This window comes from Blautia sp. St.27G3 (assembly GCF_059728505.1).
In genome coordinates this window covers 115,344-173,014 of sequence record NZ_BAAGFO010000002.1, presented here as the reverse complement: position 1 = coordinate 173,014, position 57,671 = coordinate 115,344, and the positions used below count along the sequence as shown (strand labels likewise).

Annotated in this window: 57 protein-coding genes and 1 pseudogene (2 of these 58 cut by a window edge); 24 read left to right on the top strand and 34 right to left on the bottom strand. The window is 45.4% G+C overall.

All coding sequences use genetic code 11. From position 1 onward, the window contains the following. From AC6I2O_RS10380 to AC6I2O_RS10335, 10 genes are all read left to right on the top strand, one after another. Positions 1 to 632, top strand: partial view of an IS30 family transposase gene (locus AC6I2O_RS10380; RefSeq protein ID WP_497742593.1) — the 3' portion only. 403 nt of this gene lie to the left of the window's left edge; 632 of the gene's 1,035 nt are visible here — the last part of the coding sequence; the start codon falls outside the window, past its left edge; it ends in the stop codon at positions 630 to 632. Positions 633 to 808: 176 nt separating this feature from the next. Further along, positions 809 to 1,114 (top strand): 50S ribosomal protein L21, encoded by a 306-nt coding sequence (gene rplU / locus AC6I2O_RS10375; RefSeq protein WP_120392065.1) that lies wholly within the window; start codon positions 809 to 811, stop codon positions 1,112 to 1,114. 49 nt (positions 1,115 to 1,163) lie between these two features. Beyond that, entirely contained in the window at positions 1,164 to 1,493 is a 330-nt protein-coding gene (locus tag AC6I2O_RS10370) for a ribosomal-processing cysteine protease Prp (RefSeq protein ID WP_120392064.1), read from the top strand. Between the two features lie 2 nt (positions 1,494 to 1,495). Further along, positions 1,496 to 1,783 (top strand): 50S ribosomal protein L27, encoded by a 288-nt coding sequence (rpmA, locus tag AC6I2O_RS10365; protein ID WP_120392063.1) that lies wholly within the window; start codon positions 1,496 to 1,498, stop codon positions 1,781 to 1,783. Between the two features lie 100 nt (positions 1,784 to 1,883). Next, positions 1,884 to 3,176: a GTPase ObgE gene (obgE, locus tag AC6I2O_RS10360; RefSeq protein ID WP_497742592.1), complete on the top strand. Its 1,293-nt coding sequence runs from the start codon at positions 1,884 to 1,886 to the stop codon at positions 3,174 to 3,176. A gap of 20 nt (positions 3,177 to 3,196) precedes the next feature. Then, positions 3,197 to 3,502 (top strand): ribosome assembly RNA-binding protein YhbY, encoded by a 306-nt coding sequence (yhbY, locus tag AC6I2O_RS10355; RefSeq protein ID WP_120392061.1) that lies wholly within the window; start codon positions 3,197 to 3,199, stop codon positions 3,500 to 3,502. 54 nt (positions 3,503 to 3,556) lie between these two features. After that, complete coding sequence (gene nadD, locus AC6I2O_RS10350; RefSeq protein ID WP_120392060.1) at positions 3,557 to 4,186, top strand: nicotinate-nucleotide adenylyltransferase; 630 nt, start codon at positions 3,557 to 3,559, stop codon at positions 4,184 to 4,186. A gap of 35 nt (positions 4,187 to 4,221) precedes the next feature. Next, a complete protein-coding gene (gene yqeK / locus AC6I2O_RS10345) occupies positions 4,222 to 4,812 on the top strand; it encodes a bis(5'-nucleosyl)-tetraphosphatase (symmetrical) YqeK (protein WP_120392059.1) in 591 nt (196 codons plus the stop codon). A 1-nt stretch (position 4,813) separates the two neighbouring features. Continuing rightward, entirely contained in the window at positions 4,814 to 5,176 is a 363-nt protein-coding gene (rsfS, locus tag AC6I2O_RS10340; protein WP_120392058.1) for a ribosome silencing factor, read from the top strand. A gap of 13 nt (positions 5,177 to 5,189) precedes the next feature. Further along, positions 5,190 to 5,990 carry an SseB family protein gene (locus AC6I2O_RS10335; protein WP_120392057.1) on the top strand — a complete coding sequence of 267 codons (801 nt, stop codon included), beginning with the start codon at positions 5,190 to 5,192 and terminating at the stop codon, positions 5,988 to 5,990. A 61-nt stretch (positions 5,991 to 6,051) separates the two neighbouring features. Here the strand turns inward: AC6I2O_RS10335 and lexA are convergent, their stop codons facing one another. Further along, positions 6,052 to 6,669, bottom strand: a complete 618-nt coding sequence (gene lexA, locus AC6I2O_RS10330; RefSeq protein ID WP_120392056.1) for a transcriptional repressor LexA — start codon at positions 6,667 to 6,669, stop codon at positions 6,052 to 6,054. Between the two features lie 208 nt (positions 6,670 to 6,877). On the opposite strand from lexA, the gene AC6I2O_RS10325 reads away from it, so the two are divergent. The 12 genes from AC6I2O_RS10325 to AC6I2O_RS10270 all read left to right on the top strand — a co-directional run bounded on the left by AC6I2O_RS10325 (position 6,878) and on the right by AC6I2O_RS10270 (position 21,145). After that, the gene (locus AC6I2O_RS10325) at positions 6,878 to 8,902 is read left to right on the top strand and encodes a DUF1002 domain-containing protein (RefSeq protein WP_497742591.1); all 2,025 of its coding nucleotides are present in this window, start codon (positions 6,878 to 6,880) and stop codon (positions 8,900 to 8,902) included. A 121-nt stretch (positions 8,903 to 9,023) separates the two neighbouring features. Then, a complete protein-coding gene (locus AC6I2O_RS10320; protein ID WP_497742590.1) occupies positions 9,024 to 10,001 on the top strand; it encodes a GntR family transcriptional regulator in 978 nt (325 codons plus the stop codon). 159 nt (positions 10,002 to 10,160) lie between these two features. Then, positions 10,161 to 11,600, top strand: a complete 1,440-nt coding sequence (locus AC6I2O_RS10315; protein WP_120392053.1) for a hypothetical protein — start codon at positions 10,161 to 10,163, stop codon at positions 11,598 to 11,600. Positions 11,601 to 11,970: 370 nt separating this feature from the next. Continuing rightward, positions 11,971 to 12,228, top strand: coding sequence for a hypothetical protein (locus tag AC6I2O_RS10310; RefSeq protein WP_120392052.1), 258 nt, complete (start codon positions 11,971 to 11,973; stop codon positions 12,226 to 12,228). Positions 12,229 to 12,545: 317 nt separating this feature from the next. Beyond that, positions 12,546 to 12,980 carry a methylaspartate mutase subunit S gene (glmS, locus tag AC6I2O_RS10305; protein ID WP_120392051.1) on the top strand — a complete coding sequence of 145 codons (435 nt, stop codon included), beginning with the start codon at positions 12,546 to 12,548 and terminating at the stop codon, positions 12,978 to 12,980. 11 nt (positions 12,981 to 12,991) lie between these two features. Then, positions 12,992 to 14,374: a methylaspartate mutase accessory protein GlmL gene (glmL, locus tag AC6I2O_RS10300; RefSeq protein ID WP_120392050.1), complete on the top strand. Its 1,383-nt coding sequence runs from the start codon at positions 12,992 to 12,994 to the stop codon at positions 14,372 to 14,374. Between the two features lie 14 nt (positions 14,375 to 14,388). Beyond that, on the top strand, positions 14,389 to 15,840 hold the full coding sequence (locus AC6I2O_RS10295; protein ID WP_497742589.1) for a methylaspartate mutase subunit E: 1,452 nt from the start codon (positions 14,389 to 14,391) through the stop codon (positions 15,838 to 15,840). Positions 15,841 to 15,947: 107 nt separating this feature from the next. Further along, positions 15,948 to 17,201 (top strand): methylaspartate ammonia-lyase, encoded by a 1,254-nt coding sequence (locus AC6I2O_RS10290; RefSeq protein ID WP_497742588.1) that lies wholly within the window; start codon positions 15,948 to 15,950, stop codon positions 17,199 to 17,201. Between the two features lie 12 nt (positions 17,202 to 17,213). Continuing rightward, positions 17,214 to 18,572: an acyclic terpene utilization AtuA family protein gene (locus tag AC6I2O_RS10285; RefSeq protein WP_497742587.1), complete on the top strand. Its 1,359-nt coding sequence runs from the start codon at positions 17,214 to 17,216 to the stop codon at positions 18,570 to 18,572. Between the two features lie 22 nt (positions 18,573 to 18,594). Further along, complete coding sequence (locus tag AC6I2O_RS10280; protein WP_120392047.1) at positions 18,595 to 18,912, top strand: DUF4387 domain-containing protein; 318 nt, start codon at positions 18,595 to 18,597, stop codon at positions 18,910 to 18,912. Between the two features lie 149 nt (positions 18,913 to 19,061). Then, positions 19,062 to 19,919 (top strand): alanine-tRNA synthetase second additional domain-containing protein, encoded by an 858-nt coding sequence (locus AC6I2O_RS10275; protein WP_497742586.1) that lies wholly within the window; start codon positions 19,062 to 19,064, stop codon positions 19,917 to 19,919. 170 nt (positions 19,920 to 20,089) lie between these two features. Beyond that, a complete protein-coding gene (locus AC6I2O_RS10270; protein WP_120392045.1) occupies positions 20,090 to 21,145 on the top strand; it encodes a tyrosine-type recombinase/integrase in 1,056 nt (351 codons plus the stop codon). Between the two features lie 78 nt (positions 21,146 to 21,223). Here AC6I2O_RS10270 and AC6I2O_RS10265 read toward each other — a convergent pair whose 3' ends face one another. Next, positions 21,224 to 22,399, bottom strand: a complete 1,176-nt coding sequence (locus tag AC6I2O_RS10265) for an iron-containing alcohol dehydrogenase (protein WP_120392044.1) — start codon at positions 22,397 to 22,399, stop codon at positions 21,224 to 21,226. 59 nt (positions 22,400 to 22,458) lie between these two features. After that, on the bottom strand, positions 22,459 to 22,908 hold the full coding sequence (dtd, locus tag AC6I2O_RS10260; protein WP_497742585.1) for a D-aminoacyl-tRNA deacylase: 450 nt from the start codon (positions 22,906 to 22,908) through the stop codon (positions 22,459 to 22,461). A 180-nt stretch (positions 22,909 to 23,088) separates the two neighbouring features. Between dtd and AC6I2O_RS10255 the strand changes: the two genes are divergently transcribed. Further along, positions 23,089 to 23,859 (top strand): tRNA 2-thiocytidine biosynthesis TtcA family protein, encoded by a 771-nt coding sequence (locus tag AC6I2O_RS10255; RefSeq protein WP_497742584.1) that lies wholly within the window; start codon positions 23,089 to 23,091, stop codon positions 23,857 to 23,859. A gap of 23 nt (positions 23,860 to 23,882) precedes the next feature. On the opposite strand, the gene AC6I2O_RS10250 is transcribed toward AC6I2O_RS10255, so the two are convergent. The 7 genes from AC6I2O_RS10250 to AC6I2O_RS10220 form a co-directional block, all read right to left on the bottom strand. Continuing rightward, the gene (locus AC6I2O_RS10250; RefSeq protein ID WP_120392307.1) at positions 23,883 to 24,767 is read right to left on the bottom strand and encodes an RluA family pseudouridine synthase; all 885 of its coding nucleotides are present in this window, start codon (positions 24,765 to 24,767) and stop codon (positions 23,883 to 23,885) included. A gap of 155 nt (positions 24,768 to 24,922) precedes the next feature. Next, on the bottom strand, positions 24,923 to 25,477 hold the full coding sequence (gene lspA, locus AC6I2O_RS10245) for a signal peptidase II (RefSeq protein WP_497742583.1): 555 nt from the start codon (positions 25,475 to 25,477) through the stop codon (positions 24,923 to 24,925). A 49-nt stretch (positions 25,478 to 25,526) separates the two neighbouring features. Continuing rightward, the gene (aroB, locus tag AC6I2O_RS10240; RefSeq protein ID WP_120392041.1) at positions 25,527 to 26,636 is read right to left on the bottom strand and encodes a 3-dehydroquinate synthase; all 1,110 of its coding nucleotides are present in this window, start codon (positions 26,634 to 26,636) and stop codon (positions 25,527 to 25,529) included. 100 nt (positions 26,637 to 26,736) lie between these two features. Further along, the gene (locus AC6I2O_RS10235; protein ID WP_497742582.1) at positions 26,737 to 27,519 is read right to left on the bottom strand and encodes a YlmH family RNA-binding protein; all 783 of its coding nucleotides are present in this window, start codon (positions 27,517 to 27,519) and stop codon (positions 26,737 to 26,739) included. A gap of 67 nt (positions 27,520 to 27,586) precedes the next feature. Next, positions 27,587 to 28,159, bottom strand: coding sequence for a cell division protein SepF (locus AC6I2O_RS10230; protein ID WP_120392039.1), 573 nt, complete (start codon positions 28,157 to 28,159; stop codon positions 27,587 to 27,589). A 21-nt stretch (positions 28,160 to 28,180) separates the two neighbouring features. Then, a complete protein-coding gene (locus AC6I2O_RS10225) occupies positions 28,181 to 28,876 on the bottom strand; it encodes a YggS family pyridoxal phosphate-dependent enzyme (RefSeq protein WP_120392038.1) in 696 nt (231 codons plus the stop codon). Positions 28,877 to 28,951: 75 nt separating this feature from the next. Next, positions 28,952 to 30,316 carry a biotin/lipoyl attachment domain-containing protein gene (locus AC6I2O_RS10220; protein ID WP_120392037.1) on the bottom strand — a complete coding sequence of 455 codons (1,365 nt, stop codon included), beginning with the start codon at positions 30,314 to 30,316 and terminating at the stop codon, positions 28,952 to 28,954. Between the two features lie 142 nt (positions 30,317 to 30,458). Between AC6I2O_RS10220 and AC6I2O_RS10215 the strand changes: the two genes are divergently transcribed. Further along, entirely contained in the window at positions 30,459 to 30,668 is a 210-nt protein-coding gene (locus AC6I2O_RS10215) for a DUF378 domain-containing protein (RefSeq protein ID WP_120392036.1), read from the top strand. Between the two features lie 68 nt (positions 30,669 to 30,736). Here AC6I2O_RS10215 and AC6I2O_RS10210 read toward each other — a convergent pair whose 3' ends face one another. From AC6I2O_RS10210 to AC6I2O_RS10095, 24 genes and pseudogenes are all read right to left on the bottom strand, one after another. Further along, positions 30,737 to 31,156, bottom strand: coding sequence for a twitching motility protein PilT (locus AC6I2O_RS10210; protein WP_120392035.1), 420 nt, complete (start codon positions 31,154 to 31,156; stop codon positions 30,737 to 30,739). Positions 31,157 to 31,274: 118 nt separating this feature from the next. Then, positions 31,275 to 32,303, bottom strand: coding sequence for a D-alanyl-D-alanine carboxypeptidase family protein (locus AC6I2O_RS10205; protein ID WP_497742581.1), 1,029 nt, complete (start codon positions 32,301 to 32,303; stop codon positions 31,275 to 31,277). 37 nt (positions 32,304 to 32,340) lie between these two features. Continuing rightward, positions 32,341 to 32,736, bottom strand: a complete 396-nt coding sequence (locus AC6I2O_RS10200) for a methylglyoxal synthase (RefSeq protein ID WP_120392034.1) — start codon at positions 32,734 to 32,736, stop codon at positions 32,341 to 32,343. Positions 32,737 to 32,749: 13 nt separating this feature from the next. After that, entirely contained in the window at positions 32,750 to 33,850 is a 1,101-nt protein-coding gene (locus tag AC6I2O_RS10195; protein WP_120392033.1) for an FtsW/RodA/SpoVE family cell cycle protein, read from the bottom strand. After that, complete coding sequence (locus AC6I2O_RS10190; RefSeq protein WP_120392032.1) at positions 33,825 to 34,070, bottom strand: cell division topological specificity factor MinE; 246 nt, start codon at positions 34,068 to 34,070, stop codon at positions 33,825 to 33,827. Before AC6I2O_RS10190 ends, AC6I2O_RS10195 begins: the two co-directional genes overlap by 26 nt. A gap of 9 nt (positions 34,071 to 34,079) precedes the next feature. Then, positions 34,080 to 34,871, bottom strand: coding sequence for a septum site-determining protein MinD (gene minD / locus AC6I2O_RS10185; RefSeq protein WP_120392031.1), 792 nt, complete (start codon positions 34,869 to 34,871; stop codon positions 34,080 to 34,082). Positions 34,872 to 34,979: 108 nt separating this feature from the next. Further along, entirely contained in the window at positions 34,980 to 35,657 is a 678-nt protein-coding gene (locus AC6I2O_RS10180) for a septum site-determining protein MinC (protein ID WP_120392030.1), read from the bottom strand. A 35-nt stretch (positions 35,658 to 35,692) separates the two neighbouring features. Then, the gene (locus AC6I2O_RS10175) at positions 35,693 to 38,599 is read right to left on the bottom strand and encodes a penicillin-binding transpeptidase domain-containing protein (RefSeq protein ID WP_120392029.1); all 2,907 of its coding nucleotides are present in this window, start codon (positions 38,597 to 38,599) and stop codon (positions 35,693 to 35,695) included. Beyond that, positions 38,592 to 39,110, bottom strand: coding sequence for a rod shape-determining protein MreD (mreD, locus tag AC6I2O_RS10170; protein ID WP_120392028.1), 519 nt, complete (start codon positions 39,108 to 39,110; stop codon positions 38,592 to 38,594). Before mreD ends, AC6I2O_RS10175 begins: the two co-directional genes overlap by 8 nt. A gap of 64 nt (positions 39,111 to 39,174) precedes the next feature. Then, positions 39,175 to 40,146 carry a rod shape-determining protein MreC gene (mreC, locus tag AC6I2O_RS10165; RefSeq protein ID WP_120392027.1) on the bottom strand — a complete coding sequence of 324 codons (972 nt, stop codon included), beginning with the start codon at positions 40,144 to 40,146 and terminating at the stop codon, positions 39,175 to 39,177. Positions 40,147 to 40,159: 13 nt separating this feature from the next. Then, complete coding sequence (locus AC6I2O_RS10160) at positions 40,160 to 41,179, bottom strand: rod shape-determining protein (RefSeq protein WP_497742580.1); 1,020 nt, start codon at positions 41,177 to 41,179, stop codon at positions 40,160 to 40,162. 11 nt (positions 41,180 to 41,190) lie between these two features. Next, a complete protein-coding gene (gene radC / locus AC6I2O_RS10155) occupies positions 41,191 to 41,925 on the bottom strand; it encodes a RadC family protein (protein WP_120392025.1) in 735 nt (244 codons plus the stop codon). 107 nt (positions 41,926 to 42,032) lie between these two features. Beyond that, positions 42,033 to 43,643: an NAD(P)/FAD-dependent oxidoreductase gene (locus AC6I2O_RS10150; RefSeq protein WP_497742972.1), complete on the bottom strand. Its 1,611-nt coding sequence runs from the start codon at positions 43,641 to 43,643 to the stop codon at positions 42,033 to 42,035. Further along, complete coding sequence (locus AC6I2O_RS10145; RefSeq protein WP_497742579.1) at positions 43,643 to 44,926, bottom strand: BaiN/RdsA family NAD(P)/FAD-dependent oxidoreductase; 1,284 nt, start codon at positions 44,924 to 44,926, stop codon at positions 43,643 to 43,645. The genes AC6I2O_RS10150 and AC6I2O_RS10145 overlap by 1 nt, the downstream gene beginning before the upstream one ends. Next, positions 44,911 to 46,194 (bottom strand): methionine gamma-lyase family protein, encoded by a 1,284-nt coding sequence (locus tag AC6I2O_RS10140; RefSeq protein ID WP_497742578.1) that lies wholly within the window; start codon positions 46,192 to 46,194, stop codon positions 44,911 to 44,913. The genes AC6I2O_RS10145 and AC6I2O_RS10140 overlap by 16 nt, the downstream gene beginning before the upstream one ends. After that, positions 46,178 to 47,146: a tRNA (adenosine(37)-N6)-dimethylallyltransferase MiaA gene (miaA, locus tag AC6I2O_RS10135; protein WP_497742577.1), complete on the bottom strand. Its 969-nt coding sequence runs from the start codon at positions 47,144 to 47,146 to the stop codon at positions 46,178 to 46,180. Before miaA ends, AC6I2O_RS10140 begins: the two co-directional genes overlap by 17 nt. Before the next feature lie 102 nt (positions 47,147 to 47,248). Next, complete coding sequence (mutL, locus tag AC6I2O_RS10130) at positions 47,249 to 49,210, bottom strand: DNA mismatch repair endonuclease MutL (RefSeq protein WP_497742576.1); 1,962 nt, start codon at positions 49,208 to 49,210, stop codon at positions 47,249 to 47,251. 15 nt (positions 49,211 to 49,225) lie between these two features. Continuing rightward, on the bottom strand, positions 49,226 to 51,874 hold the full coding sequence (gene mutS, locus AC6I2O_RS10125; protein WP_497742575.1) for a DNA mismatch repair protein MutS: 2,649 nt from the start codon (positions 51,872 to 51,874) through the stop codon (positions 49,226 to 49,228). A gap of 70 nt (positions 51,875 to 51,944) precedes the next feature. After that, positions 51,945 to 53,396 (bottom strand): tRNA (N6-isopentenyl adenosine(37)-C2)-methylthiotransferase MiaB, encoded by a 1,452-nt coding sequence (gene miaB, locus AC6I2O_RS10120; RefSeq protein WP_120392019.1) that lies wholly within the window; start codon positions 53,394 to 53,396, stop codon positions 51,945 to 51,947. A 51-nt stretch (positions 53,397 to 53,447) separates the two neighbouring features. Beyond that, positions 53,448 to 54,683, bottom strand: a complete 1,236-nt coding sequence (locus AC6I2O_RS10115; protein WP_497742971.1) for a glutamate-5-semialdehyde dehydrogenase — start codon at positions 54,681 to 54,683, stop codon at positions 53,448 to 53,450. A 90-nt stretch (positions 54,684 to 54,773) separates the two neighbouring features. Continuing rightward, positions 54,774 to 55,244: pseudogene (locus AC6I2O_RS10110) on the bottom strand (5-formyltetrahydrofolate cyclo-ligase); the annotation flags it as partial. Further along, a complete protein-coding gene (locus tag AC6I2O_RS10105; protein WP_120392303.1) occupies positions 55,225 to 55,443 on the bottom strand; it encodes a DUF896 domain-containing protein in 219 nt (72 codons plus the stop codon). The gene AC6I2O_RS10105 and the pseudogene AC6I2O_RS10110, both read right to left, overlap by 20 nt. A gap of 29 nt (positions 55,444 to 55,472) precedes the next feature. After that, on the bottom strand, positions 55,473 to 56,279 hold the full coding sequence (proB, locus tag AC6I2O_RS10100) for a glutamate 5-kinase (RefSeq protein WP_120392017.1): 807 nt from the start codon (positions 56,277 to 56,279) through the stop codon (positions 55,473 to 55,475). Positions 56,280 to 56,300: 21 nt separating this feature from the next. Continuing rightward, a protein-coding gene (locus AC6I2O_RS10095) for a putative polysaccharide biosynthesis protein (protein ID WP_120392016.1) crosses the window boundary here: on the bottom strand, positions 56,301 to 57,671 show its 3' portion. Its footprint extends 288 nt past the window's final position; only the last 1,371 of its 1,659 coding nucleotides appear in the window; its start codon lies beyond the right edge, outside the window — the gene reads right to left on this strand; it ends in the stop codon at positions 56,301 to 56,303.

Below are 57,671 nucleotides of genomic sequence, written 5' to 3'. Positions count from 1 at the left end.
TTAAATTAACCAATAAGGACCTGCCGATAAAGGGGAAGAGGAAAAAGCATAATAAGAAAGTTAAGGTGCAGAAAAGGGCATCCGCCGGGGAGAGCATAGAGAACCGCCCGGAGGAAGTAAAGGACCGGGAAACCTTTGGACATTGGGAAATGGACACGGTAAAGGGCAAGCAGGGCATTACAAAGTCATGTATGCTTGTCTTAACAGAGCGAAAAACCAGGGATGAAATCATTATTAAGATGCCGGACCAAAAGGCAGCAAGCGTTGTGGAAGCTCTGGACCGGTTAGAAAGGAAATGGGGGGATATGTTCCCTAAAGTCTTTAGAAGCATAACCGTGGACAATGGGGTGGAGTTTGCAGACTATGAGGGGTTAGAACGGTCCGTATTGCGTGATGGGGAAAAGAGGACCTTTCTTTTCTATTGTCATCCATATAGCAGTTGGGAGAGGGGCACAAACGAGAATAGTAACCGCCTTATCCGCCGTCATATACCAAAAGGGGAGGACTTTGAGGAAAAGCAGGATAAGGACATAGAGTATATAGAAACCTGGATAAACAACTATCCCAGGGGGATTTTGGGGTTTAAGACTTCCGCCCAACTCTTTGAAGAGGAAATCAAGAAACTGGCCTAAATTTTTTCAAAAAGTTGTTGCATAACTATTGACAAAATGCAAATCCTGTTGTTTCTTTGAAAAAACATTGACTCTGCCTACAATATATGCTATTTTATTTAAGTATGCCGCACAAAGAGGTACAAGTGTCCTCGGACCACCGAATTTGGCGAGTAATGATAAACAGGAGGTGCCATATGTACGCAATTATTGCAACAGGTGGTAAACAGTACAAAGTAGCCGAAGGCGATATCGTTAACGTAGAAAAGCTGGGTGTTGAAGCTGGTGAAACTGTTACTTTTGACCAGGTACTTGCAGTAAAAGATGACGCACTGAAGGTTGGCGCAGATGTTGCAGCCGCAACCGTTACCGCAACCGTTGTCAAGAATGACAAAGCGAAGAAAGTCATCGTTTACAAGTATAAGAGAAAAACCGGTTACCACAAGAAAAACGGTCACAGACAGCAGTACACACAGGTTAAAATTGAAAAGATCAATGCTTAAAAAATTAATGCTTAAATGATTAATTTTTGATTGAAAAGAGCTAATTGACATGATTCAATTCACAGTGTGGAAATCCAGAGATCAGTACAGGGGTTTTGAGAGTGCCGGTCATGCCGGATATGCAGCGATGGATGAAGATGATATTATCTGTGCTGCGGTTTCTGCTCTTACCATTAATGCGGTAAATTCCATTTCGTGTTTTACCGAAGATGCGTACGAGCTGGAGCAGGCAGAGGACGGCGGCTTTCTCCGGATTTATTTTCCGGAAGAGCCGGGCGAAAAAGTATCCCTGCTGATGGACAGCCTTGTTCTTGGAATCAGGAACATTGAGGCTGATTACGGAAATGAATATATTACCTTAAGAGTTGAGGAGGTGTAACTATGTTAAAGATGAACCTTCAGTTCTTCGCTCATAAAAAGGGAGTTGGTTCTACTAAGAACGGCAGAGATTCCGAATCCAAGAGACTTGGAGCAAAGAGAGCAGACGGACAGTTCGTAAAAGCTGGAAATATTCTTTACAGACAGCGCGGAACAAAGATCCATCCGGGTCTGAATGTCGGACGTGGCGGTGATGATACTTTATTTGCTACAGTAGACGGCGTTGTTCGATTTGAAAGAAAAGGAAGAGACAGAAAACAGGTTTCTGTACATCCGGTAGCAGCAGAATAATTTTCGCAGGCTTCAAATCCGCATGTGGTTTGAAGCCTTCGCTTTATCAGAAAGTACTAAAAATAAAGGAGTAAATCTTTACCAGAAAGCAGGTGACACGATGTTTGCAGACAGAGCGCGCATTATCATACGTTCCGGAAAGGGCGGAGACGGGCATGTCAGCTTCCGCAGAGAGCTTTTCGTGCCGGATGGCGGCCCGGATGGCGGTGACGGAGGAAAAGGCGGAGACGTTATTTTTGAAGTGGATGATGGTTTGAATACACTCGTTGATTTCCGACACCGCAGAAAATTTTCGGCACAGGATGGCCAGGAGGGCGGCAAACGCAGATGCCACGGCAAAAATGGCTCAGATATCATTTTGAAAGTGCCGGAAGGTACGGTAATCAAAGAAGCGCAAAGCGGTCAGGTGATTGCCGACATGTCCGGAGAAAACAGACGCCAGATCATTTTGACAGGCGGCCGTGGTGGAAACGGAAACATGCATTACGCAACCTCCACCATGCAGGCACCCAAATATGCACAGCCGGGCCAGGAATCCAAAGAGCTGGAAGTTTTTCTTGAATTGAAAGTGATTGCAGATGTCGGCCTTGTCGGTTTTCCGAATGTTGGAAAATCCACACTTCTATCGAGAGTTACGAACGCAACTCCCAAGATTGCCAATTATCACTTTACGACACTTTCGCCGAACCTCGGTGTTGTCGATCTGGATGGCGGCGGTTTTGTGATTGCGGATATTCCGGGATTGATCGAAGGAGCTTCCGAAGGTGTCGGGCTTGGCCATGAATTTCTGAGGCATATTGAGCGGACGCGTGTCATGATTCATATGGTAGATGCAGCTTCCGTGGAAGGACGCGATCCGGTTGATGATATCTTAAAAATCAATTCAGAACTGGAAGCCTACAAAGAAGAGCTCGCCAAGCGGCCTCAGGTGATCGCCGCCAACAAAATTGACGCCATTTACAGCGAAGAGGAAGATCCGGTACAGCGGCTGCGGGAAGTGTTTGAACCGCAGGGAATTCCGGTATTCGCCATTTCGGCGGTCAGTGGCCAGGGCCTGAAAGAGCTGTTATACCATGTACAGCAAATGCTTCGTGAGCTTCCACAGGAGAGGATTGTATTTGAGCAGGAATACGATCCCGAAGTACAACTCGTCGGAGAAAATCTGCCGTTTACTGTACAAAAATCCGAGGAGGAAGCGCGTGTTTATATCGTGGAAGGGCCGCGGATTGAAAAGATGCTCGGATATACAAATCTTGAGTCAGAAAAGGGATTCCGGTTTTTCCAGAACTTCCTCAAAGACCTTGGAATTCTGGAACAGTTAGAAATGCTCGGCATCGAGGACGGAGATACTGTAAAAATGTATGGACTTCAATTTGATTATTATAAAGAGTAGAAAGCGCGAAGGAGGATATCATGACAAGCAAACAACGCGCATATTTAAAAAGTCTCGCTATGACAATGGACCCTATTTTTCAGATAGGAAAGTCCAGTCTTACGCCTGAAAATACAGCTGCTATACAGGAAGCACTGGATGCCAGGGAGTTGATTAAGGTCAGCGTACTTCAGAACTGTCTGGACGACCCGAACGAACTGGCCCAGACAGTGGCAGAACGGACTCATGCTCAGGTTGTTCAGGTTATAGGAAAGAAAATTGTTCTGTACAAAGAAGGCAAAGAGAATAAGAAAAAAATTGAGTTGCCAAAAGCGGGAAAAAAATAAAAGCTGCCAGCCTAAATTTACCGGTCGTACAGCAAATCTGTAAGAGGAAGTCACATGAATTCTGAAATAAGACACCGTATCGGTATTATGGGAGGAACCTTTGATCCAATTCATATCGGACATCTGATTCTGGCGGAATGCGCGTATGAGCAGTTTCAGCTTGAGTCAGTGCTTTTTCTTCCTTCCGGCAATCCTCCTCACAAAAAACATCGACACGATGGCGCCTCTGACCAGGAACGTCTGGATATGACGGCGCTTGCAATTCGCGATAACCCACATTTCACCTTGGACTGTGAGGAAATGCTCAGAAATGGTTTTACCTACACCTGCGAAACGCTGCGCCTTATGAAAGAAAAGCACCCGGATACAGATTACTATTTTATTATGGGTGCTGATTCCCTGATGTCATTTGACAGCTGGAAACATCCGGAACTCATCAGTGCCAGCTGTATTCTTTTAGTTGCAGTCCGTGATCAGCTTGAAACAGAAAAAATGCAGGAAAAAATGAAAGAGCTTCATGCAAAGTTTGGTTCCAGAATCTTTCTACTTGGCACACCAAATCTTGATATATCCTCCACGAAGCTTCGAGAGTGCCTGCGTCAGAAACGGTCTGTCAGATATTTTGTGCCAGATCCGGTATTAGACTATATAAAAATAAAACAGATCTATCAGGATACTGAATAATTTCAACAATTATTATGCGCAAAGGATGAGGTATCATGTCCAATTATAATCTCGTGAAAATGCAGAAAAAATTGAAAAAATATATTGATGAAATGCGTTTTCATCATACGCTCGGAGTGATGTACACGGCCGCCTCACTCGCAATGTGCCATGGGGAGGATATCGAGCGCACTCAGGTGGCTGGCCTTCTCCACGACTGCGCAAAATGTATTCCAAACACAAAAAAACTAAAGCTGTGTGCGCAGAAAAACATTCCGGTCTCTGAAATCGAGCAGAAATCCCCCTATCTTTTACATGCACGTATCGGTGCATACATTGCAAGAGAAAAATATCATGTAGAAGATCCGGAGATCCTCAGCGCGATTGAATTCCACACAACCGGAAAAGCAGAAATGACACTACTGGAAAAGATTATTTTTATTGCAGATTATATAGAGCCAATGCGGAACAAAGCCGCCAATCTTCCTGAAATCCGTTCTCTGGCATTTCGGGATATTGATCGCGCTGTATATCTGACTATGCGCGATACCATTATGTATCTCGAAAAAGAAAAAAGCTGTCTTGATAATCAGACCATTGTAGCATATAATTATTATAAAGAGCTTGTCGAAAAAAAGGAGGCATAACATGACAGATTCGAAAGCCAAAAAAATGGCGCGTATTGCATACCACGCGCTTGAGGATAAAAAAGCAGTCGATATTAAAATTATCAATATCGAGGAAGTTTCTGTTCTGGCGGATTATTTTATTATTGCTTCCGGAACAAACCGTAATCAGGTACAAGCACTTGCAGACAATGTAGATGAGGCGCTCCACAAAGCTGGTTATCCGGCAAAACAGACGGAAGGGTACCGCACGGCAAACTGGATTTTACAGGATTTCGGCGATATTATCGTGCATGTTTTTGATTCGGAAAACAGGTTGTTTTATGATTTGGAACGCATCTGGTGCGACGGCAAACAAACCACCATTGATGAATTAAACGAATGACAGGAGAAAAGAAATGGCTATGGATAAAACATTTTTAATTAAAAGCATCCAGAAAAAAGAGAGCATGATTGTCGCATACTGTGCTTACACAAATATGCCCCTCGTAGTATGTGATCCGGAGACCTTCAATGACCAGGTATGGATTTTTGACGATGAAGCACAGCTTCAGGAATTTGCGAAGCCATACACGGAAAAAAAGGTTCTGTTAAAAGGAATGAAATACCTAAACCCAAGTTTCCTTGGATTCTTTTCCATGCTCTATACAATTGGCGTAAACGAGCTTGTACTTGTAGGAGAGGGCGGTAAAGAAACATTGGAGCTTTCTGAGCTTATCCGCAAACCGGATTTTTCCAAGCTTCCAAAAGAACAGCAGCCGCTTCAGAATGAACAGCTTCAGCTTACCGGTCTGTATTTTATGCAGGAAGCAGCACGGCCGGTTCCGAACGAAGAAAAAGAAAATCTGAAAGAGCTGGAAGAAGAATTTGCCGCCAATCTGGTAAAGAGTCGCTATATCGTACCGATCGAGCTGCTTGAAGGACCCGAGAGTGATACGGAGAAGCTACAGAATCGAAAGTACAAGCTGCCGATTCTCAAGAATCAAAAAGAAGAGATTATGCAGCCGATTTTTACGGACGCCACAGAACTTGCCAAGTTCAACAAGGACAATCGTTTTAAGGCTCTGTCTGTGCCATTCGCAGAGCTTTCCAAGCTTTTAATTAAAGATTCCAACGGATATATGCTGAATCCGGCAGGATTCCATATCGCAATGCCAAAGGCATTGCTGGAAGGATTATTGAAGAGATTCCAGGCATAAATAACCAAAAATGGAACTGTCACATCGTAACATCAGATTGTGGCAGTTCCGTTTTTTTGCTTTAATTAAAAAATCGAAAGACTCCGAATACCTTTCCAAGAATCTGACAATCCTCTACGATAATAGGCTCCATCGTGTCATTTTCCGGCTGAAGACGGTAATATCCGTCCTCTTTATAAAAGGTTTTGACCGTCGCAGAATCTTCTACGAGAGCTACGACCATCTCACCATTGCGTGCGGTCGACTGCCGCTGCACAATGACGCTGTCTCCGTTGAGAATGCCTGCGTTTATCATGCTCTCGCCTTTTACTTTTAAAATAAAGCTCTGCGCGTTCGGCATGAGTTCAGATGGTACAGGGAAATAGCCCTCAATATTCTGCTCAGCCAGAATTGGCTGGCCGGCAGCAACGGTACCTATAATCGGCACATTGACCATTTCTCGTCGTACCATCTGGAACGAATCATCCAAAATCTCAATCGCTCTCGGCTTAGTGGGGTCCCGGCGAATATAACCGTTTTTCTCAAGTGACTCCAGATGGGAGTGCACAGATGAAGTCGATTTCAGGCCTACTGCCTGACAGATTTCACGTACTGCAGGCGGAAACCCCCGCTTGAGAATTTCATTTTTTATATATGCCAGAATCTCTTCCTGCTTTGCTGTAATTTTTCTATCGGACATGGTATTTCCTCCCGTACATATGTTTCCCTCAGTATATCATATCTTTCAAAAAAAAGCAAACAAATGTTTCCTTTAATAAAAGGTTAATAATTCCATACATTTTGTTTTCTTGTTTTACCAGACAACTGGTGTTATAATCTTTCCTAAGAGCGGGGCTTTTGCCAATCGGCTCACAGAAAAGAGAAAGCTCAGAAAGCGAGGAGAGTATATGAAAAGAAAATTTTTAGCAGTGCTTACCAGCGTAATCTGCCTGGCCGCAGCTGTTCCGTCTACATCTGTTTATGCAGACGGTCGGAAAGTGCTGACTCTGGGAGCAGATCTGAATGACCAGCAGAGAACAGCCATTTTAAATTATTTTGGTGTAAATGGTCAGAATATCCAGACACTTACCATTACAAATCAGGATGAAAGAAACCATCTCGGATCTTACGTTCCGCTTGAGCAGATTGGCACACGTACATACAGCTGTGCTCTTGTCAGTCCGACAAACTCAGGCGGTATTCAGGTAAAGACAGCAAACCTCTCATGGGTTACGAGTAATATGATTGCCACCACCCTTTCCACATCTGGTGTTGTGAACTGTGATGTACTTGCGGCAGCTCCGTTTGAAGTATCCGGTACTGGAGCACTCACCGGTATTATTATGGCATACGAAACAGCCGTAGGCATCAACCTCGACACGACCAAAAAAGAAGTTGCCACAAAAGAGCTGATCACTACAACCAACATTGCAAACAATATTGGTCAGATTCAGGCAACAGAAATCGTTAATGAAAGCAAAAAGCAGGTAATACAGGGAGATGTCATCAGCGACAATGACATTGATATTATTATTAACGAAGTAGCAGACGAGCAAAACATCAGTCTCAGTGAAGAAGACCGCGAGATGCTCAGAGATCTTCTCACCCAGATTGCTCAGCAGGATTATGATTACGAGCAGATGAAGGAGACACTTGAAAGAGTGGAATCCAATATGAACGATCTTCTTGCAAAGCAGGAAGGCGATGAAGAGTACGAGGAGTCTGATCCGGAAGAGGATGAAACAGAGACGCTTCAGACAGCAGCTCCTGACAGTATTTTGAATCAGACAAACGATGATGCGCTTGGCGGCGGCGTGATTATTGACGCGACAGATCCGACGACTGTTCCGGAAACGGAAGCTCCTGCACAGACGGACCCGAGCAGCGGATTTGAGATTTTCAATTCAGACTCCTACAGTGATCCGAATCCTGAGATTCCGGCTACAGATGGCAGTGGAAGCACACTGAATCCGGATACAGAGACCCCGGCTACTGATGGCGAGATCACACTGAATCCGGATACAGAGACCCCGGCTACTGATGGCGAGATCACACTGAATCCGGATACAGAGACCCCGGCTACTGATGGCGAGATCACGCTGAACCCGGATACAGAGGCTCCGATTCCGGACGGCGAAATTACACTTGAACCGGAAACACAGGCTCCGGACGCGGAACTTCCGAATACGGATGACGGTGTGCTGGACGGAGGCTTTGATATCGGTGTTGAGACGCCGGATGAGACTGCTCAGCCAATTTATACGTCAGAAATGGTATTTGCCCCTATGACATCTGCGGAAAACAACTATGCATCCTATTTTGCCGGCCAGAATGAGCTGAATATCTATCTTCCAAGAACAGATATTACAGCCGGTACAGGTTCCCTTTCCGTAAATAATTCTGCTGATTATTCTGTACTTGAAACAGTAGAATTCGATGATACATCCAAAGTTCTCATTCAGCCAATGACTTCCGAAGAGTTGATGGAAAAGAGCTGGACAGAAGGTACAAAGATCACAGTGTATCTGAGCAAGCCACTCGGTCAGGCATCCAATTACTACGTAACGCTCTCAGAGGATTCACTTATGACAACCGATGGCAGCGCACACTCAGAAGCTCTTTCTGAGCCATATTGGACCATTCAGACAACAGAGTATGGCTTCTATATTGACAAATCCGAAACATCTGCCGGTATTACAGCAGGAACTACTGCGTCCGGCCAGATTATGATGGATGGTACGCCGGCCACTTATGCAGTCATTCAAAATACAGATCCGAATATGGTTGGTTTTGACACTACAGAATTCTATGCTTCCGGTTCTTTTAATGCAACCTTTTATGCAGCAGGAAAGACTACTTTCCAGGTAGCATTTTATGATGCGGTAGATGGCAATCTGCTGAATACGATTGATTATACGATAACGGTACGATAATAGGTATCAGCATGCTCTCAATGCTTCAGAATCGTGGCATTGAGAGCATTTATGTAAGAGCATATACATGAAAAAGCCTTTTTATATGCAGGAAAGGAAAATTGATCCAGAGGGTGATAGTATGAATTTTTTCATTGATAAAAATAGTTCCGTTTCTATTTATCAGCAGCTGGTGAGCCAGATTACAGATAAAGTACAAAACGGTGAGCTTCCATCAGGTCAGAAATTGCCTACGGTTCGCGAACTGGCAGAACAGACAGGTATTGCCCGGGGAACTGTAAAACATGCCTATGAAGAATTGGAACGAAAAGGCATGCTCAAAATGACCCGTGGGAGAGGTACCTTTGTACAGGAGCTAGCCACACAAAACAGCAGCTCCAAAGCCCGGGCAATCGCCGCAATTGAAGACCTTCTGGATGAAATGGAGGCCCTTTCCTTTTCGCACCAGGAAATTCAGATGTTTTTCAATCTGAAGCTTCGTGAACGGATGGAGCGCGATAATAATGTCTGCATTATTTTTATTGACTGCAATCCGGAAACCCTGGCGAATATCATCAATCAGATTTCCGTTTTTCCGAATATCGAAGCACATAAGCTGCTTCTGTCAGATGCTTTAAAGAAACCATTCGTTATGGATGATTTTGCTGATCTGATTGTCACAACTTCCACACATGCAGCGCAGCTTGGCAGCGTTGTATCGAATAAAGAGAAGCTGATTCAGGTTGTGACAGCGCCAAGTGGTCCAACCGTGGCCAAAATGGCTTTAATCAGCGGAAAATCTGTTGGTATTGTCTGTGCAAGTGAGACATATTCCAACATTATCCGCGGAAGTATGCAAAATCTGGAGCTGTCCTGCAAAGATGTGGAGACGTATCTGTTTGGAAGCATGGTACAGCTTGAGGTCTTCCTTGAATACAAAGATGTCATTATTGTTCCGAACGATTACCTTCTGTTCTGCAACCGTACAGAAGGAGATGCGATCCGCAAAGCAGAACAACAGGGAAAAACAGTGATCCGTTATAATTATCAGATCGACGGTGGTTCCCTTTTAAATGTACAGGAGAAAATCGAGAGCGTACAAACGGCAAGATATTTATAAAACCGAATCAGAAACAACAGCTGAAAAATTTGAGGGCAGCATCTATTCGAAGAACAAAAATTTACAATCTAAACGCAAATTTTGATAAATCTCAAAAACGTGGAAAATTGCTATAATAAATTGGTCAAAAGACAAAAAATAAAATAGCAGGAGGAAAAAATGAAGCGTTTTAGATGGATGGTTATGTTTGTGCTGATGTTTGCTCTGCGAATGAATGTATGCGCATCAGAAGCAGAAGAACAGGGGCCTCATTTGGTGGAGGCGAGCATTGTAACTGAGGTTTTGGAGTGGGGTGAGACGGTAACCGCGCTGAGACTGGAGTACTCAGAGGAGATTCCGGCAATTTCCGTTCCGCAGAATATGCAGTATCCTGGAACGGTGACGTATATGCTGGCGAACGACCGTGATATTGTATCCGTATATGTAAATAACAGTGGCAAGAAGGATGATGTGCAGGTGAAAGGAAAGTACGTGTTCCTGAATCTGGGCCTGGAGAGCGAGAACTACTTCTCTTATACTTCCTACGTTACGTTCAACCCGACTGCAAATCGTAGGGATCAGATTCCGGAATTCCAGTTCTATCAGGTAAATGATATTGAAACCTGCTCGGGCGCAATTATTCCGGCATCTGCTCCGGTAGGGGATCATAGCTGTTTTGTTTCCACAACAAATGAAATTTGTATAGGAACAGATGATTTTACATATTTTGACTATGAAAATATCGGATATCTGCTGTATATTCCGGAAGGATATGATGCCAAAGACGCAAATCTGGCAGACCTTCCGCTGGTGGTACATTTTTCCGCAGGTGATTACGGTTACTCTGACTGGACAGGAAAATACCGTGGAGCATTGTTTACACATCCGGACTGTGTTGTATGGGGAATGCCTGAAAATCAGGAAAAGAATCCGTCCTTTGTTGTAACTCTGGCATGTGCAAGTGATCCGGAAGGAGGCTGGGGAAATATGGACTTTGCGACAAGCCCGCTTCAGCAGAAATATTTCGGTATCATTGAGAAAATTATCTCAGATTACAATGTAGATACCTCCCGTATCTATGCAGTAGGTCTGGCTTCCGGTGCAAAACCGATGCTTTCTATGATGGAGGCGCATATGGATCTGTTTGCTGCTCAGATGTCCACAGCATATGATCCGTATACAATATATAAGGATAGAGAAGTAGCAGCAGAAAAGATGGCCATGTTCTTTGAAGAAATGCCTTGCTGGTGGTTCACTGGTTATGAAGACAATTCCAGAACAGCGGCAGAAGGCATTGATACCTGGTTAAAGGGTGAGCGTCTGGCAATCAGTGCGGCAGATGTACAGGAAAAGTATGGCATACCTGTTTATGATGGTTACGGAGAAGAAGGCGAACTGATGTGGAATGGACAGCTGCGAGGCGCAGCGGCAGATCAGCTGGCTCTGGATCAGATTGCAGCAGCAGAAGCAATGGGAGCCAATGATATGATGACTTCTTTCATTCCGGGTTCCGTTTGCTATGCAGCTCACTGGGGATGGAATGGAGCATACACCAATGCGACAGTGCTTGACTGGATGTATGCACAGGTGAATGAAGCACCTTATGTTTTATCTGAGTAATATAAAATCATGAAAAACAGCTGGAAGAGAGTTAAATACTTTCTTCCGGCTGTTTTTTTAATTCTGATTTGGCGAGAATTGTAAAAAAACCATCCGTTAAACGAATAGTAGGCTTTGATTGAGTCAAAGATATCTAAATTCTATCCAATTTTGTCTGAGTTTTGTCACAATATAAAATTATGAATTATGTTATGTATAATACGAATTAGTCCGGAAATAATGCTTTTATCTGGCAGTTTCCGATTTGCTGAATGAGTCCTTCCAGTCAGAGGTACGCAGTTACACAGCTCAGGTTGGCTATCAGGCGTCCGATGCGCAGGCACTAGCAGAAGCGCCGAAGCGCCGCGGCTGATGGGAAAAGTACAATGAGATGTATGTTATTGCTCGTGGTAAGGAATATTCGTCCAATCCTCAGAGCGTAATCGCTGTACATAACAATGTGGAGAAGAATAGCGCAAGTGCCATCGGTTCTCTGAATACCAAGAATAGAACAGGCGGTTTCCTGTTTACTAAGTATTATCTGGGCCTCGAGGATGAGCCATATGATTCCTATAAGTTCCTGAGCAACTATCTCTACTTTGGTAAGATACAGCATGGTAAGCCTAATGAAAATCCGACCTATTTATAAAGGTTCCGGCAAAGGAAATGAAAACGGCAGCAGCCTGGGAGGGGCATTCTTGTCGGAGGTTGAAACGCATGTATCTGATAGGTGGAATCGATTCATTTATCTACGAATGGTTATTGCTATCAAACTACTTTTTTTAATAATTTCTATTTGTACTATATCAATTTAAAAAGATTATTCCAATAATTTAAGAGGAAAATATACAGTAAATACAGAAAAAATAAAAGTTTCAAAAAAATATTGACACCTATTGAATCATATATTAGTATAAAGTTATAGTTCAATTATAACTATTCATACAAAACAATAAGAGGTGTGCTATGGAAAAGAAAACTTTAGTCATGGGCGTCATCGGCGCTGACGTTCATGCGGTTGGCAATAAGATTTTGTATCATGCATTTACTGGTGCGGGATTTAACTGTGTCAACCTTGGAGTAATGGTGTCGCAGGAAGAGTATATCAATGCGGCAATTGAAGCGAATGCTGATGCAATCGTGGTTTCTTCTCTGTATGGGCATGGAGAGCTGGACTGCCGCGGTATGCGTGAAAAATGTAATGAGGCGGGGCTTGAAGGCATTTTGCTCTACGTGGGCGGCAACATCGTAGTCGGAAAACAGGTTTTTGATGAAGTGGAAAAACGCTTTAAGGCGATGGGCTTTGACCGTGTATTTGGACCGGGCACACCACCTGAAACAACAATCGAGGCACTGTATGAGGATTTGAACGTGCAGCCTCCCGAAGAATATGAGGAATAAGAGAGGGTACGATGAAACCGGTATTGCTGATTGATTTTGGGAGTACATATACGAAGGTGACTGCCGTCGATGTTGGGCAGGAAGTGCTGCTTGGAACCGCCAGCAGCTATACGACAGTGCAGACTGACATCGGGGAAGGCCTTCAGAAAGCTTTGAATATTTTGGAACAGAAAACCGGAAAACTGGATTTTGCAGAGCGTTATGCGTGTTCTTCAGCAGCAGGAGGGTTGCGGATGATAACGAGCGGTCTGGTGCCGGAGCTGACAGCGGAAGCAGCGAGACAGGCATCGCTTGGCGCAGGAGCGAAGGTCATCCGGGTCTATTCTTATGAGCTGACAAAAAAAGATATTGCGGAGATTACTGCAAGTCGGCCTGATATGATTTTACTGGTGGGGGGTACAGACGGCGGCAACAGCAAATGTATTTTGAGCAACGCAAAAAAGCTTTCTCAGACAGAGCCGTTCTGTCCTGTCGTAATTGCCGGTAACCGCAACTGTGCGGATGAATGTGAGGAGCTTTTGGAAAACTGGGAAACACATGTCTGTGAAAATGTAATGCCAAAATTTAATGAACTGAATATTGAGCCGGCACAACAGGAAATACGCCAGATTTTTTTAAACAGAATTATTCAGGCAAAGGGCCTCAGCAAAGCCACTGAATTGATTTCGGGTATCCTGATGCCGACCCCGGCGGCTATGATGGCAGCTATGCAGCTTCTGGCAGAAGGAACCGAATCCGAATCCGGAATCGGAGAGCTTGCGGCTATCGACCTTGGAGGAGCGACGACGGATGTTTACTCGATTGCCGACGGAAGACCCGTTCAGGCAAATACGATTGTCAAAGGTCTGATGGAGCCTTACGCAAAACGAACAGTAGAAGGTGACATCGGAATGCGTTATAGCATCTGGGGAATTGTGGAAGCATCCGGTATAGAGCGTATCAGCAGACTGTCCGGAATTGATGCCAGGCGCGCAGAGGAAATGATTCGTTTTCTTTCTGAAAATACAGAACAGCTTCCAAACGATGAAGAGTGGGAGCGGCTTGATTTTGCGCTGGCATCCCTTGCAGTCGAGACGGCGATGACACGTCATGCAGGAACGCTTGAGCCTGTATATACGCCGATGGGGCTTGCTTATTCACAGGCCGGAAAGGATTTGACCGAAGTCCGAAATGTCGTTGTCACCGGAGGCGCGATCATTCACACAAAACGAACGGGAGAAATCGCAGCACACAGCTTGCAGGACCCAAATTACCCTGGTTCTTTGCGCCCGGTACGCGCTGAATTTCTGGTAGACCGCAATTATATTCTGGCAGCAATGGGACTGCTTGGGCAGTATTACCCGGATACAGCTTTAAAGATCATGAAAAAAGAACTGGTCAGAGCGACCAGATAACAGGAGGAACTTAAATGGAAATCAAAAACAAACGTTTGGCGGATGAAGAATTTTACAGTATCCGCCAGGACGTCCTGAATCAGTGGCCAACCGGACAGGAAGTGAATCTGGAAGAAGCTTTTGCATTTCACAAATCTCTGCCGGATAAAAAGATTTTCAGCAAAAAGTTGAATGAGGCAAAAGCAAATAGAACGACACTGGTACAGCCCCGTGCAGGTGTTCCGCTGATCCAGAAACATATTGAACTGCTGACTCATCTGCAAAACAGCGGCGGAGCAGACCTACTCCCGACGACGATTGACAGCTACACGCGTCAGAACCGGTATAAAGAAGCAGCAGTCGGAATCGAAGAGTCAATCAAAGCGGATAAATCCATGCTGAATGGTTTTCCGGCTGTTAACCACGGCGTATCGGCATGCCGTCAGGTGATAGAGGCAATCGACGTACCGCTTCAGATTCGTCATGGTACGCCGGATGCACGCCTTTTGACAGAGATTGTTTACGCCGCAGGATTTACGAGCTATGAAGGCGGCGGCATTTCCTACAATATCCCTTATGCAAAAAGCGTTCCGATTGAGCGTACCATTGCAGACTGGCAGTATTGTGACCGGCTGACGGGCATTTATGAGGAGGCAGGCATTTCCATCAACCGTGAGCCTTACGGTCCCCTGACCGGAACACTTGTTCCGCCGTGTATTTCCCATACGGTTGCAATTATAGAAGCATTGCTGGCAGCAGAACAGGGTGTTAAGAATATTACAGTCGGATATGGTCAGTGCGGGAATCTGATTCAGGATGTCGCTGCAATTCGTACGCTGGAAACTCTGACCGAAGAGTACCTGCATCAGTACGGCTACACCGACGTAACGGTTACTACTGTTTTACATCAGTGGATGGGCGGATTCCCGCAGGATGAAGCGCAGGCATTCGGTGTAATTTCCTGGGGAAGTGCCGCAGCAGCTCTCTCTCACGCAACAAAGGTGATCGTGAAAACACCGCACGAGGCGATGGGGATTCCAACCGCGGAGGCAAATGCACAGGGACTGCGCTGTACAAAACAGATTATATCTATGCTGCGTGATCAGACGGTCGATGAAATTTCGCTTCAGGAAGAAAAAGAAATTATCACAGCAGAGACAAAATGTCTTATGGATAAATGCTTTGAACTCGGCGGAGGTGATATTGCGCTTGGCACAGTGCGCGCATTCCAGGCAGGTGTACTCGATGTTCCGTTTGCGCCGTCCCGCTATAATGCAGGTCAGATGCTTCCGGTACGTGACAACAATGGAGCGGTCCGCATTCTGACAATGGGAAATCTACCGTTTACAAAGGAGCTTGTTGATTTCAATCACGGAAAAATAGAAGAGAGAGCAAAATTTGAAAAGCGAAAAGCCTCTTTCCAGATGGCAATTGACGATGTTTATGCCATCAGCAAAGGCCGGCTTGTAGGAAGACCGAGAGGCTGACAAGACAAACAACAAAGCAAAAAATAGTTAAAAATGATAACAGTACATAGAGCTTGCAAATGCCCGTCATCAGGACAATGTAAGCATGAAAAGGAGTTGTTAATATCATGAAAATTGTAAACATGATCTGCGCAAAAGGCAGAACCGGATTTTTCTTTGACGATCAAAGAGCCATTAAAAAAGGGGCTGTTTCCGATGGCGCTGCTTATAAAGGAGCGCCTGTAACAGACGGATTTACTGCAATCCGGCAGGCAGGAGAGGCAATCTCTGTTATGCTCGTGCTGGAAGACGGCCAGATTTCCTACGGTGACTGCGCCGCGGTTCAGTATTCCGGAGCCGGCGGACGTGACCCGTTGTTTCTGGCAGAGGATTTTATTCCTGTTATTGAAACAGAAATCAAACCGATGCTGGTGGGCCAGGAGGCAGACAGTTTCCGGCGCCTGGCTGAGATGGTAGACCACCCGGAGAAGGCCGGAAAGAAATTCCATACCGCCATCCGTTACGGTGTGACACAGGCGATTCTGGACGCTGTTGCAAAAGCGCAGCATAAAATGATGTGCGACGTGATTGCCGAAGAATATGATACTACTGTGTCTGAGAAAGAGATTCCGATTTTTACGCAGTCCGGCGATAACCGCTATGAAAATTCAGACAAAATGATCATCAAGCAGGCAGATATCCTTCCACACGCTCTGATCAATAACGTAAAGACAAAGCTGGGAGAGCATGGCGAGCTGCTGGAAGAGTACGTAGGATGGCTGCGAGACCGCGTTCTGGCCCTTCGCACCCGCGAAGATTATTTTCCGGTATTCCATATTGACGTATACGGTACCATCGGTGCAGCATTCGGCAACGATAATTACGAAGCGATGGCTGATTATCTGGCAAAACTTGAGGCGATTGCAAAGCCGTTCCATCTCCGCATCGAAGGCCCGATGGATGTCGAGGACCGAGAGTTGCAGATGAAAGCACTTGCAGAGCTGACACGTGTTGTTGACGAGCGTGGTATTGATGTGGAGCTGGTAGCCGACGAGTGGTGCAATACACTTGAAGATATCAAGTATTTTGCAGATCACAAGGCAGGCCATATGGTACAGATTAAGACCCCGGATCTTGGCGGTATCAATAATATTGCAGAAGCGGTACTTTACTGCAAGGAAAAAGGAATTGGCGCTTACCAGGGCGGCACGTGTAATGAAACCGACCGATCAGCTCAGGTCTGTGTAAATATTGCGATGGCCGTGCAGCCGGATCAGATTCTGGCAAAGCCGGGTATGGGCGTAGATGAAGGGTATATGATCGTTTACAACGAAATGCAGCGTATTCTTGCCGTACGCAGCGCATTAAAAGCATCAAAGTAAGGAGGCGGCATCGTGAGAGAAGAGTTTCGAATTTTATCAGCCACAGCCATTCTCGGCTACGGATTTCCGATCGAATCATTTGAAGAGGGAATGAAACGCAAACCGGATCTGATCGCGGTAGATGCAGGTTCCACGGATCCAGGACCGTTTTATCTGGGAGAGGGCGTATCCTTTACCGACCGCGGCGCAGTGAAGCGTGACCTGGAAATTATGATCTGCACCGGCGTCAGGGATGGTATCCCGGTTGTCATCGGTACAGCCGGTGGCTCTGGTGCGGAACCGCATCTGGAATGGTGCGCAGATATCATCCGTGAGATTGCCAGAGAGCATGATCTGCATTTTAAAATGGCATTGATTCACGCTGATATGGACAAAGAAAAGATGAAGAAAGCGCTGGCAGAGGGGAAAATCACTCCGCTTGATCCTGCGCCTCCGCTTACGGAAGAGGAGATTGAAAGCACGACGCACATTGTGGGGCAGATGGGCGTAGAACCGATCATGAAAGCGCTTGATGAAGAAGTGCAGGTGGTACTAGCCGGACGTGCCTATGATCCGACTGTATTTGCAGCCCCGGCAATCCGCAAAGGATACGATAAAGGGCTGGCAATTCACCTTGGCAAAATTCTCGAATGTGCATCCATCTGCGCAACACCTGGAAGCGGCTCTGACTGTATGTTTGGCTATCTCGGAGAAGACTATTTCCGCGTAGAGCCATTGTCCTCTGTGCGCAAATGTACCACGTTGTCCGTGGCCGCACATACGCTTTATGAAAAAACAAATCCGTATATTCTGCCCGGTCCGGGCGGTCATCTTGATCTGACTGACACCACATTTGAGCAGGATTCGGAAAATACAGTAAAAGTAAAAGGCAGCCGTTATGTGACAGCTCCGAAATACACCGTGAAACTCGAGGGTGCAAAATGCATCGGTTATCGCACCGTGTCCGTAGCCGGCACGCGCGATCCGATTATGATTCAGAAAATAGACGACATCGTTCAGGGTGTTCGTGACCGCGTTACTGACAACTATCGGGATAAAGGTTATAAATACAGCCTGAATTTCACCATTTACGGAAAGAATGGTGTCATGGGCGATCTGGAACCGATCAAAAATGCACAGCCGCACGAGCTTGGTATTGTGATTGAGGTAGTGGCTGAGACACAGGAGCAGGCTGATACAATCTGCGCATCTGCCCGTTCCACGATGCTGCATTATGGATACGAAGGCCGTCGCGCAACAGCAGGCAACCTGGCTTTCCCATTCTCACCGAGTGATTTCCATGCGGGACGCGTTTACGTCTTCAGCATGTATCATATTATCGAGACAGAAGACCCGACGGCCCTGTTCCCGATCGAAATTGTTTCTATTTAAGGTTAAGGAGGAGAGAAGTGCCATGAAAACAAGACTGACCGATATTACTGATGTTGTGCGCAGTAAAAACTCCGGCCCTTATGAGCTGACTCTGGACATTATGTTCAAAACATTTGACGATTTTGAGCGAGTATGCGCCGCCGGAGCGATCAATGAAGAGCTCATCTGCGATCTCTATAAAATTACACCGGATAAAATTATCAATATTATTGAATTTAAGCCGGCAAAATCAATCAAAGTCACAATCAAACGCCCGATCTGTTCCGGTGATCTCGGCGAAACAGACGTATATGGAGCCCAGCAGCATGCGCCGCTGCTTGATATTGTAGTCGATATCTGAAATCATTCTGGACAGAAGTCGTTTTCTTTCTTAAAATAACAGGAGAATAGGAAGGACAACATAGAAAGGGGATTCTTATGCCATACTCTGCACGAATGCAACAAAATCATCTATACAGCGTTTATTTTGCTCCACGTGGACGTACCCGTATGAGTGATCTCGGGATGCAGATCGCGCAGCAGTATCTGAGCCCTTTTGATAAACTGATCGGCATTGTCGGCGAAGCCGGGTCCGGGAAGAGCATGCTGGTAAAAGGCATGTTCCCCGGCCTTGAGCTGACCAATGACGATGAAGGCGTCAACATACGTCCGCTTCCGATTCTGACACAGGATTCCGGCGCCTTTTACAGTCCGCACACCTATCATATTGATATTCGCTTTGAATCTGCCTTTACGCAAATGTGGCAGCTGAAGGATGCAATTTTAGAGGCAATCAATGCCGGAAAACGCGTTGTGGTGGAACATTTTGACCTGATTTATCCGCTTTTAGGGGTAAATGCACACCTGTTGATCGGTGTGGGCAGCGAGATTATTATCACGCGGCCCAATATGTTCGGCCCCGAGCCACAGGATATCGCTGAGAGCGTATTCCACACAATTCACGACCGCAAAATGGTACATTCTGCGGAAGATTTGTGCGGCCATATCCTCGAATCACACGGGATTTCACGTTTTTCACACAGGGATGTAAAGCATGGATTTATTTTAGTGTTTGACACAAAACCTGACGTAAATCTGATCGAACTGGAAAAGGAGATCAAAGCGGCAATTGAAAAAGATCTGCCGATTTCTTATGTAGATGATAAAAACATTTCGATCGGCGACGACATTTATCACTGCACAGGACCGCGTATGCATATTGGATCAACCGGTGAAATTGAAAATTTTGCTTTGCTTCATGAATTTACGCAAGATCCGATTACCAAGGAATATTACCTGGTTGGCGTAGTCGGTTCAAAAGGCGAGCTGCATGCAAACGATCTGAACCGCATTCATATAGAAGTTTAATTGTTTCCGTAATTTATTCTTTCAAAGATCTGTAAAAGCTGGGAAGCAGCGATAAAACACGTATATTCATTGACAAATCCCCGGATCAGTAGTATACTGATTTAAAATACATCTATACGACAAACACATGTTTTTCAAATAGATGGGAAGGGATTTTTCAGATACGCATTATGGACAAACAAATTTCTTATCATGAACAGGTAAACATCGACAATATCCTTCGTCTGCGTGAGGTTTTGAAAACACTGCCTCCGTTTGCGAAGGATTATTTTCGTGCCATTGAACCGACAACCAGCACGCGGACCCGCATTTCCTATGCCTACGATATCCGCATTTTCTTTCAATTTCTTTTCTCAGAGAATCCGGTTTTTAAAAATAAGTCTGTCACGGATCTGACTGTAGATGTACTTGATCAGCTGCAGGCTGTGGATATCGAGGAATATCAGGAATATTTAAAAGTCTACCAGACGGACGATAAAACTCTGACAAACGGGGAACGCGGCCTGAAACGAAAAATGTCAGCGCTGCGCAGTTTTTATGCCTATTATTTTAAGCGTGAAATGATTAAGACGAATCCGACCCTTCTGGTCGATATGCCAAAGCTCCACGATAAGACCATTGTCCGTCTGGATGCGGACGAAACGGCTGAGTTGCTTGACTATATTGAGCATTGCGGCGATCATCTGACCGGTCAGAAAAAACTGTATTATGAAAAAACAAAGTTACGTGATCTGGCCATTGTCACACTTTTACTCGGCACCGGAATCCGTGTTTCCGAGTGTGTTGGCCTTGATGTAAACGATATTGATTTTAAGAACGGCGGAATCCGTGTCGTCCGAAAAGGCGGATCTGAAATGATGGTTTATTTTGGCGAGGAGGTTGAGGAAGCTCTTCTGAACTATCTTGAAGTTCGGGAAAATATCACGCCGGTAGCCGGAAATGAGAATGCGCTCTTCTATTCTACCCAGCGCAAAAGAATTGGCGTACAGGCCGTAGAAAATATGGTCAAAAAATATGCACGTGAAATTACGACCACAAAAAAAATCACGCCGCATAAGCTGCGCAGTACGTATGGCACGAGCCTGTATAAAGAAACCGGGGATATCTATCTGGTTGCGGATGTACTGGGTCATAAAGATGTCAATACGACCAGAAAGCATTACGCAGCCATGGACGAAGACCGCCGCAGAAAGGCAGCTTCTGCTGTACGACTCCGTGAATCATAATATTAGATTTTAGTCAGAATAAGTTAACATAATTTTATTACGTCAACTTATTCTGACTGCTTTTTCATTTATGAAGTTTTATTCTCTGCAAGCCAGATGGTAAATCGCTTCACATTCCTTTGGGCCGAGTTTCATAAAGAAGCCCTCTGTCCGGCCCTCAATCTGAAGCGTTTCAAGCAGCTTCGGGATGTCCTCCTCTTTTGCGCCAAGCTCTGCAAAAGAAGTCGGCATTCCGATGGAATGGAAAAAGGCTCTGGTACGCGCAATGCCCTCTTTTGCTGTCTCTTCCGGATTTTCGAAGTTCATTTCGCATCCCCAGACGCGCACGGCAAACTGCGCAAAGCGGTTCACATCATGACGCATCACATAGGTCATCCAGGCAGGGAACATGACTGCAAGACCCGCGCCATGTGCGCAGTCATACAGGGCAGAAAGCTCATGTTCCAGATTGTGACTTGCCCAGTCCTGCTCTCTTCCAACGCCGCAAACATCGTTGTGTGCCAGAGTACCTGCCCACATAATATTTGCACGCGCTTCATAATCATTCGGGTTTTCCAGTACCTTTGGCAGTTCTTTGATGATTGTTTTGAGAATCCCTTCACATAACCGGTCTGTAATCTCAACGTTTCTCGTATTGGTAAAATAGCGTTCAAAGACATGAGCCATGATATCAGTACAGCCGCTGGCCGTCTGATACGGCGGCAGTGTCATCGTAAGCTCCGGATTCATGATTGCAAAAACAGGGCGAATCAGCTCACTGCCATACCCGCGTTTGTACATCCCGTTTTCCTGCGTGATTACAGAACCATCGCTGCCCTCACTGCCTGCCGCTGCAATCGTCAGCACAGAGGCAACGGGAAGCGATGTTTTTGCTTCTGCCTTTCCGGCATAAAAATCCCAGAAATCTCCCTGATACGGTGTTCCGATGGAAATTGCCTTCGATGAATCAATCGTGCTTCCGCCGCCTACAGCCAGAATAAAGTCTATGTTTTCTTTACGGCAAAGCTCAATTCCTTTATAAACCAGGCCGCTTCTCGGATTTGGCTGAACACCTCCAAGCTCTGCCCAGAACAGCCCTTCCTTCTCCAGTGAGGCCTTCACGCGGTCCAGAAGACCGGAGCGTATCACGCTGCCTCCGCCATAATGAAGCAATACTCGAGTTCCTCCAAAGCGTTTCACATAATGACCCGCCTCATTTTCAGTTCCTTTGCCAAACACAAAATATGTTGGGCTGTAAAATGTAAAATTGTCCATAATTCCCTCCTTGTTTGTATCGGATTGCGAACTTGTCCGCAATTACCTGTAAATGTTTTTTAATGCCGGATACTTTCATCAAGTATCACAGTAAACGGACCGTCATTGCAGAGACGAACCTTCATATCTGCGCCAAATTCTCCACATTCCACTACTGGCACCTGTTTTTTGCATTCTTCAATAATGTACTCATAAAGTGCCTCTGCCATATCCGGAGCTCCGGCATCAACAAAGCTTGGCCTGTTTCCCTTTTTACAATTGGCATACAGGGTAAACTGCGATACGAGAAGCAATTCTCCGTTTACATCCCGCAAAGAAAGGTTTGTTTTTCCCTGTTCATCTTCAAAAATGCGAAGTCCCAACATTTTCCGAATATAAAAATCGGCATCCTCCTTTGTATCTGCCTGTCCCACTCCGATCAGAACCAGAAATCCCTTTCCGATGGAACCGGTTGTCCGTCCATCCACGGTTACACTGGCCTCTGAAACTCTCTGAATTATTAATTTCATATCCTATCTCCTGTCCTAAAAATCCATGATACTATTCTACAATTAGTCTACCTGAAAACATCGTATGGGTCAACCAATTATACTTTATTTTTCATTTTTCATGGTTGTCATCTGCCTTTATTTCAGCTATGATAAAAGCCGAAACAAAAAGAAAAATATTAGTGAAAAAAGGAGTTTTCCATGAAATTACAGAAACTGCTGAGCCTGACACGCAAAGCGATAGATGAATTCCAGATGATACAGCCAGGAGATAAAATTGCGGTCGGTATTTCCGGCGGAAAAGACAGCCTGACACTGCTCTATGCTCTGAGCGCGCTCAGACGCTTTTATCCGGCCCCTTTTTCGATTGAGGCAATAACAGTCAACCTCGGCTTTGTAGGCTTTCATCTGGAGCCAATAAAAGCACTCTGCCAGGAGCTGGACGTGCCCTATACAATTGTTGAAACGGAAATCGGCAACATTATTTTTAAAGAACGCAAAGAAGAAAATCCATGTTCTCTGTGCGCCAAAATGAGAAAAGGTGCCTTCAACGAAAAAGCAAAAGAACTGGGCTGCAATAAGCTTGCATATGCCCATCATAAAGACGATGTGGTAGAAACGCTCCTGATGTCCCTTATCCTGGAAGGCCGTATCCATACGTTTTCACCGGTTACTTATCTGGACCGGATGGATTTGACGCTGATCCGTCCTCTGATCTACGTAGACGAGGCAGATGTAAAAGGCTTTATGAACTTGTATCACCTTCCGATTGCAAAAAATCCCTGTCCTGCAGACGGTTTTACCCAGCGTGAATACGCAAAAGATCTGATTGTGCAGCTCAGTCACGAACACCCTGGGACAAAAGAACGCATGTTTACCGCTATTTTAAACAGCGAACTTCCTGCCTGGAAAGTACGTGTTCCCAAAAAACAACGGACAAAATCTGTAATATCCAGTGTACCGACAACCTGACATCTGGTTTCGCCAAACAGTTCTCAGACAGATCGAAGCTTATTCAGTAAATCCGTAAAATAGAGGGGCAGAGGCGCCTCCACCTCGAGATACTCTTTTGTAGAGGGATGAAGGAACCCAATTGTCATAGCATGCAGCGTCTGCCCTTGCAAACCTGAAAACGGGCACTTGGACGGACCATACACGTCGTCTCCCAGAATTGGATGGCCGATGCTTTTCATATGCACTCGGATCTGATGCGTACGCCCTGTCTCCAGCTGACACTCGATATAAGTAAATTTGTCAAACAGCTCCAGAACGTGATAATGGGTGACAGCCGTCTTTCCTTGGGGGACATTGACGGCCATCTCCTTGCGCTTTTGGGGATGCCTACCAATCGTCGTACGAATAGTACCGTCCTCAGTCAGCCGTCCATACACAATCGCACGGTATTTTCTTGTAATCGAATGCACGCTGAGCTGCTGTGCAATCGCCTGATGTGCCATATCATTCTTGCAGACAATCAGGGAACCGGTCGTATTCTGATCAATCCGGTGAACAATTCCGGGTCTCATGACACCATTGATGCCGGACAGGCTGTTCTGACAGTGGTACATCAATGCATTCACCAGCGTTTTGCTGTAATGCCCTGCCGCAGGATGAACGACCATTCCTTTTGGTTTATTTACAATAATCAGGTCCGAATCCTCATATAAAATATCCAGAGGAATATCCTCTGGTACAATCTGCAATTCCTCTGCTTCCGGAAAAAACACGGAAACTCGGTCTCCTATTGCCGGCTTTGCGCTGGCCTTTATCACTTTTTCATTGATCTTTACACACTTCTCACGAATGAGCTTTTGCAGATAAGAACGTGTAACATCCGGAAATTGCTCTGCCAAAATACGATCAATTCTCTGGCCAGTCATCTGTTCTGTAATTAAAAAAACACTACTGTCGCCATCTGGCTGCTCCCATTTATATGCTTCGATAATTTTATCCACTGTTCCCTCGTTTCATTTATTCCCATCTGAAGTTCGCTATTTCGATCCAAATCTGTATTCCAATATCGAGGATACAAATTTTAATCTGGTTTTCCATTTGATCGGTTGTTCTGTCCAAATGGATTCAAAAATTTAAAATCATCCTCTTTATATAAGGTAAAGATGGCCACAACGCCAAGTGCAGCTCCGATACAGACATAACAGTCTGCAACGTTAAATACCGGGAAATCAATCAGTGATACATATAAAAAATCAATTACATACCCATGTAATATACGGTCTAGCATATTCCCCACGGCGCCTGCGGCAATCAAAACACAGACACAGCGCAGCAAATAATAATGTTTCTCCTGAGGCAATCTCAGATATACAAATACCGCAACAGCCGTCATCACAGCAGCAACCAGGATAAAAAAGGCCTGCCGGTTCGCAAACATTCCAAAGGCGGCGCCTCTGTTTTCCAGATAAAACAGCTGAAATACACCAGGAATAACTGAAACACTCTTCTTTCCTGCAAGAAGGCTCTGTGCGGAATATTTCGTAATTTGGTCAAACAGCAAAAGCAACAAAACGGACAGTGCGCCAAACATGCACCGTTTTCCTTTTTTTTTGCAGTTCTCATATTGGTATTCCATCTTCTTGCCGCCTTTCTCCGTATCTGACCTTTCAGAATTATTTTGGTTCTTACGCGTCTGCATTCAGAAAATTAACGGCATCCAGCATTTCCTTTTCCGTCACCGTCATATCTATGTATGCATGTCCCAGTTTTTTTAGTAAAATAAATCGAATTTTGCCGGCATCCATTTTTTTATCTTTTCTGGTTGCTTCCACAATTGCCTCAGAATCCAAACCATCAAAAGAAATCGGTAACCCGAATCCCACATTCATATCCCGTATTTCATAAAATTCATTCTCATCAATCAAGCCTCTGCACCAGGAAATGTAAGCAGCTGCAACACAGCCAAGTGCAACGCATTCCCCATGCAGCATCTCAAAATGTTTTAGTTTTTCAATCGCATGGCCAATCGTGTGTCCGAAATTGAGCAAAGCACGATCTCCTTTTTCTGTCGGGTCTTTCTCAACCACATACTGTTTGATCTGACAAGATTTCGCCACCATTGCACGCAATATTTCCGGATTGCGGCTTTCAATTTCATCCATATGCGCAATCGTCCACTCGTAAAAATCAGCGTCCAAAATGATCCCGTGCTTTAATAACTCTGCCATTCCGTTTGCAAACTGTTTCTCTGGAAGGGCCTTTAAAACATTGATATTAATGTATACAAGTGCCGGTTGATGGAATGCTCCAACCATATTTTTATACTGATCGAAATCGACTCCTGTCTTTCCTCCGATGCTGCTGTCAATCTGGGCCAACAGCGTCGTCGGCACCTGAATAAACCGAATACCGCGCAGAAAAGTAGCGGCCGCATAACCCGTCATATCCCCGGTTACGCCACCGCCAAGCGCCAGAAGATAATCCTTTCGGTCAAAACCGGCAAGAATCAGTTTCTCATAAATAGACTGAACGGTTGCCAGCGTTTTATTCTGCTCTCCTGCTTCAAAAATAAAACATTCTACCTGACTGCAAACTTTCTCTGCCAGCTCTTTGACTTCTTCCAGATACAGTGGCGCAACGTTAGAATCTGTCACAATGCAGAGCCGGTGACCACTACATCCCACTGCCTCCAATGCGCCAGAAAGCGCTTCAAAGGAATCTCTGAAAAGAATATCGTACGGTGCATTCCCGGCTGTTTTTACTGTGATATTTGTTACTGCTTCGTTCTTTTTCATTTTCTTAAATCCTCCTGGCTGCTTCTCTGACATGTCAGCCAGATTCCGGCTGAATCTTTTACTCTGAGTTTTGGAATACCATTACTCAATTTCTACCTATTCAGATATATTTCTCGAGCTCGACCATGCATCGTCCTTTTTTGGTCTGTCCCAGTACACCGATATAGCGAAAACGTCCCAATCCCCTGGCAGATACAAGATCCATCTCCTTTAATGCATACGCATTTGTCGTAATCAGCTTTCCATTTACAAAGACTTTGCCATCCCCAATCAGGGATAACAAGCTGCTACGTGAAGCCTGAAATGCCAGTGCCATAACTGCGTCTAAACGCACGGATGCAACGCTTCCCGTTATACTTTTCGTCTCAGGCTGATAAACAAAATCCGCCTGACTGCAAATCTCGCAGCACACAGAGGTATGGCGGATTCTGGTAAGCTCGCGGCAGATCAACTCTGCCATAGAAGTACAACAGAACAGATAAAACTCTTCACCACACAATGCAATATCTCCCATTTTGCTGCGTTCAATTCCCAGATGCATCAGCGCGCCAAGAATATCCCTGTGTCCGAGATTTTCTGCAAACTTTGCATGCAACGGACGAATCCGGATACAGGCAATCGGATACTCCCAGGTGTCTTCCTGCCAGTTTGAAAAGTCGTCGTAACCCGAAAAAGCGTCAGGTACAAATGCCGCAATCTGACGCTCCGCTCCCTTATAACCACCAAAAGTTTCCCCTTTCATCCAGGAAAACTTTTGCATCGTTTGGTGTAAAATATTCTGTTCATTTAGATTCAGAAAATCAGTAAAGGAGACAAAACCTCTTCGGTCCGCCATACCTGCCAATTCCTGAAAGCGTTTGATCAGCAGCTCTTCCTCACTCATAGATTAAAATCCGTTCTTTCAGACTTTCCTTCCATTATAAAATCTATATAGTTCAGACCTTGTCCCACTAGAATCTTGTTCCAAAGGAAGGAACATCAAAAGCACCTGTCAGAATTTCCTGGAAGTCTCCGGAAATGTCAACACTTTCTGGTGTGATAATAAAAATGTAATTACTGATCTTCTGCAGGTTTCCATGAATTGCATAACAGGAACCAGATGCAAAATCAATAATTCTCTGTGCTACATCCAGATCCAGGCCTTCCATGTTCAGGACAACTGTACATTCCTCAAGCAGCGTTTCCGTAATCTCGCGTGCATCCTCCATGCTCTTTGGTTTAATCACACAAACCTCCATACCACTGCTTTTTTTGGTACGCATCGGTGCAATTTTTGAGTTACTTCTGGCAGAAGTTTTCGCTTTCATTTTTACAGGCGTGAGCGGTGCGCTTCCGGATGACGTAACTGGTTTTCCTGTCTCTTCCTCTTCCGGCTCTTCCTCATATTTGTTTAGAAAACGTCTTTTTGGTTTCTCTTCTTCGAATTCATCGTAATCGTCGTAATCATCGTCCAGGTAATCCTCACCGAAACCTTCATCGTCGTTCATCTTCATTGCATTCAAAAACTTATCTAAAACTCCCATAAAAAAGTCTCCCATCCGCCCTTAAGTAAGGCTGTAAAATCTTTCACCGAAAATACCGGTTCCTACACGGACCATCGTTGCGCCCTCTTCAATTGCTACCTCGTAATCGCCGGTCATTCCCATGCTAAGATTACACATATTCACATTATCAATGTTTTTGGCTTTGATGTCAACATATAATTTATATAAATCACGGAAGTAGCCGCGATTTTCTTCCGGATTTTCTGTAAATGGAGCTATTGTCATCAGACCTTGTACACAAATATGCGAAAATACACTAATCTGCCTGATAAATGTCTCTGTTTCCTCCGGCATAATACCATATTTGGACGCTTCTCTGGCAACATTTACCTCTACAAGAACCGGCATAACTATTCCATGCTTTTCCGCCTCCTCGTTGATTGCCTCAGCCAGACGCACTGAATCCACGGAATGAATCATACAGACTTTGTCGATGATATATTTTATCTTGTTGCGCTGAAGATGGCCAATCATATGCCATTTCACATCTTTTTCCATAAGCGGATATTTTTCTTTTATTTCCTGAGGTTTATTCTCTCCGAAATTGCGCGTTCCAGCATCATATGCACAGCGCAGCATTTCTACCGGTTTTGTCTTACTCACTGCAACCAGCAAAACTTCATCGCGGTTACGTCCGGCTCTCTCGCAGGCAGCCGTAATCCGCCGTTCCACTTCCTGTAAATTGTCCTTGATCATCATAATCTCCTCTATCTCAACTATTTCTGTCTCAACTATTTCTGTGCATCGCTAAGATACGTCCAAACGCAACCTCTAATATACAATCTGATCTTCCTTCACAAGCGAAGCGTCAAGTACAATATAATCATAGGCCGCCAGACCGTATACGTTGTTGCTCTCCACAATACAGTACTCTTCATTTTCATCAATCACTGTGATCTCACGGAATACGGCATATCCTTTATTAATATTGTATACACCGTGCAGTGTCTCCAGATTCTTCTCCTGCACCTGTATCCTCTTTGCGGAATCTTCCAGCTGAATGTAGTCGCCCTCCGATAATACCTTCTGATCAATCAGATACTCATTATTCTCGTACCGATAAACGTTTGCCGTAATATAACTAACCTTTGAGGAACCATCCCCTGCAAAATGTTCGACTTTCAAAGCAATTTCTTTGTCTGTATCTGCATTTTTGATGACATATTCTTCAGGAATCCTGTAAAAAGCCCGGTCAACAATCGCAGAGGAAGGTATCTTAAGCCCGCTTTTTTTATTCATTACAAGCTCTATCTCTAAAAAACGATCTGTCGCATAACGCACCAGAGAATTATCCAGAGAAATTTTACCAAAAGCTTCCTCGCCGTTTTGAATCACCGAAAATGGCGCAGTAAAAGTCTGGTTATCTTTCAGGAAACGAAAACGGATTTTTTTCATATCGGAAAGCTCCGTAAGCAGCTTTCGATCTATGGGAAAATACAAAGCCCATGTTTCATCTGTAATCAATTTAAAAAGAGGCTGACCAGCTCTGACATTTTTCTGATTACGAAGCTTTGTTGAGCTGTATCTGGTCTGATCAAAAACTTCTGAAGTAAGCTGCTCCTCTTTTAACGTCTCCATTCCATCTATATTGTAAACTACAAAACCGGAGGTGGGCGCATTGCATTGATTTCGCACATTTACATAACCGGTAGAGTTTTGTTCGATAATTTCCGAAATAGAACTTTCCATGGTTGCCTTCAGGTCATACGTTTTCTGGAAGGCACTCCCTGAATAATTAATCGTAAAACTGGACATCGTATCACGAAGCCTACTTGCTTCTTTATCGTCCAGTACAAAATCACTGATCAGGACCGGGTCCAATGATCCGGTTTCATTGACAGAACAAACGGTGCTACCAGCGGAAACCTTACTTCCTTCCCGCTCAAAATAACGAACACTCCCTGACTGTGAGGCAGTAACAATTTCTTCCGTGCGCAGGGAAAGCGCATGATAACGGTAATTTCCTGTGATTGTCCCTTTCATAACTTCATAAGACGTGATATGCGTTTCTGTCATATACATAAAAGTGGAAATAACCATATAAATAAATAGTGTTCCAAACAGAAGCGTACCTATATTAAAAAACGAATATTTTTTATATTTTGTAATTTTTTTCTTTTTACTCCGTTTGCTCAAAAAAGGGCCCTCCTGCGTGTTTCATAAAAGGTCTTACCGATTATTTTACCATGTTCCTCTTTGTGATACAACCTTTGTTCTGAATAAAAACCAATTTTCAGGGAAGACTAAGCCTATCCTAATCTGAAAAGGAGGGAAAGACATGGGAAGATGTTTTGATTATACAGCTCTGACGCTTGTCATTATCGGCGCTGTCAACTGGGGCCTGATTGGTTTTTTCAAGCTGGATCTTGTAAATCTGCTTTTTGGAAATATGACATGGATTTCAAGAATCATCTATGCTCTGGTCGGTCTGGCCGGTCTGTATCTGCTCAGCCTGTATGGCCGGGTAAGAGAAATGGGAAGAGAATAGAATACATTGCAAAACGCCTGAAGCTTTCGGAAAATCCAGAATACTTCAGGCGTTTGTATGTAACTTTATTATAATTCCGCAATAATATTTTCTTTCAGATTTTCAGAAATCGCTGCTGCATTGACAGAAATGCTGATCACAAAGGTCACATGGAACTTTTCTCCAATCTGTACAAGCTTTTCAAGCAGCTCGTTTACTGTTGCTTCGTCCGACGCAGATATTTTCAAAAAGCTGTCAAGATACATCTGCTCAAGATCATGGTCCTGAGAAATAATACCGTAAATAAATCCAAGAAACTCTCCACTTGACTGAAGATCAAATCCGGAAACATCGATCAACCGAACCTTATTATTCAACTCATACATATGTTTGGCACTTTTATCCAGATAAACGATACTCCCATGCGCATTCTTTACTTCTGTGTTCGCTTTATCAAGCAGAACCTTTGTCTTTCCTTTTCCCTTTTCACCTACGATTAACTGTATCATGGCCAATCTCCTCCTTATAGTAGCGGATATATATTCATGCTTTATTATAGTCTATTCAACAGAAAATTACAACACCTAAATCAAATTTCAGGGGTAAATTTACACATAATTCCTCTGATCAGCTCTCGATTAGTGATAATAGTTGATTCATCTCTGCGTAGAGAGATTCTTTTGAATCGCAATGCAAAATAATTGATAAATACGGATTCCCGTACGGATCTTTTGTAAGTAGGGCCAGACAATTACCCGCTTCGTCTGTTGTTCCTGTCTTACCACCATATACCGTGACGTTATCTGGTGCATCAGCGTCATTGGTAAAGTAATGATTCGTCGATTCCCAGGTAACTGCTACAGGAGAACCGTCAATTCTCGAATACTCTGCATAATAATTTTTTCTGCTGATAATATCCTGAAAAATTTCGTATTCCAGCGCTGCATTCATCATCAGATATATATCATATACAGTCGTATAGTGATCCGGATCAGTCAACCCGTGCGGATTTGTAAAATGGGTATTGGTTGCTCCGATCTGTCGGGCCTCCTCGTTCATCATATTTACGAAATTGTCGACAGATCCTCCCACATGCTCGGCAATCATCATACCAGCGTCATTTCCGGAAGCAATCATCAATCCGTAGAGCAGCTGTCTCAGAGACAGCACATCCCCTTCTTTGATATCACAAACAGAAGAACCGTACTCAATATCCTTTACAATGGGCGTCACAGTTATGATATCATCCAGATTTCCATATTTCAGCGTAACAAGTGCTGTCATGATCTTTGTGATACTGGCCTCGCCGCGTTTTGTAAAAATATCTTTTGCATAAATCGTCTGCTTTTTATTCATATCAAACAGTCCGGCCGAGTACGCGCTTAATGAAAGAGCCTGCGTGTTGACCTCGCCGTTTGCCACGCATAGTTCTCCGGCAAATGGTTCTGCCACATTTCCGGAAGACAAGGTATTTCCGATCCCCAGCACCATATCCGCTTTGTCATATGGCTGTGTCAGTGTATAATCATGTGACCGTAACACAAAATAATAAACAAAAAAACATAACAGCAGTGAAATCAGGAATAAAATAACCGCCATCCCGATCAGCTGTCGTTGTTTTTTCTGTTCTTTTTCTTCTTTTGCCTGAATCCTCATCCATTCACGTTCTGAATATCCAGACCGTAAATCAGAACTATCTGTACATCTCACGCCACTCAAGATCCCCTCTATCCAATGATTTCAGTAAAAGCTCTGCGGATGCAATATTGGTTGCCAGAGGGACATTGTGAATATCGCATAGGCGAAGCACTTTATTGATATCCAGCTCACTGCTTCTGGCACTCCCCGGATTACGAAAAAAGATTACGAGGTCAATCTGGTTCTGTTCAATCATTGCCCCGATCTGCTCTTCTCCGCCGATATGCCCTGCAAGAGTTTTGTGAATATTCAATCCCGTAACTTCTTCAATTAACCGGCCTGTCGTCCCTGTTGCATACAACATATGCTTGGCCAGAATGTTTCGATAGGCAATACAAAGATTCTGCATCAGCTTTTTCTTTGTATCGTGTGCAATAAACGCTACTTTCATGAAGCCTACCTCCTTAATATTTTCTTGTCTGAAGTCCGACATTCAGCACGAGCCCGATCCCGATGTAAAAACTGACAAGAGACGTCAATCCGTAGCTCACAAAGGGTAAGGTGATTCCAGTATTTGGTATAATGCCAGTCGTTACTGATATATTAACAAAACTCTGGAAAAAAATCAATGCAGACATGCCGGAAGCAATCAGTGTTCCAGAAAGTGTCTTTGCCCTCCTTCCGATCATAAGACATTCCATGGCGATGATAAACTCAAGAAGTACGATCATGCAACAGCCAATAAAACCAAGCTCCTCGCCCGCAACTGCAAAAATAAAATCGGTCTGAGGCTCCGCAATAAAATTACCATTTTTAACAGAACCAACCGCATCGTTGTTCAGCCCCTTTCCGTAAAGCTGCCCCGATCCAATCGCTTTAATGGAATTCTGCTGCTGATAAGCATCCTGCGGATATTCTTCCGGCCGAAGCCATGCGTAAACACGTTTCATCTGATATTCGTCTACCAGTTTCTGATCCGGCTGCAAAAGAAGGCTCATCAGTATAACCATAAGCGGAATACATACGATCAAAATCCCTCCCACAATTTTATAGCTGAGTCCTGCCATAAAAATAAGGACACAAAACAGAAGCGCCACAACAATCGTGGTAGAAAGATCCGGTTCTTTTACAATCAGGAAAAGCTGAACGCCAATTAAAATCACGGAAAAGACAATAATCCGGAAACTGTTTATCTTATCTTCGTGCACTTCAAAAAACTTTGCAAAAAACATAATCAGCATAATCTTTACAATATCTGACGGCTGAAACTGAAAACCGATGTTAATCCACCTGGTCGCACCGTTTACATTCGTCCCGACTAAAAGAACTGCTGCCAAAAGTCCGGAGCCTGCAAGATAGATAAGCCAGTAAAAGTTAAGCAGCCATGTATAGTCAAACAAAGATACAATCAACATGATTACGATACCCGCTATCATTCCCTGCATCTGCCTTGTCTGAAATTCACTATTCGCACTGCCAATTATGAGAATGCCCAGTGTAGAAAGAACTACTACCCATAAAATCAGCCGAAACCGATAATCACTTAATTTGTATTGTCTTAACATCGTGTACTCCTCGCTTTGTTCCGCTGACAATGTCTATGCGTATTTTCAAAGCCTCTTTATCCAAATTCATGTATTTCGAAAGGACACCCATTACTTCCTTCTGAAGCTGCCGCAGTTCGTCCTGATTACAGGACAGTCGATCCGATGCGACCGTCAGCCTCGTTCTCTCTCGTGCAATCTGACCGGAAGTCCGCAAAAAATCCTTTTGAAATGTTCTCATGACGGCCTCCTACTTCTTCCTGAAAAGTGCAGCCATCCGGTGCAACAAAGAAGAGCCTGCATCAAGATCAGTAAGTGGAACGGTTTCCCCAAGCACCCTTCTTGCAATATTCAAATAAGCTTGTCCCGATATCGTATCACTACCGATGACCGGTTCCCCATGATTTGCCGCTATCACTACACTCTCCTCATCCGGAATTGCCCCGAGAAGATTTACGGCCAGAATATCAATAACATCCTCCACAGACATCATCTGCCCATGTCTCACCATATCCATACGAATACGATTTACAACAAGATCAATCTTTTTGATCCCGGCACCTTCCAACAGTCCAATAATCCGATCTGCGTCACGAATTGCTGATACTTCCGGAGTCGTGACAACAATCGCACGGTCTGCGGCTGCTATTGCATTTCGAAATCCCTGCTCAATTCCTGCCGGACAGTCAAGAAGTACATAATCAAAAATTTCTTTGAGACTATCCACCAGTTTAATCATCTGCTCCGGTGTCACAGCGCTTTTATCTCTAGTCTGTGCAGATGGCAACAGATAAAGATGTGGATAATGCTTGTCCCTGATCAGCGCCTGTTTGATGCGGCAATTGCCTTCCACCACATCCACCAGATTGTAAATAATACGATTTTCAAGCCCCATTACCACGTCAAGATTGCGTAGACCAATATCCGTATCCACCAGAACTACTTTTTTATTCAGACGCGCAAGGCCTGCCCCGATGTTTGCCGTGGAGGTAGTCTTACCGACGCCTCCCTTTCCTGATGTAACAACAATTACTTCGCTCATGAATTTTTCCTCCCACTTCTCCTTAAAACGTAGCCATCTTCTGTACTTTATCAGTTTCGGTACCCAAACCTGAAAACTGTCATAAGGAGCTTTGGAACTCTCCGGTAATCAGCCGAAATAATCCATCAACGTTTCATTTGTGATCGGCTTGATCTGGAGATGGTCCTCTTTGATATAAACAATTTTCGGATCAATCGGATATTCCCCGGTGTCAGTTTTTTTGACAATCGCACTGCGTGCTGTCTTGTCAGCAATACGCACCTGCATCGGTTTCATCGTAAGTGCTGCCGCAAAACAACCGCAATCTCCGGCAGCCCCCGCATAAATATTACCCATGCAGCAACCCAGAATCACTATATTGCCTTTTGAAATCACCTGGGCTCCGGGATTGACATCTCCGATAATCACAATACTGGTCTCTGTTTCGAGCACCTGACCGGAGCGCAAAGTTCCCCGGTAAAACTGCCCGTCCTCCTGCTGTTTCTTCTCCATGGCATGTACCACAGCCCTTTTGTAATATGCTTCTGTTTCTTTTGACTCATCTACAATACAGATTACGTTTATACCGGAATGCTGCACGATCGCTTCGACCAGTGCATTTTCCTGCTCTTTTGTAAGAACCCTTCCCCGAAAGGTAAGGGCAAGGCTGGCCTTTTTGAAAAACCCGGCAGAGGCGCCGAATTTCTCCCCCACTGCCGTCAGCAATTCCTCAAACGGCAAATCGGGATTCAGCATCAAAACCAGCCCATATGGATTGCTTTTAATGATAACTGCACTCTGCCCCATAACTCTTCTCCCTGTGAAAATACAGACTTCAAGCCTTAATCGTTAACGTCATAATTCTCATATGCGGTGGAAGCATGTCCGATAATCAACTGATCCTCCGGCTGAAGGCCATAGTAATAAGAAATCGTATCTCTTGCCACCAACGCTGCATTTGCGGATGTATAACCATTGGCAATACGAACTGCAATCGCAATCTCCGGGTCTCCATCGTACGGTGCGTATCCGACAAATACTCCGTGGTTCGGCACATCAGTGCTAACCTGAGCAGTACCTGTCTTTCCGGCAACTGCAACTCCTGTAAAATTCTTAAACACTGCATGATTGGTTACCACGCCGCGCATACCGGCATGAATGGTTGTCCAAAGCTCCTGTGGTAGTTCAATGACATCCCGTATCTTAGCCTCGTTCTTTTCCAGAACACTTCCGGCAGAGTCCGTGATCGAATCTACCAGAGTCAGATAGTAACAGGTCCCGCTGTTTGCCACTGCCCCGACGTAACGTGCCAGCTGTGTCGTTGTAAACAGGTTGTCGGCCTGTCCCATAGCCGTACGCACAGCGTCTTTCTTGGAAATATGCGGTGAGCTTTCCGGTACTTCCACACCGGATGTCTCGTCAAGACCAAACATAGCTGCATATTTTGTGAGCGCTGCAACACCGGTGTCATCGTCGTAATCACCGTTCACTGTAGCCAGTCGGTATCCGATCGTATTAAAGAAGTAGTTACAGGATTCTTTAATCGCACCCTCCAGCGTCAAAACACCGTGCCCCCATGTATTCCAGCAGTTGACCGGATGTTCATCCTGTAAAAGATCAAACTTTCCGGTACATCCAATGCCTTCTCCAATATTGACAACACCTTCCATAATTCCGGCAACTGAAGATACCAGCTTAAACGTAGAACCAGGAGCGATCGCCTCCTGCGTTGCCCGGCTGTAGAACGGAGACGACTTATCCATATTCAGCTTGTTAAAGTAGGCAGTGTCCATCTCATTTGCCAGTCGGTTATTGTCATATCCCGGATACGTCACACACGCCAGTACATCTCCGGAATTTGGATCAGTCAGTACAATTGATCCGGAACACGGCGTCACGGCAAGCTGTGCAGGCGTAATTTCCAGATTGTAAATTTTTTCGCGAATAAAATCGTATCCGCTCAGAGAACCGTTCAGAAGATTTTCATAATCCTCAGTGTCCATCTCAAGAATCCCCTGGTCGAACAGAAGCACACAGATTTCCGCACCGGAAATACGGTTTTCCTGCAACATATAACGGTACACCTGCTTACAGAAATTATCGTCTTCATAGAGATAATCTGCAATGTAATCAGCCAGAGCCGTGTACATTTCCTGTGTATCCATGTACTGTGTATCGCTTGCAACCTTCGTAATATCAATCCAGTTCTTGGAAATTGCATAAGTCAGATATTCTTTGAGGCTGATATTTTCCTCTTCTGTCCAGGCAATATACGTCGGATCTGTTTTATCAATCGCAGACTCGTTCAGAATACCGGTTCCATTCATCAGCATGTCCTTTACAATGTAGGACATGTATACCTGATACTGCTCTCCCAGTTCATACGCTTCTTTCAGATCTTTGTATGCAGTCGGTTGATCGGATAAAAGTTCATTTTTAATAATACTGAAAATTTCTGCCGCTTTTACCAGAAACGCATCATATACGTGCTTTTCATTTGCGGACGCATCCGCTGCTTTCAAATGGCTGACATCAAGTACATTATTCTCAAAAAGTGCATAATAAATGTCATAAATCGGAATACGTACCTGGTCTGCAGAAGTAAGCCACTCCTTAAACTGTTCCTCGTTAATCGTCATGGCATACACAATACCTGCAATATACTGCTCCAGAATATTGTAAGCGGCTCTTTGCAAATCCATGTCAATCGTCAGACGCACATCGTTTCCTGCCTGAGGCTCCACACGGGAATCTACGCTGAGCACACGACCAAGATTATCGACAAAAATCACCTCTGAACCCTTATCACCCTGCAGTGTGGTCTCAAGAACCTTTTCCAAACCCGTTTTTCCAACAATGTCATTTGCTGTATAATTGCTGTTTTCCTTTTGAAGCTCTTCCAGCTCTTCCGCTGATATTTTTCCGGTATACCCAATCAGCGGAGCCAGATATTCTGCATCTGTATAAACTCTTCTGTATTCTTCTGAAATATCGATCCCCGGAAAATCAGCAATATTTTCCAGAAGTCTCGCCATGGTCTGTTCACTGATATCACGTGCGATTGTTACTGTCTGATAGCGCTGAAAACTGTAGGCTGCAATCGAAGCACGAAGTGACACAAGCTGAAGAATTTCTTTATCCGTATAAGTTTCCGGAAGCCCGTATTTCTCACGTTCTTTTTCGGTGATCTTTGGGTCAAGGATTCCGTAATTCTTTTCATTACAAAGCAGTTCAATCAGATCAGGCGCCGTAATATTGAGCTGCTCTTCTTTCAGATTCTCAATATAAGCTTCACCGAACAAGTCCGCTTTAAAACGGTTTAAGGTAAATCCGGAAGCGTTGTATTCGTATGTTCCGTCGTCTGTGAGAATAACCTTAAAATCATTTACAATGGAATCTCCCTGCTCTTCAATCAGTTTAATCACATGATATAAAACACTGTTCACTGAAAGATTCTTAGTATGCGTGTTCGCATACGTCCCACTGTCTTCATAAGTGACACAATAGGAAAGCTGATTGTATGCTATCAGTTTTCCATTTCGATCGTATATGTTACCACGGGAACTGGGAAGAGAACGTTCTTTCATAATTGAAAGTGAAAAATCATTCTGATAACTTTCTCCCGATACAATCTGAAGCTGAAATAAACGCTCCAGAAGTATAGCACATAGCAGTACAAACACGGCGACTAAAACAACAACACGTGAATTTACTGCTTTTTTCATGCTTTTTTTCATCTCATCAAACAAAGCTGTCAACTCCTCCTTTGTCGGCAATCGTCAGTTTTCGGTTAATCATATAGAGCACTCTGTAACAGATAATGGTCAGAATCAATGTGTAGAACATCTCCGGCAGGATAATACGCCCGAAATAGTAAAAGAAGTCAATCCGTCCCCGCAGCAGAAATCGGAAAATGTAATGTACAATCCCATAAGCCACATCGCTGACGGAGATCAGAAACAACGGTGTCTTGATATCATCATCGTAAAAAATACGATAAAAATAACCGCTGAAATAACCGACCCACATGTAAATAATTGCATTAAATCCAAGAACACTCTCAAAAAACAGATCAGTCAAAAGACCACAGAAAAAGCCTATCATCATGCCGCTTCTGCGGCCTCTCATTAATCCAAAAGAAACGATCAGGATAATCAGAAGATTCGGCTTAATCGAAGCAATCGAAATCATCTGGCAGACCGTTGACTGAAGAAGGATACAAACCAGAATCAACAATGCCGTTACCATCTTGCGTCGCATAAAACTCTCCTTTCGGTGCGTACTCTTCCTGCCCTGGGGATACGTCGGCAAATGCAGCGATCGCCTATTGCGGCTCAACCGTCTCACTTTCAGACTGTTCCGTCTGCTCTGCCTCTGTCTGTCCGGATTCGGTCTGTCCAGGTTCTGCCGTAACACCGCTTCCTCCAGGCGCTGCCGTCAGATCATCCGCGGAATATTCCTTCAATTCCAGGATAACCAGAACCTCCTGTAAATGACGAAAATCCACAACTGGCGTGATATACCCGGATTTTGTCAGATTGTTGGCATCATTTTCAAGCTCACTGATATAGCCGATCAAAATACCCGGAAGAAACTTTTCGCTGATATAAGATGTAACCACCTTATCTCCTACGTGAACTTTATTCTCTGCATCTGTAAGTTTCAGAAGATTCAATGATCCCTCGTCAATCAAACGCAGATCTCCGGCAATAACACACCGGTCAGAAGTCGTGGAAACCATGGCGCTGACATTGCTGTTGTCGTCAATAATTGAGCGTACCGTTGCCCAGTTCGGGCCGGTTTCTGTCACAATTCCGACAAGGCCGCCGCCTGAAATAACATTCATATCCGGCTGAATCCCGTCGTTGGAACCTTTGTCAATCGTAAAAAGCTGAAACCAGTTGCCGCTTTCCTTTGCAATAACGCGCGCTCCTACTTTTTCGTATTCATCATACTGCTCATCCAGATCAAAAAGTTCTCTCAGCCTGCGCAGTTCTTCCCTGTCCTGGATCAGCTGGCTGTTTTCCTCTGTCAGCGTGTCCACGCGCGCACTCAGCTCTTTGTTTTCCCTCCGAAGTGTTTCCGCATCCTCGAAATTATCCGTCAACCCGGAAAGCCAGCTTCCAAAACCGTTAATTCCCTTCTGAACCGGCGTGATCAAAAAGCCACTCACCTGTTTCACCGGCGCAACCGCACTGCTATCAAGAAAAGAAATAAGAATCAACGCAACACAGAACACACTGAGTCCTGCAAGCAGGTATTTGCTTTTTAAATTGTCATTCGTCGTTTTTTTCATAATTCCCCTGCCTTTATCTCATTCCTGTCAGATCTGTCAGTGAATACGTACACTGCCGCAGATCTTTGTTGTTCAAAACTTCCACCAGACCTCGGATGGTACTGTTCTTCGGATCTTGAATATGATGCAGCGGGATTCCGATTTCCCGTCGGATATATTCAGGAAGATTGAGTATCATGGATACGCCTCCGGTCAGGTAAATTCCCTCCCTGGTAATATCTTTCATAATCTGAGGCGGAACACGATTGTAGATGGCTTTCATGCTTTCAATAATCGAATCAATGGAATCAATAATTGCCACGCTGACCGCAAGCGATGGAATCAGGTCTGATTTCGGAAGGCCCGAAAGCGTATGGATACCAAATACTTTCTGTTCCAAACGGGGACCGTTGATCATGAATGCAAGATTGTTTTTCAGTGATTCTGCGGTCTTCTGACCAATATTCAGATTGAACTTCCGGCGTACCATGGTTGCAATATCCTCATCCAGTTTCCTGCCACCTGTTTTAAGCGTCTGGCTCAGGATTACCCTTCCGGAAGAAATCACTGCAATCTCCGTCGTATCTGCTCCGATGTTAACTACCATATGTCCGCGTGATGATAAGACGGGAAGGCCCGCACTGACCGCATCTGCAATACCCTTGTCAATCAGCCGGATACTTCCGGCATTTATTTTGCTGCGCATAACCATAAAGAAGGCGCGTTTTTCCACCTGGGTAATATCACTTGGCACTGCAATGCATAAAGAAGCTCCGGTATGCAACATTCCGGTAAAGCTTTTCAGAAGATGCGAAAGAACAATCTCCATCTCTGTCAGATTGGCAATGACACCACCTGCCATAGGCCATACGACTCTGACATTTTCCGGATTTTTTTCGTAGATTTCATATGCGGCATCACCAACTGCCAACAGTTTGCCATTTTGCCGCATGGCAAGAAGGTTCTTGCTGTATAAAAAGCGTTTTCCGCTCTTATCACGCAGTTTTATCGTGTCTGTGCCCAGATCAATCCCACAAACCTTTTGAAATAACATGTAGATTCCCCTTACTCCTGCCAGATGCCCTGCTCCCTCATGCTGACAGCCTGGCAGTCACCTATAATAATATGATCCAGCAGCTCAATTCCCAATAGCCGCCCGGCATCCCTTACACGCCTGGTCATCAAAATATCCTCCCTGCTGGGATCTGGAATTCCGCTCGGATGATTGTGAAGCAAAATAATGCTGACAGCATGATGGCGCACAGCCTCAATGAATATCTCACGCGGCGATGACATCGCTGCCCGGACAGTACCTTTTGATATCACCTGATCTGCAATCAGCAGTCCCTTACTGTTCAGCATCGCAAGCATCAGAATTTCCTGCTCCTGATGGCGCATCTCTTCCATATAATATCTTGCAACTGCTGCAGGGTCCTTAAAACTAATCCCGTCTGAAAACGTCTGCCTCGAAATCCGCTTTGAAAGCTCCGCCACACATTTTAACTGGATAGCCTTCACTTTTCCGAGTCCTTTTACCCTCGTTAAATCAGAAATCGACATGTGATAAATGCCCAGAAGTCCGCTTCCTTCCCCATGCTGAGCAAGTACCTTCCTTGACAGTTCCAATGCCGATTCACCTTTTGACCCTGTGCGAAGTATCACAGCCAGAAGCTCCGCGTCGCTTAACACGCCAGCTCCGTGTGCAAGACACTTTTCATAAGGCCTTTCCTCTTTTGGGATACTTTTCATTGTCTTTGAAGCAGTATCATAATTTTGATCTAATAATAAAGTATCGCTCATATAAAAAACAGATACTCTCTACCCTTTGGTTGAGCCATTGAGTTATTGTAGCACAACTTTTTTGGAAAGTATACACCCAAGTCTATTAATTTTTCATAAATATGCAGCTATTGGTAAGCAGCGCAGACTGCTTCGGCCACACGGATTCCATCAATTGCAGCAGAAGTAATGCCGCCTGCATAGCCCGCTCCTTCTCCGCACGGATAAATACCCGTAAAATCAGGATGGCTGCTTTGCAGGTTATCGCCACGCAAAATACGAACCGGCGAGGAAGTACGGCTTTCTACACCCAGCAAAAGGGCATCCGGATCGTCAAACCCTCTTATCCTTCGGGCAAACCCATGAATCCCCTCGATCAGAGAAACATTCAGTTCTTCTGGCAGAATCTTTCGCAGATCTGACGCCTCATAGCGGCCTTTACACTGTGATATGATTGTTCCAGACAGCTCCGTTTTTTTACTTTCACAAAAATCGCCAAAGCGCTGAACCGGTATACTGCCATTGCCGCACTCGTATGCTGCCCGCTCAATACGGCGCTGAAATGCGATGCCGGCAAGCGGATTCTGCAAATCCTCGCTGTAATCCTCCGGTGTAACCGTCACAACGATTGCACTGTTCGCGCTTGTACTGCTTCGGCTGCTGTAGCTCATACCATTCACAGCCGTCATCCCCTCTTCTGACGATGCATTTACCACATAGCCACCCGGACACATACAAAAGGAATAGACACCTCTCCCGTTTTCACATTTGTACGTCACTTTATAAGGTGCCGCACCAAGCTCATAAGGGCAGTTTTTCCCATACATGGCTTCATTAATCATTTCCTGCGAATGTTCCATACGAAATCCGACTGCAAAAGCTTTTGCCTGCATGGGCAGTCCCAATTTGTACAGCATAAAAAACGTATCGCGGGCACTGTGCCCCAGCGCCAGAACCACATGTTCCGCAGTAAATGCACGTTCCTGTCCGTTTATTGCAAGACTGTATCCACTTCCGCTCTCCAAAGCTGTAATTCCAGTCAGGGTACTGTCAAAACGAACCTCTCCTCCCAGAGCAATAATTTCTTCCCTTATATTCCGCACAACATTTACAAGCACATCCGTTCCGATATGCGGTTTGTGATCGTACAAAATAACCGGATCTGCGCCTGCTCTGACAAATTCTTTGAGAACAAAGCGAATCCTGCCATCCGGATCCTTGATCATAGTGTTCAGCTTTCCGTCCGAAAAAGTTCCGGCTCCTCCTTCTCCGAACTGTACGTTGGAATCCGGATTCAGGATACCGTCTTTCCAAAACCTGTTTACCGTCTCCATTCGCTGCTCAACCGGTTCGCCGCGCTCAAGAAGAATCGGGCAAAGTCCGCTTCTTGCGAGCATAAGTGCACAGAAAAGACCGGCCGGCCCGCAACCGACAACAACAGGACGAAGACTGTTCTTTGTTTTCTGTCTCTGGCTGTTATACGGAAACTGATATTCCAAAGGATTGACTACTGCCACCTTTTTCGTTTTGATCTTTTTTAAAAGACCTGCATTTTCTTCAACCTTTACGTCGACCGTATACACATAAAACAGATCCGGTTTTTTGCGCGCATCAATCGACCGCCGCATAATCTCATATTCCAGCGGACCGTCTTTCTTTTGGAGTATTTTCCGCAGTTCCCTCTCAAACTCTTTTCTGGTGTGATCCGGACGCATTTTCAATTCGCTGATTCGCAGTATCATATTGTTCCCTTTTCTTCCTTCTTTTCTTTCCCGGCAGACATCCCCGCCACGTATCCGCTCGTCCACGCCCATTGCAGATTATATCCGCCGCACGGTCCGTCCACATCAAGCAGTTCTCCTGCAAAAAAAAGATTGTTCCATTTTTTTGATTCCAACGTTTTATCTGAGACTTCCCGGCAGTCCACACCGCCTGCGCATACCTGACAGACATCGAAAGATTTGGTACCTGCAAGGGAAAGCCGCAGCTTTTTGGCCTGTACAACCAGCCTTTCTATCTGCACTGCATCAACCTCCCCACAGGATAGCTTTTCCGGGATTTCCGCATTTTTTAAAAGAACTGGTATCAGCTTTTCGTGCAAAAGACCGCTAAGAAGCGCTACGGTACGCTCCTTCGAGAACAGAGCTGCACGCCGTTCTAAAAATGCAACAAGATATGCCTTCTCAAAATCCGGAAGCAAATCAACTTCCAAATACATCTGCTGCGGATGGCTGGCAGTTGAAACAAAACGCGACAGCTGAAAAATAACGATCCCGGATACGCCGTATTTTGTCCATTGGAGCTCTCCCATGTCCTTTTTCAGAAGTACTGCCTCTTTTTGAACCTCGTTTTTATTTTTTTCTGATATTGCTCTGTATAACGAAACCGCCGCCCGGCATCGCACACCAGAAAGCCGTTCATACATTCTGCCATTGCATTCAAGCGGAACCAGTGCCGGACGCGGCACAGTAACAGAATGTCCCAGCATCCGTGCAAGCGCGTAACCGCTTCCGTCAGAACCGGTAGACGGAACTGCTTTTCCGCCGCAGGCGAGAACAAGAGCATCTGCCGTATAACACCAGGAAGCAGTTTTTACCTTCCACCGCTCCTCTTCCTGTTGAATAGATTCTACTTTTTCCCCAAGCTTGAGCTTCACACGAAGCCGGCGGATTTCCGATAGCAATGCGCCCAAAACTGCCCCGGACTGCAGACTGTACGGATAAACGTATCCGTTTTTTTCTGTTGTCAAAAGCCCAAGTTCTTCGAAAAATGAAAGTACTTCTGAAGCCCCGAACTGCTCTGTCAGCTTTCTGGCAACCGCCGCCCCGCTTCCATAATACTTTCCGGATAACGCCACGTCCAGATTCGTCAGGTTGCAGCGCCCATTTCCTGTCAGAAGAAGCTTTTTCCCGGGGCGTTCCATGCCTTCCAGCACGGTAACTTCTGCTCCCTGGCGTGCCGCAAAAACTGCCGCTGTAAGACCAGCGGCTCCACCTCCCGCTATGATTACGCGTTTTCCCATGTCACAAGTCCCTTTTCATACAGACGCTGCAAAGATTTCAAAATACCCAACTTTGCATGCGGCCACGTAAGTCCGCCCTGAAAATAAACGGCATACGGCGGTTTGATTGGTCCGTCTGCGCTCAGCTCAATGGAAGAACCCTGCACAAAAGCACCTGCTGCCATAATCACATCACTGCCATAGCCTGGCATCGCCCACGGCTCTGGCGTCACATAACTATCCACCGGAGCAGCTGACTGAATCCCCTCACAAAAGGCGATCACACCCTCCGGCTTTCCAAATTCTACTGCCTGAATAATATCATAGCGCTCCTCTTTTCCGCCCGGCACCACAGGAAAGCCCAAAGACTCATAAAGATTCGCTGCAAAAATGGCACCTTTCAGCGCAGCCGCTGTCACCGTAGGAGCAAGAAACAATCCCTGATAAAAAGACTGCATGACGCCAAGCGTGGCACCGACTTCTTTTCCAATCCCCGGAGAGGTCAGACGATAAGCCGCACGCTCCACACATGTTTTCGTTCCGGCAATATATCCCCCAATCGGAGCAAGGCCGCCGCCCGGATTTTTAATCAGGGAACCAACTACCATATCTGCGCCAAAATCACTTGGTTCCATCTGCTGTACAAATTCTCCGTAGCAGTTATCCACCATGCAGATGATTTCCGGATTCATCTTTTTCACAAAAGCAATCGCCTCCCCAATTTGCTCTACAGAAAGCGTCGGGCGCGTCAGATAGCCTTTGGAACGCTGAATGGCAACCAGCTTTGTCTTTTCACCAAGTGCACTGCGGATTCCTTCCAGATCAAACGTCCCGTTCGGCAAAAGTTCTACCTGCCGGTAAGTCACACCGTACTCTGCAAGCGAACCGCAGGATGGCCGGATGCCGATCACCTCTTCCAGCGTATCATACGGCTTTCCGGAAATTGAGATCATTTCATCTCCCGGACGAAGATTTGCCGAAAGGGCCAGGGCCAGCGCATGTGTCCCGCAGGTAATCTGCGGACGCACCAGAGCATCCTCTGTGTGAAACACATTTGCATATACCTTTTCCAGTGTTTCCCGACCGAGATCGTTATACCCATAGCCTGTTGTGGCCTGAAAACACTCTGCGCAGACTCTTGCATCCTGCATCGCCTTTATTACTTTCAGCTGATTATATTCTGCTGTCTCATCAATCTTCTGAAAACGCTCCGAAAGTCCTGCCAGAATTTTTTGCGCATACGCAGATACCTCAGGACTGATTCCCAGAGCTTCATACAGTTTTTCCATGATAAATGCCTCTTTTCTCCAATTCTGTTATCATATATTCCAGGATTTTTTCATCCGTATTTTCAAATTTATCTTTATCCACCCAGGTCACATCGCGTTCCCGGCGAAACCAGGTAAGTTGACGTTTGGCAAAGTGCCGTGTATCACGCTTTAAAACGCGCACTGCCTCTTCAAAAGAATACAGGCCATCCAGATAATCCAGCATCTCTTTATAGCCGAGTCCCTGCATGGAAACCATATCTCTGGTACATCCCTCGTTCTTAAGTGCCTTTACTTCATCCAGAAGCCCTTCCGCGATCATCTGATCCACTCGCCTGTCAATATTTTGATAAACCTGTTCTCTCCGGTCATTTAATACAAAATAAGCAAACTGATACGGGGAAGCCTTCTGACGTTCTTTTTCGTTATGACTCGAAATCGGTTCTCCTGTCTCATGAAAATATTCCAGTGCCCGGATGACACGCTTGACATTGTTTGCGTGAATCACTGCGGCTGATTCCGGGTCCACATCGGCCAGAAGCTTATGGAGATATTCTGTTCCCCTTTCCCTGGCAAATTCCTGAAGCGTTTCCCGATAAGACAGATCACTTCCATTTTCTGTAAAATCAATGTCATACAGCACAGCCTGAATATAAAATCCGGTACCGCCTGCCAGAATCGGAAGCCTCCCTCTTTTCCTGATTTCCTGTATATATTTTTTTGCATATTCCTGAAACCGAACGACATGAAATTCCTCATTCGGCTCAAATTCATCAATCAGATAGTGACGAATCCCCTGCTTCTCCTCCGGCCGCACTTTTGCGGAGCCAATATCCATTCTGCGATATACCTGCATAGAATCTGCGGAAATAATTTCCCCTCCAATCCGTTTTGCAAGCTCCACAGAAAGCCTTGTTTTCCCTACCGCAGTCGGTCCTGTCAGGATAATCAGAGGATTCTTTTCGTTTGACATCACTGCACCAGATTCCTTTCCACATTTATAAAACTCATGAAAATACTCATTCGTTCAAAACTTCTGATATGTTACGGCACGCAAAGCAACATTGCCTGTTTGCTATACAATCCGTTTAAATTTCTTCTCCAGCTCATATTTCGTCATGGAAATAATCGTTGGCCTGCCATGCGGGCAATTATATGGATTTTCCAGCGTCAGAAGTTCTCCGATCAAATGATCCGCTTCCTGTACTGACAGCCTGTTATTTCCTTTCACAGCTGCCTTACAGGACATGGACGCGATCTTCTCCAGCACCGACTCCGGCGACGTTGTTCCGCCTGTCTCCATAAGTCCGTCCAGTATTTCCGTAAAAAGCGTCCGGTCGGCAATCCCATACAGATTTCCCGGCACGCCGCTGATCGCATAATCGCGGCCTCCAAAATGCTCAATGACAAACCCGGCCTCTTCAAAATAACTTTTGTTCTGATTCAAAACGTTTTCTTCCTGCAGAGTCAACGTGACAATAACTGGTGGAGTTACCATCTGAGTTGTCTGCTGTCTGGTGCGGTACTTTTCCATAAACCGCTCATAATATACCTTTTCATGCGCCGCATGCTGGTCAATAATAAACAACTTTTCGTCAAATTCCACCAACCAGTACGTATTAAAGATCTGCCCAATCAGCTTGTGACGTTTTCTGTTTCTGGCATCAAGAAGCCTGTCCTCAAAAAGCTCCATCTGATGCGGCTGACTCTCTGGATGCTCCTGTTGTACTGTCGCATTCGTATCTATCACTTGTTTATCCGGATGTACGGGCGCTGTATACCCGATATTTCCGGTTACCGGCCGAAATGTCCCCTCCCGGCGCGGATATTTCAGCTCATACGGACTGTTGGCTTCTGCAATCAGCTGGCTGCGAACTTTTTCAAACGGCTCCGGATACGTCATCTTTTTCGTGCGCTCCGCTTCCGAACTTCTGCTTAAATCCATTTTGGGGGATGTCTCGACTGGTTCCGTTGTACTTTTCAGGATATCGGCGACCGGCGCTCCCGACTGTTTTGGCGCTTCAACCGTAAACTCCGGTATCAGTTCTTTTCCGGCCAGCGCATCCTTTACAGTCTGATAAACCCTGTCATAGACATCTGTCTGACTGGCAAACCGCACCTCCATCTTCGTCGGATGAACATTTACATCCACCTGCTGCGCATCAATCTGCACCATCAAAACAGTAAACGGATACCGATGGTTCATCATAAACGGCTTATAGGCATCCTCAATCGCCCGTGACACAATCGCACTTTTTACATAGCGGCCATTGACAAAATAATTCTCATAATTGCGGTTTCCGCGTGAAATCACCGGCTTTCCGATAAAACCGCTGATCTGAATCCCATTTTTCTGCTCCGTGTCAATTTTTATCACATTTGACGCAATCTCCCTGCCATAAATACCATACACGATATCTTTCAGATTGCAGTTGCCCGACGTATGCAGCTTCGAAGCGCCATTCAGAATAAACTTGAACGAAATCTCCGGATGCGAGAGGGCCATCCGCTCGATCAGATCACTGACATAACCGGCCTCTGTTGCCGCTGTTTTTAAAAACTTTTTTCTGGCCGGAGTGTGGTAAAAAAGATTTCGTACCAAGAACGTAGTTCCCTCCGGAGCGCCGATCTCCTCCATGGATTTTTCTGCGCCACCCTCAATCACATATCGAACACCGGTGATACTTCCCGCTGTTTTTGTGATCATTTCAACCTGGCAGACAGCCGCAATGCTCGATAGCGCCTCTCCGCGAAATCCAAGCGTACCGGAGGTAAGCAGATCGTCTACGGTACGGATCTTGCTCGTTGCATGGCGCAAAAAAGCCACCGGTACCTGTTCCTTCGGAATCCCGCTTCCGTTATCTGTGATGCGAATCAGAGAAATTCCACCGTCCCGTATCTCCACCGTAACTGCGTTCGCTCCTGCATCCACCGCATTCTCGACAAGCTCCTTTACAATCGAAGCCGGACGTTCCACAACCTCTCCCGCTGCAATTTTATCAATTGTATCCTGACTCAAAAGTGTAATCTGATTCATGGTTTCCTCCCGGTATTACCACCTGTTTTTCAGCTTATTTTGCAGATGATAGATTGTATTGAGCGCATCAATCGGCGTCAGATTCGACACATTGATCTCCTGCAGCTCCCGGATCACATCCGATTCACTGACTGTATCAAACAGTGACATCTGGTCCATATCGACCGGATCATATTTTTTCGGTTTTGCTTTTTTGGCCTTCTGACTGTCTGCGCCAATCTCCTGTACCTTGACTGTAATATCCGCATTTGTCAGCTCTTCCGCAAGTTCCTTTGCACGCCCGATCACACTTTCTGGTACTCCGGCCAGCTTCGCCACCTGAATACCGTAACTTTTATCTGCGCCGCCCTTGATAATCTTTCTCAGAAAAACAATATCGTCCCCTTTTTCCTTGACTGCTATGCAGTAATTGTTCACGCCCGGAAGCTTGCCTTCCAGCTCGGTCAGCTCATGATAATGCGTGGCAAAAAGCGTCTTTGCCCCGAGAAGCTTTGGATTGCTGATATGCTCCACAACTGCCCAGGCAATGCTCAGCCCGTCAAACGTGCTGGTTCCACGCCCGATCTCATCCAGAATCAGCAGACTGTTTCTGGTCGCATTGCGCAGGATATTCGCCACCTCAGTCATTTCAACCATAAATGTACTCTGTCCGCTTGCCAGATCGTCCGAAGCGCCAACTCTCGTAAAAATCCGGTCTGCCAGACCGATTTTGGCACTGGCTGCCGGTACAAAGCTGCCGATCTGCGCCATAAGAACAATCAGGGCTGTCTGGCGCATATAAGTAGATTTTCCCGCCATGTTCGGACCTGTGATGATCGAAACACGGCTTTTTGTATTGTCAAGATACGTGTCATTGGCAATGAACATATCGTTCGGAATCATCTTTTCCACAACAGGATGCCGTCCGCCTCTGATGTCAATCAAGCCCTTTTCATTCACAGACGGCTTGACATAGTTGCTGCGCTCTGCCACCAGCGCCAGGGATGCAAATACGTCAATCCCCGCCACTGCCTTTGCAGTCTGCAAAATCCGCACAATCTCCTGCGCCACTTTATTTCGAAGCTCAACATAAAGACCGTATTCCAATGAAAACAGCTTATCCTCTGCTCCGAGAATCATGTCTTCGAGTTCTTTTAATTCCGGAGTGATATAGCGTTCCGCGTTCGCGAGCGTCTGTTTGCGCGTATAATAATCCGGAACCATATCACGGTATGAATTTGTGACCTCCAGATAATAGCCAAACACCTTGTTAAATTTGATTTTTAAAGTCTTAATGCCTGTCTTTTCGCGCTCCTGCGCTTCCAGCTGAGCCAGCCAGTTCTTTCCCTCCGTCTTGGCATTGCGCAGCTTGTCTACTTCCTCATGGTAGCCTTCTTTGATAATGCCTCCATCGCGGATTCCGATCGGAGGCTCCTCGACAATCGACGCATCAATCAACTGACACAGATCAGCCAGTTCATCCAGCTCTGCCTCCAGCTTACAAAGCAGCGGCGCTTTCAGGCTTTTCATCAGATACTTGATGTGCGGAAGCATGGAAAGAGAAGTCTTGAACGCAATCATGTCACGCGGATTTGCGCTCTGATAGCTGATACGGCTGATCAGACGTTCCAGATCGTAAACAGGATTCAGGTATTCCCGGATCTCTTCTCTGGTAATGGCATTGTTTTTCAACTCTTCCACTGCATCAAGTCGCGCCTGAATCTCCTCTTTTTCAATCAGCGGCTGTTCTACATATTTGCGCAGCAGACGGGCTCCCATGGCTGTCTTTGTCTTATCCAACACCCATAAAAGCGATCCCCTCTTATTTTTTTCGCGCAAAGTTTCACACAGCTCCAGATTACGTCTCGTAGAACTGTCTAAAATCATATATTTGCCAATCGAATAAGGGGTAAGCTGTGTAAGATTTGCAATGGAAGTTTTCTGTGTTTCCATCAGATATTTCAAGAGTGCGCCAGAAGCAATCACACCGCAGTTATAGTCGGATATCCCAAGCCCGTCGAGCGCGGAGACGTGAAACTGTTCCTTTAGGAGCTGGGCGCACATCGCGTCGTCAAAATACCAGGAATCCAGCGCATACACGGTAATCCCCAGACGTTCTTTCATATCCTCCAGATCAATTCCGCTGACATAAAAAGAGTGATTGCAGATAATCTCAGACGGAGAAAACTTCATAATCTCATCAAAAAGTTTCCGCTCACCGTCTAGCTCAGTCACCAAATACTCTCCTGTTGTAATGTCAGCCACGGAAATCCCGTACCGGTCTGCCATGTATACAATACACATCAGATAATTATTTTTCGTCTCATCCAGCGCCTGCGTATTTAAATTCGTGCCTGGTGTGACAATGCGGATCACCTCGCGTTTTACGATTCCTTTTGCCTGTTTCGGATCCTCGACCTGCTCACAGATCGCTACTTTATAGCCCTTTGCTACAAGCTTGTTCAGATATCCATCCACCGCATGATGCGGTACGCCGCACATCGGCGCGCGCTCCTCCTGACCGCAGTCCTTGCCGGTCAGAGTGATCTCCAGTTCCTTTGATGCAGTCAGCGCATCCTCGAAAAACATTTCGTAGAAGTCGCCCAGACGGTAAAACAGGATACAGTCTCGATACTGCTCCTTTGTCTGCATGTATTGCTGCATCATTGGGGTTAATTGTGCCATTTTTTCTCCTTCTGTATGGGGACTGTTGCAATAAAAATTTTTTCATGCAGACAGCCCCGGTTTCTGTGAATTATTGAATCATGGATTCTCCAAGATAATAAAATCCTTTGCATTCCTTCAGATGTACATCTACAATCGTTCCGATCATCTCTTTATTACCCGGAAAATGGACCAGCAGGTTATTGCTGAGCCGTCCTGTGACCAAGGAATCATCCTGCTCATTTTGCTGTTCAACCAGAACCGGCAAAACCTGTCCCTGCACTTTTTCTGACTGCTCTTTTGAAATCTCCTGCACCAGTGCGAGAAGCCGGTTAAAACGGTCTTTTACAACATCGCCAGGCACCTGATTTTCCATCGCAGCAGCCGGTGTCCCGGTTCGTTTGGAATAGATAAACGTAAAGGCACTGTCATAACGCACTTTGCGCACAACGTCCAGCGTCTCCTGGAAGTCTTCCTCACGCTCCCCCGGAAATCCTACAATAATATCCGTTGTAATGGAAATATCCGGCATGGCTTCCCGTATTTTTGCGGCCAGAGCCAGATATTGCTCCTTCGTGTAACGGCGGTTCATCTTTTTCAAAATCTCAGTACTTCCCGACTGCAGCGGCAAATGCAGATGACGGCAGATTTTTTTGGAATCCTTCATCACTGCAATCAGATCATCCGACAGATCTTTTGGATGCGAAGTCATAAACCGAATCCGCTTCAGTCCATTGATCTGCTCTACCATTTGAAGAAGCTGTGCAAACGAAACCGGCTCCTCCAGATTTTTTCCGTAAGAATTCACGTTCTGTCCGAGCAGCATGACCTCAACTACCCCGTCTGCCACCAGACCTTCAATCTCCCGGATAATATCCTCCGGCTTCCGGCTCCGCTCCCGGCCCCGTACATACGGCACAATGCAATAGCTGCAGAAATTGTTGCAGCCGAACATGATATTCACTCCGGATTTAAAAGGATAAGTTCGTTCTGCCGGTAAGTCCTCCACAATCTTGTCCGTATCCTTCCACAGATCCATCACCATGCGGTCAGATTCCAGAGCAGTCACCAGAAGCTCTGCAAATTTAAAAATATTGTGGGTTCCAAATACAAGATCTACATAACGGTAGCTTGTCCGGATTTTCTCTGCTACATCCGGCTCCTGCATCATACAGCCGCAAAGGGCGATTACCATCTGCGGATTCTTTTTCTTAAGACCTGAGAGATAACCAAGATGTCCATATACCTTCAGATTTGCATTTTCCCGCACAGTACACGTGTTGTACAAAACAAAATCTGCCTCCTCCGTTTTCGTCAGCTCATACCCGATATTTTCCAGGATACCGCGCATTTTTTCTGAATCACGTTCATTCATCTGACAACCAAAGGTCTGAATACATGCGGTTGGACGCCTCTTGTTCTTTGTTTCAAATTCCTGTACCCATTTTCGGCATTTCGCCATAAAATAATATTGCCGTACCGGCTCTTGTGCCGGTGCCTCCTGGGTCAGATCTATTCTGTCTAAATCAATTTCGTTGTACATGTTTATTGACTTTTATCCCTTCTGCCATACAAATTTTAAAAGAAACAGTTTTTACCGCGTCTGTCCATTTCCGAAAATGATATATTTTGTGGTTGTCAGCGCTTCAAGTCCCATCGGACCGCGCGCATGGAGCTTCTGCGTACTGATGCCAATCTCAGCTCCAAAACCAAATTCGAATCCATCCGTAAACCGCGTGGATGCATTTACATAGACGGCTGCCGCGTCAATCTCATCGAGAAACCGCATGGCATTTGCGTAATCCTTTGTTATGATCGCCTCCGAATGCCCGGTATTGTAACGGTTGATGTGCGCAATCGCTTCCTCAATCGACGATACAGTCTTTACAGAAAGAATATAGTCAAGATATTCTCTGCTCCAATCCTCTTCTGAAGCAGGCACGCCTCCATCTATACAGGAAAGCGCCTGCTTATCACAGCGCAGTTCTACGTTATGCGCATCGAGCTTCTGCTTCAGTACAGACAAAAATACTTTTTCGATTTTTTCGTGGACAACGATCGATTCACATGCGTTGCAGACGCCAATTCGCTGTGTCTTGGCATTGTTTATGATATCTGCCGCCATCTCAAGATCTGCCGTTTCGTCCACGTAAATATGGCAGTTTCCGGTTCCTGTTTCAATTACCGGAATTGTACTGCCTTCCACCACCGCGCGAATCAGCCCGGCACCGCCGCGTGGAATCAGAACATCCACATACTGCTTCAGTTTCATAAAACGGGCCGTTGTCTCGCGGTCCGTCACCCCGATCAGCTGCAGTGCGGCAGACGGTATGCCGCAGTCCTGAAGCGCGTGACACAGGACATCCACAATTGCCCGGTTTGAATGGATTGCATCGCTTCCCCCTTTGAGAATCACTGCATTTCCTGTTTTAAAACAAAGTCCGAACGCGTCTGCCGTCACATTTGGTCTGGATTCATAGATGATGCCGACCACGCCGAGCGGAACCCGTTTTTTGCCAATCATCAGGCCATTCGGACGCTTTTTCATTTCCATAATCTCGCCAACCGGATCATCCAGTCTCGCGATCTGCCGCAGCCCTTCACTCATTCCCTCGATCCGGCTGTCATTAAGTAACAAACGATCCACCAGTCCTTCCGGCATCTGGTTTTCTCTTGCCTTTTGAATATCCTGTGCATTTGCGTCCAGAATTTTTCCTCGGTACTGTTCAAGATACTCCGCTGCTTTTAAAAGAGCCTGATTTTTGGCTGCCGTAGAGAGCTTTCGCAGCTGAGGCTCCGTTTCTTTTGCAGCCTGTCCAATTGATTCCAAAAGAACATTCGAATCAGCGAAAAAACGCTCTTCCGTTATAAGATACTGTGGAAAAATATCGTGGACATCCGCAGGCACTTCTTCCATCATCTGGAATTCAAATGCCGCGGCAAGTGTTGTATGCTTCTGATGCTGCGAAAGATATCTGTCATAGAACCCTTTTCCATAGCCACAACGATGGCGCTGCTGATCAAATCCGACACCCGGAACGATCAGCAGCGCTTCTTCATCTGCTGCCTCTGCTGTACCAGCAACCGGCTCCGGAATGTCAAAGTAACCCGGAGCGGTATCTTCATAGGAAGTTATATAATAATAATTCATATCCTCCCCGCATACCCTCGGAGCCGCCACTTTCTTTCCAAGTCTCCATGCCTCCTCAATCAACGGCTCTGTAGAGACCTCACCTTTGCACCCCATATAAACAAAAATACAGGAAGCTTTCTGAAACGCTTCCATTTTCATGATCTGCTCACAGATGATCCGGCTCTTTGTTTCCACTTCCGTCTGAGAAAGTGTCTTTCGCTTTGCTGCAACCAGCTTTCTAATGTCCTTTTTTTCCATATTTTTCACCCAGATTTTCAATTTTTCCATCTTTGTTTACAATATCAATCTGATCGAGCTGACCTCGCAGATTTGCACGTACTGCCGCAATATATTCCGATCGGAGCTCTGCCTGCTCCTTTCGCTCTGCCTCTGTCAAACCTTCCGCCTTTGCTTTTCTCGCAAGTGCATTGATTCTGTCCAGTTTTTTGTTATCCATACTTTCTTCCAACCTGCTTTCTGTAAATATCATTCACAATCTTTGCCGAGAAACAGCGTTCCGATAGCCGCTCCCTGTAAAATGCGGTGTATCACATGGAAATCCCCGCCGTTTGCAATCACCATATCTGCACCGGAAGCAGTCGCAATTTTCGCAGCCGAGAGCTTTGTCGCCATTCCCCCGGTGCCGACGTCGCTTCCACTGCCTTTTCCCATAAGCATAAGCCGTTCATCCAACGCTTCCACTAAATCTATAAACTCCGCTCCTGGATTCTTCCGCGGATCGTCGGTATATAACCCATCAATATCTGACAGAAGAATAAGTAGATCTGCGCCAACCAGCGCGGATACAATGGCAGACAGCGTATCATTGTCGCCAAACTGAATTTCATATGTAGAAACCGTATCGTTCTCGTTTACAATCGGAATCGTCCCAAGCGCCAGAAGCTCTTCAAATGTATTGCAGGCATTGTTTCTGCTCACTTCATCTGTCATTGTATTTTTAGTCATGAGTACCTGAGCCGCCCTGTGTCCATATTCACTAAACAGCTTCTGGTAGATCATCATCAGCTGCGCCTGTCCAATCGCCGCACAAGCCTGTTTCTCAGACACTTTGACCGGCCTGTGATGGAAACCGATGGCCTGGCGTCCCACTGCGATTGCTCCGGAAGACACCAGGATGACATCCTTTCCCATATTTTTTATGTCACAGAGCTCCCGCACCAAAATCTCGAGCTTTGTCAGATTCAAAGCTCCTGTTTCGCTGTGCGTAATTGAAGAGCTTCCGATTTTAATGATGATTCGTTTTTTATCTTTTAATTTTTCTCTGTAGTTCATACTCTTCCTCATATATTCCACTTATTTGATCAGCCCTGTTTTTCGAAGCATCCGAACAATCAGATATCCCTTCGGGAAGGAAGAAATCTCCTCAATCGTAACGCCCTTAAATGAAACAAGACCGATTCCGTAAACGACAATTCCCACAAGAATAGCGATAACCGTTGACACTGTATTTCCGGCAAACAGGCTGAATACAAAATATACGAGATAAACCGCTCCTGCCATAATGATTGATACGATACCCGGTACAACAAATGTCTTATACCATTCCTGGCGGTAGCTGATGAAGCGCCGAATCGACATTGCATTCAGTATACAGACCACCAATGCAAAGAAAATGTTGGAATACACTACTGCATAGATATTCAGATTAACCGTAGTCAACAGGAAATACAGCAAAACAAAATGCAACCCAAGCGCAATGCTACAGTTAATGAGCGGCTGTCGGAGCTGCCCGAGTCCCTGCAGTATATTTGTAGTCAGTGTAGAAAGAGAATAAAAAATAATCATCAATGCACCGGCCTGCATGATTCCGGCAGAAAGTGCCGCCCCTGTCTGCTGGCGGAACAGCATGAGAACGATCGGTTTTGACAAGGCAGCCATACCGACTGCACATGGGATCGTCAGAAGCATCGTAAACCGAATGGACATCCGGATCTTCCGTCTTGCCTCACTGCGGTTGCGATTCGCCATGGCTGCGGTCAGCGTCGGAACAATTGATGGCCCCATACTTGAAGCAAGCGCCAGAGGAACGTTCATCAGTACCCGAAACTGGCCGGAGTAAATTCCCCATATAGCTCCATACTGTGCGTCCGTATATCCCTGACCCAGCAGCGCCTTGTTAAAAATACCCTGATCCGCCACATTGCTGATATTATAAATAACCGCGCTCAGAATGACCGGCAAAATGGTCATAACCAGCTCGCGGTAAATTTTTTGCATAGATTCCGGTCTTGAATTCTGATCACGGCGCATATTCCGCCGCAGCGTCCCCTTCTGAAGACTGTAAACAGCCATCATAAACAGAAGCGCAACCGTAATGCTGACCACCGTACCAAACGTTCCACCAGCAGCGCCCCAGGCAGGACCAAGAGAATCATTTCCCTCTTTCGCAGCCAGAGACATTCCGTAGTCAAACATGATATTGGCACAGATCAATGTCACAGCAGCGTTTACAATCTGCTCGATCACCTGCGAAACAGCTGTCGGAACCATGGTAGAATAGCCCTGAAAATATCCGCGGAAGGTACCGATAATCGCAGAAATAAAGATGGCCGGAGCAAGCACGCGCAGGCCATACACCGCCAGTTCAAAAGACATCAGATATTTTGTGATAATCCCGGCAAACACATAAGTAATCAGTGCAAGAGAGCCTCCGATCAAAAGCGC

Bases quoted from the DNA above. Each gene is read 5' to 3' on its own strand.
- rplU (WP_120392065.1), top strand. From the start codon at position 809: ATGTACGCAATTATTGCAACAGGTGGTAAACAGTACAAAGTAGCCGAA.
- AC6I2O_RS10325 (WP_497742591.1), top strand. From the start codon at position 6,878: ATGAAAAGAAAATTTTTAGCAGTGCTTACCAGCGTAATCTGCCTGGCC.
- radC (WP_120392025.1), bottom strand. From the start codon at position 41,925: ATGAGCGATACTTTATTATTAGATCAAAATTATGATACTGCTTCAAAG.
- obgE (WP_497742592.1), top strand. From the start codon at position 1,884: ATGTTTGCAGACAGAGCGCGCATTATCATACGTTCCGGAAAGGGCGGA.
- mreD (WP_120392028.1), bottom strand. From the start codon at position 39,110: ATGCGACGCAAGATGGTAACGGCATTGTTGATTCTGGTTTGTATCCTT.
- AC6I2O_RS10230 (WP_120392039.1), bottom strand. From the start codon at position 28,159: ATGGGAGTTTTAGATAAGTTTTTGAATGCAATGAAGATGAACGACGAT.
- AC6I2O_RS10140 (WP_497742578.1), bottom strand. From the start codon at position 46,194: ATGGAAAAACTGTATGAAGCTCTGGGAATCAGTCCTGAGGTATCTGCG.
- rsfS (WP_120392058.1), top strand. From the start codon at position 4,814: ATGACAGATTCGAAAGCCAAAAAAATGGCGCGTATTGCATACCACGCG.
- mutL (WP_497742576.1), bottom strand. From the start codon at position 49,210: ATGAATCAGATTACACTTTTGAGTCAGGATACAATTGATAAAATTGCA.
- AC6I2O_RS10250 (WP_120392307.1), bottom strand. From the start codon at position 24,767: ATGACTGGCCAGAGAATTGATCGTATTTTGGCAGAGCAATTTCCGGAT.
- AC6I2O_RS10310 (WP_120392052.1), top strand. From the start codon at position 11,971: ATGTATGTTATTGCTCGTGGTAAGGAATATTCGTCCAATCCTCAGAGC.
- AC6I2O_RS10370 (WP_120392064.1), top strand. From the start codon at position 1,164: ATGATTCAATTCACAGTGTGGAAATCCAGAGATCAGTACAGGGGTTTT.
- aroB (WP_120392041.1), bottom strand. From the start codon at position 26,636: ATGAAAAAGAACGAAGCAGTAACAAATATCACAGTAAAAACAGCCGGG.
- lexA (WP_120392056.1), bottom strand. From the start codon at position 6,669: ATGTCCGATAGAAAAATTACAGCAAAGCAGGAAGAGATTCTGGCATAT.
- AC6I2O_RS10105 (WP_120392303.1), bottom strand. From the start codon at position 55,443: ATGGATAACAAAAAACTGGACAGAATCAATGCACTTGCGAGAAAAGCA.
- AC6I2O_RS10200 (WP_120392034.1), bottom strand. From the start codon at position 32,736: ATGAAAGTAGCGTTTATTGCACACGATACAAAGAAAAAGCTGATGCAG.
- AC6I2O_RS10145 (WP_497742579.1), bottom strand. From the start codon at position 44,926: ATGGGAAAACGCGTAATCATAGCGGGAGGTGGAGCCGCTGGTCTTACA.
- AC6I2O_RS10210 (WP_120392035.1), bottom strand. From the start codon at position 31,156: ATGATACAGTTAATCGTAGGTGAAAAGGGAAAAGGAAAGACAAAGGTT.
- dtd (WP_497742585.1), bottom strand. From the start codon at position 22,908: ATGAAATTAATAATTCAGAGAGTTTCAGAGGCCAGTGTAACCGTGGAT.
- AC6I2O_RS10270 (WP_120392045.1), top strand. From the start codon at position 20,090: ATGGACAAACAAATTTCTTATCATGAACAGGTAAACATCGACAATATC.
- AC6I2O_RS10290 (WP_497742588.1), top strand. From the start codon at position 15,948: ATGAAAATTGTAAACATGATCTGCGCAAAAGGCAGAACCGGATTTTTC.
- lspA (WP_497742583.1), bottom strand. From the start codon at position 25,477: ATGGAATACCAATATGAGAACTGCAAAAAAAAAGGAAAACGGTGCATG.
- minD (WP_120392031.1), bottom strand. From the start codon at position 34,871: ATGAGCGAAGTAATTGTTGTTACATCAGGAAAGGGAGGCGTCGGTAAG.
- nadD (WP_120392060.1), top strand. From the start codon at position 3,557: ATGAATTCTGAAATAAGACACCGTATCGGTATTATGGGAGGAACCTTT.
- mutS (WP_497742575.1), bottom strand. From the start codon at position 51,874: ATGGCACAATTAACCCCAATGATGCAGCAATACATGCAGACAAAGGAG.
- proB (WP_120392017.1), bottom strand. From the start codon at position 56,279: ATGAACTACAGAGAAAAATTAAAAGATAAAAAACGAATCATCATTAAA.
- AC6I2O_RS10320 (WP_497742590.1), top strand. From the start codon at position 9,024: ATGAATTTTTTCATTGATAAAAATAGTTCCGTTTCTATTTATCAGCAG.
- AC6I2O_RS10190 (WP_120392032.1), bottom strand. From the start codon at position 34,070: ATGAGAACATTTCAAAAGGATTTTTTGCGGACTTCCGGTCAGATTGCA.
- glmS (WP_120392051.1), top strand. From the start codon at position 12,546: ATGGAAAAGAAAACTTTAGTCATGGGCGTCATCGGCGCTGACGTTCAT.
- AC6I2O_RS10205 (WP_497742581.1), bottom strand. From the start codon at position 32,303: ATGAGGATTCAGGCAAAAGAAGAAAAAGAACAGAAAAAACAACGACAG.
- miaA (WP_497742577.1), bottom strand. From the start codon at position 47,146: ATGTCAAACGAAAAGAATCCTCTGATTATCCTGACAGGACCGACTGCG.
- yqeK (WP_120392059.1), top strand. From the start codon at position 4,222: ATGTCCAATTATAATCTCGTGAAAATGCAGAAAAAATTGAAAAAATAT.
- AC6I2O_RS10215 (WP_120392036.1), top strand. From the start codon at position 30,459: ATGGGAAGATGTTTTGATTATACAGCTCTGACGCTTGTCATTATCGGC.
- AC6I2O_RS10255 (WP_497742584.1), top strand. From the start codon at position 23,089: ATGAAATTACAGAAACTGCTGAGCCTGACACGCAAAGCGATAGATGAA.
- miaB (WP_120392019.1), bottom strand. From the start codon at position 53,396: ATGTACAACGAAATTGATTTAGACAGAATAGATCTGACCCAGGAGGCA.
- AC6I2O_RS10315 (WP_120392053.1), top strand. From the start codon at position 10,161: ATGAAGCGTTTTAGATGGATGGTTATGTTTGTGCTGATGTTTGCTCTG.
- AC6I2O_RS10180 (WP_120392030.1), bottom strand. From the start codon at position 35,657: ATGGGGCAGAGTGCAGTTATCATTAAAAGCAATCCATATGGGCTGGTT.
- AC6I2O_RS10280 (WP_120392047.1), top strand. From the start codon at position 18,595: ATGAAAACAAGACTGACCGATATTACTGATGTTGTGCGCAGTAAAAAC.
- glmL (WP_120392050.1), top strand. From the start codon at position 12,992: ATGAAACCGGTATTGCTGATTGATTTTGGGAGTACATATACGAAGGTG.
- AC6I2O_RS10160 (WP_497742580.1), bottom strand. From the start codon at position 41,179: ATGTTATTTCAAAAGGTTTGTGGGATTGATCTGGGCACAGACACGATA.
- AC6I2O_RS10265 (WP_120392044.1), bottom strand. From the start codon at position 22,399: ATGGACAATTTTACATTTTACAGCCCAACATATTTTGTGTTTGGCAAA.
- AC6I2O_RS10235 (WP_497742582.1), bottom strand. From the start codon at position 27,519: ATGAGTGAGGAAGAGCTGCTGATCAAACGCTTTCAGGAATTGGCAGGT.
- AC6I2O_RS10335 (WP_120392057.1), top strand. From the start codon at position 5,190: ATGGCTATGGATAAAACATTTTTAATTAAAAGCATCCAGAAAAAAGAG.
- AC6I2O_RS10195 (WP_120392033.1), bottom strand. From the start codon at position 33,850: ATGTTAAGACAATACAAATTAAGTGATTATCGGTTTCGGCTGATTTTA.
- yhbY (WP_120392061.1), top strand. From the start codon at position 3,197: ATGACAAGCAAACAACGCGCATATTTAAAAAGTCTCGCTATGACAATG.
- AC6I2O_RS10275 (WP_497742586.1), top strand. From the start codon at position 19,062: ATGAGTGATCTCGGGATGCAGATCGCGCAGCAGTATCTGAGCCCTTTT.
- mreC (WP_120392027.1), bottom strand. From the start codon at position 40,146: ATGAAAAAAACGACGAATGACAATTTAAAAAGCAAATACCTGCTTGCA.
- rpmA (WP_120392063.1), top strand. From the start codon at position 1,496: ATGTTAAAGATGAACCTTCAGTTCTTCGCTCATAAAAAGGGAGTTGGT.
- AC6I2O_RS10225 (WP_120392038.1), bottom strand. From the start codon at position 28,876: ATGATCAAGGACAATTTACAGGAAGTGGAACGGCGGATTACGGCTGCC.
- AC6I2O_RS10295 (WP_497742589.1), top strand. From the start codon at position 14,389: ATGGAAATCAAAAACAAACGTTTGGCGGATGAAGAATTTTACAGTATC.